45 protein-coding genes, 1 tRNA gene and 3 pseudogenes are annotated in these 52,211 nt (G+C 67.4%); 38 read left to right on the forward strand and 11 right to left on the reverse strand.

The window, feature by feature from the left end:
• Positions 1–76: 76 nt before the first annotated feature.
• Positions 77–913, reverse strand: coding sequence for a serine protease (locus tag VGP60_RS30295; RefSeq protein ID WP_327551556.1), 837 nt, complete (start codon positions 911–913; stop codon positions 77–79).
• Positions 914–1,187: 274 nt separating this feature from the next.
• On the opposite strand from VGP60_RS30295, the gene topA reads away from it, so the two are divergent.
• From topA to VGP60_RS30325, 6 genes are all read left to right on the forward strand, one after another.
• A complete protein-coding gene (gene topA, locus VGP60_RS30300) occupies positions 1,188–4,145 on the forward strand; it encodes a type I DNA topoisomerase (RefSeq protein WP_327551557.1) in 2,958 nt (985 codons plus the stop codon).
• 176 nt (positions 4,146–4,321) lie between these two features.
• Positions 4,322–5,098 (forward strand): ESX secretion-associated protein EspG, encoded by a 777-nt coding sequence (locus VGP60_RS30305; protein WP_327551558.1) that lies wholly within the window; start codon positions 4,322–4,324, stop codon positions 5,096–5,098.
• 13 nt (positions 5,099–5,111) lie between these two features.
• A complete protein-coding gene (locus VGP60_RS30310) occupies positions 5,112–5,891 on the forward strand; it encodes a hypothetical protein (protein ID WP_327551559.1) in 780 nt (259 codons plus the stop codon).
• A gap of 134 nt (positions 5,892–6,025) precedes the next feature.
• Complete coding sequence (locus tag VGP60_RS30315; RefSeq protein WP_327551560.1) at positions 6,026–6,595, forward strand: hypothetical protein; 570 nt, start codon at positions 6,026–6,028, stop codon at positions 6,593–6,595.
• A 161-nt stretch (positions 6,596–6,756) separates the two neighbouring features.
• A complete protein-coding gene (locus VGP60_RS30320; RefSeq protein ID WP_327551561.1) occupies positions 6,757–8,808 on the forward strand; it encodes a dTMP kinase in 2,052 nt (683 codons plus the stop codon).
• A complete protein-coding gene (locus VGP60_RS30325) occupies positions 8,805–10,019 on the forward strand; it encodes a DNA polymerase III subunit delta' (protein WP_327551562.1) in 1,215 nt (404 codons plus the stop codon). The genes VGP60_RS30320 and VGP60_RS30325 overlap by 4 nt, the downstream gene beginning before the upstream one ends.
• 69 nt (positions 10,020–10,088) lie before the next feature.
• Here VGP60_RS30325 and VGP60_RS30330 read toward each other — a convergent pair whose 3' ends face one another.
• Positions 10,089–11,759, reverse strand: a complete 1,671-nt coding sequence (locus tag VGP60_RS30330) for a hypothetical protein (protein WP_327551563.1) — start codon at positions 11,757–11,759, stop codon at positions 10,089–10,091.
• 151 nt (positions 11,760–11,910) lie between these two features.
• Here VGP60_RS30330 and VGP60_RS30335 point away from each other — a divergent pair.
• A tRNA-Thr gene (locus tag VGP60_RS30335) sits at positions 11,911–11,984 on the forward strand.
• 107 nt (positions 11,985–12,091) lie between these two features.
• Here the strand turns inward: VGP60_RS30335 and VGP60_RS30340 are convergent.
• Complete coding sequence (locus VGP60_RS30340; RefSeq protein ID WP_327551564.1) at positions 12,092–12,499, reverse strand: helix-turn-helix transcriptional regulator; 408 nt, start codon at positions 12,497–12,499, stop codon at positions 12,092–12,094.
• Positions 12,500–12,977: 478 nt separating this feature from the next.
• Between VGP60_RS30340 and VGP60_RS30345 the strand changes: the two genes are divergently transcribed.
• Complete coding sequence (locus tag VGP60_RS30345) at positions 12,978–13,181, forward strand: hypothetical protein (RefSeq protein WP_327551565.1); 204 nt, start codon at positions 12,978–12,980, stop codon at positions 13,179–13,181.
• A 1-nt stretch (position 13,182) separates the two neighbouring features.
• Here the strand turns inward: VGP60_RS30345 and VGP60_RS30350 are convergent, their stop codons facing one another.
• Complete coding sequence (locus VGP60_RS30350; RefSeq protein ID WP_327551566.1) at positions 13,183–13,644, reverse strand: GreA/GreB family elongation factor; 462 nt, start codon at positions 13,642–13,644, stop codon at positions 13,183–13,185.
• Positions 13,645–13,802: 158 nt separating this feature from the next.
• Between VGP60_RS30350 and VGP60_RS30355 the strand changes: the two genes are divergently transcribed.
• From VGP60_RS30355 to glyA, 4 genes are all read left to right on the forward strand, one after another.
• Positions 13,803–14,390: a TetR/AcrR family transcriptional regulator gene (locus VGP60_RS30355; RefSeq protein WP_327551567.1), complete on the forward strand. Its 588-nt coding sequence runs from the start codon at positions 13,803–13,805 to the stop codon at positions 14,388–14,390.
• A 118-nt stretch (positions 14,391–14,508) separates the two neighbouring features.
• The gene (locus VGP60_RS30360) at positions 14,509–15,735 is read left to right on the forward strand and encodes a M14 family metallopeptidase (protein ID WP_327551595.1); all 1,227 of its coding nucleotides are present in this window, start codon (positions 14,509–14,511) and stop codon (positions 15,733–15,735) included.
• 50 nt (positions 15,736–15,785) lie between these two features.
• Positions 15,786–16,310 (forward strand): gamma carbonic anhydrase family protein, encoded by a 525-nt coding sequence (locus tag VGP60_RS30365; RefSeq protein WP_327551568.1) that lies wholly within the window; start codon positions 15,786–15,788, stop codon positions 16,308–16,310.
• A 116-nt stretch (positions 16,311–16,426) separates the two neighbouring features.
• Complete coding sequence (gene glyA / locus VGP60_RS30370) at positions 16,427–17,695, forward strand: serine hydroxymethyltransferase (protein ID WP_327551569.1); 1,269 nt, start codon at positions 16,427–16,429, stop codon at positions 17,693–17,695.
• A gap of 1 nt (position 17,696) precedes the next feature.
• Here the strand turns inward: glyA and VGP60_RS30375 are convergent, their stop codons facing one another.
• Positions 17,697–18,137: a MarR family winged helix-turn-helix transcriptional regulator gene (locus tag VGP60_RS30375; RefSeq protein ID WP_327551570.1), complete on the reverse strand. Its 441-nt coding sequence runs from the start codon at positions 18,135–18,137 to the stop codon at positions 17,697–17,699.
• 103 nt (positions 18,138–18,240) lie between these two features.
• Positions 18,241–18,759 (reverse strand): inorganic diphosphatase, encoded by a 519-nt coding sequence (locus tag VGP60_RS30380; protein ID WP_327551596.1) that lies wholly within the window; start codon positions 18,757–18,759, stop codon positions 18,241–18,243.
• Between the two features lie 166 nt (positions 18,760–18,925).
• Here VGP60_RS30380 and dacB point away from each other — a divergent pair, with 166 nt between their 5' ends.
• From dacB to VGP60_RS30500, 24 genes and pseudogenes are all read left to right on the forward strand, one after another.
• Entirely contained in the window at positions 18,926–21,037 is a 2,112-nt protein-coding gene (dacB, locus tag VGP60_RS30385) for a D-alanyl-D-alanine carboxypeptidase/D-alanyl-D-alanine endopeptidase (RefSeq protein WP_327551571.1), read from the forward strand.
• Positions 21,038–21,090: 53 nt separating this feature from the next.
• Positions 21,091–22,113, forward strand: a complete 1,023-nt coding sequence (locus tag VGP60_RS30390) for a zinc-dependent metalloprotease (protein ID WP_327551597.1) — start codon at positions 21,091–21,093, stop codon at positions 22,111–22,113.
• Positions 22,114–22,255: 142 nt separating this feature from the next.
• Positions 22,256–23,269, forward strand: a complete 1,014-nt coding sequence (tilS, locus tag VGP60_RS30395; RefSeq protein ID WP_327551572.1) for a tRNA lysidine(34) synthetase TilS — start codon at positions 22,256–22,258, stop codon at positions 23,267–23,269.
• Between the two features lie 3 nt (positions 23,270–23,272).
• Positions 23,273–23,830, forward strand: coding sequence for a hypoxanthine phosphoribosyltransferase (gene hpt, locus VGP60_RS30400; RefSeq protein ID WP_327551573.1), 558 nt, complete (start codon positions 23,273–23,275; stop codon positions 23,828–23,830).
• Between the two features lie 149 nt (positions 23,831–23,979).
• The gene (locus VGP60_RS30405) at positions 23,980–24,345 is read left to right on the forward strand and encodes a hypothetical protein (RefSeq protein WP_327551574.1); all 366 of its coding nucleotides are present in this window, start codon (positions 23,980–23,982) and stop codon (positions 24,343–24,345) included.
• Between the two features lie 23 nt (positions 24,346–24,368).
• A complete protein-coding gene (locus VGP60_RS30410) occupies positions 24,369–25,751 on the forward strand; it encodes a hypothetical protein (RefSeq protein WP_327551575.1) in 1,383 nt (460 codons plus the stop codon).
• A 41-nt stretch (positions 25,752–25,792) separates the two neighbouring features.
• Positions 25,793–26,593 (forward strand): ESX secretion-associated protein EspG, encoded by an 801-nt coding sequence (locus VGP60_RS30415; RefSeq protein WP_327551576.1) that lies wholly within the window; start codon positions 25,793–25,795, stop codon positions 26,591–26,593.
• Positions 26,594–26,788: 195 nt separating this feature from the next.
• Positions 26,789–27,598 carry an ESX secretion-associated protein EspG gene (locus VGP60_RS30420; RefSeq protein WP_327551598.1) on the forward strand — a complete coding sequence of 270 codons (810 nt, stop codon included), beginning with the start codon at positions 26,789–26,791 and terminating at the stop codon, positions 27,596–27,598.
• Positions 27,599–27,806: 208 nt separating this feature from the next.
• On the forward strand, positions 27,807–30,239 hold the full coding sequence (ftsH, locus tag VGP60_RS30425) for an ATP-dependent zinc metalloprotease FtsH (RefSeq protein WP_327551577.1): 2,433 nt from the start codon (positions 27,807–27,809) through the stop codon (positions 30,237–30,239).
• A pseudogene (locus tag VGP60_RS30430) lies at positions 30,211–30,504 on the forward strand (GTP cyclohydrolase I); the annotation flags it as partial. The gene ftsH and the pseudogene VGP60_RS30430, both read left to right, overlap by 29 nt.
• Before the next feature lie 873 nt (positions 30,505–31,377).
• Positions 31,378–31,722: pseudogene (gene folE, locus VGP60_RS30435) on the forward strand (GTP cyclohydrolase I); the annotation flags it as partial.
• A 35-nt stretch (positions 31,723–31,757) separates the two neighbouring features.
• Positions 31,758–32,561: a dihydropteroate synthase gene (gene folP, locus VGP60_RS30440; RefSeq protein WP_327551599.1), complete on the forward strand. Its 804-nt coding sequence runs from the start codon at positions 31,758–31,760 to the stop codon at positions 32,559–32,561.
• On the forward strand, positions 32,558–32,917 hold the full coding sequence (folB, locus tag VGP60_RS30445) for a dihydroneopterin aldolase (RefSeq protein WP_327551578.1): 360 nt from the start codon (positions 32,558–32,560) through the stop codon (positions 32,915–32,917). The genes folP and folB overlap by 4 nt, the downstream gene beginning before the upstream one ends.
• Positions 32,914–33,405 carry a 2-amino-4-hydroxy-6-hydroxymethyldihydropteridine diphosphokinase gene (gene folK, locus VGP60_RS30450; protein ID WP_327551579.1) on the forward strand — a complete coding sequence of 164 codons (492 nt, stop codon included), beginning with the start codon at positions 32,914–32,916 and terminating at the stop codon, positions 33,403–33,405. Before folB ends, folK begins: the two co-directional genes overlap by 4 nt.
• 706 nt (positions 33,406–34,111) lie before the next feature.
• Positions 34,112–34,573 (forward strand): DUF3180 domain-containing protein, encoded by a 462-nt coding sequence (locus VGP60_RS30455; RefSeq protein ID WP_327551580.1) that lies wholly within the window; start codon positions 34,112–34,114, stop codon positions 34,571–34,573.
• A 69-nt stretch (positions 34,574–34,642) separates the two neighbouring features.
• Complete coding sequence (locus tag VGP60_RS30460) at positions 34,643–36,310, forward strand: DUF6779 domain-containing protein (RefSeq protein ID WP_327551581.1); 1,668 nt, start codon at positions 34,643–34,645, stop codon at positions 36,308–36,310.
• Between the two features lie 100 nt (positions 36,311–36,410).
• On the forward strand, positions 36,411–37,544 hold the full coding sequence (locus tag VGP60_RS30465; protein ID WP_327551600.1) for a PrsW family intramembrane metalloprotease: 1,134 nt from the start codon (positions 36,411–36,413) through the stop codon (positions 37,542–37,544).
• Positions 37,545–37,707: 163 nt separating this feature from the next.
• Positions 37,708–38,610 carry a Rossmann-like and DUF2520 domain-containing protein gene (locus tag VGP60_RS30470; RefSeq protein WP_327551582.1) on the forward strand — a complete coding sequence of 301 codons (903 nt, stop codon included), beginning with the start codon at positions 37,708–37,710 and terminating at the stop codon, positions 38,608–38,610.
• Positions 38,607–39,497, forward strand: a complete 891-nt coding sequence (gene panC / locus VGP60_RS30475; RefSeq protein WP_327551583.1) for a pantoate--beta-alanine ligase — start codon at positions 38,607–38,609, stop codon at positions 39,495–39,497. Before VGP60_RS30470 ends, panC begins: the two co-directional genes overlap by 4 nt.
• Before the next feature lie 16 nt (positions 39,498–39,513).
• Positions 39,514–40,011, forward strand: a complete 498-nt coding sequence (gene panD / locus VGP60_RS30480; RefSeq protein WP_327551584.1) for an aspartate 1-decarboxylase — start codon at positions 39,514–39,516, stop codon at positions 40,009–40,011.
• A 115-nt stretch (positions 40,012–40,126) separates the two neighbouring features.
• Positions 40,127–40,912 carry a type III pantothenate kinase gene (locus tag VGP60_RS30485; protein WP_327551585.1) on the forward strand — a complete coding sequence of 262 codons (786 nt, stop codon included), beginning with the start codon at positions 40,127–40,129 and terminating at the stop codon, positions 40,910–40,912.
• A gap of 282 nt (positions 40,913–41,194) precedes the next feature.
• Complete coding sequence (gene lysS / locus VGP60_RS30490) at positions 41,195–42,703, forward strand: lysine--tRNA ligase (protein ID WP_327551586.1); 1,509 nt, start codon at positions 41,195–41,197, stop codon at positions 42,701–42,703.
• A gap of 182 nt (positions 42,704–42,885) precedes the next feature.
• Complete coding sequence (locus VGP60_RS30495; RefSeq protein ID WP_327551587.1) at positions 42,886–43,233, forward strand: Lsr2 family protein; 348 nt, start codon at positions 42,886–42,888, stop codon at positions 43,231–43,233.
• Positions 43,234–43,398: 165 nt separating this feature from the next.
• Positions 43,399–43,980 carry a TIGR03086 family metal-binding protein gene (locus tag VGP60_RS30500; protein ID WP_327551588.1) on the forward strand — a complete coding sequence of 194 codons (582 nt, stop codon included), beginning with the start codon at positions 43,399–43,401 and terminating at the stop codon, positions 43,978–43,980.
• 20 nt (positions 43,981–44,000) lie between these two features.
• Here VGP60_RS30500 and VGP60_RS30505 read toward each other — a convergent pair whose 3' ends face one another.
• Positions 44,001–44,837 carry an iron-sulfur protein gene (locus tag VGP60_RS30505; RefSeq protein ID WP_327551589.1) on the reverse strand — a complete coding sequence of 279 codons (837 nt, stop codon included), beginning with the start codon at positions 44,835–44,837 and terminating at the stop codon, positions 44,001–44,003.
• Positions 44,838–45,204: 367 nt separating this feature from the next.
• Here VGP60_RS30505 and VGP60_RS30510 point away from each other — a divergent pair, with 367 nt between their 5' ends.
• Both VGP60_RS30510 and VGP60_RS30515 read left to right on the forward strand, forming a co-directional pair.
• Positions 45,205–47,766 (forward strand): ATP-dependent Clp protease ATP-binding subunit, encoded by a 2,562-nt coding sequence (locus VGP60_RS30510; protein WP_327551590.1) that lies wholly within the window; start codon positions 45,205–45,207, stop codon positions 47,764–47,766.
• Between the two features lie 116 nt (positions 47,767–47,882).
• Positions 47,883–48,965, forward strand: a pseudogene (locus VGP60_RS30515) (Hsp70 family protein); the annotation flags it as partial.
• Here the strand turns inward: VGP60_RS30515 and pcp are convergent.
• From pcp to VGP60_RS30535, 4 genes are all read right to left on the reverse strand, one after another.
• On the reverse strand, positions 48,949–49,590 hold the full coding sequence (gene pcp, locus VGP60_RS30520; protein ID WP_327551591.1) for a pyroglutamyl-peptidase I: 642 nt from the start codon (positions 49,588–49,590) through the stop codon (positions 48,949–48,951). The pseudogene VGP60_RS30515 and the gene pcp overlap by 17 nt on opposite strands.
• A gap of 458 nt (positions 49,591–50,048) precedes the next feature.
• A complete protein-coding gene (locus VGP60_RS30525) occupies positions 50,049–50,237 on the reverse strand; it encodes a ferredoxin (RefSeq protein WP_327551592.1) in 189 nt (62 codons plus the stop codon).
• A gap of 10 nt (positions 50,238–50,247) precedes the next feature.
• Positions 50,248–51,423, reverse strand: a complete 1,176-nt coding sequence (locus tag VGP60_RS30530) for a cytochrome P450 (RefSeq protein WP_327551593.1) — start codon at positions 51,421–51,423, stop codon at positions 50,248–50,250.
• A gap of 27 nt (positions 51,424–51,450) precedes the next feature.
• Positions 51,451–52,211, reverse strand: a 761-nt coding sequence (locus VGP60_RS30535; protein WP_327551594.1) for a DegT/DnrJ/EryC1/StrS family aminotransferase, incomplete at its 5' end; no start/stop codon positions are given.

Below are 52,211 nucleotides of genomic sequence, written 5' to 3' on the forward strand. Positions count from 1 at the left end.
CACCGCAAAGCCACCATGGCCACCTTGGTCGCGTTGAACGCGACCAAGGTGGCCATGGTGGCATTTCAAGGGGGTGTTAGGCGGGCTTCGGGAGGGCGCAGCCGGGCTTGCTCAGGTTGATCTCGCTACCGGCGACCATGCACCCGTAGAAGAGGTAGGTCTGCTCGCCGTAGTTGATGCCCTTGTGGACGGTCACGGTGCCGTCGGCGGCGACCTCGCAGGGGTTGTTCATCGTGCAGCGCGCGCCGTCCTCGTTACCGGTGTTGTTGACCCCGATCACCTTGCCGGTACTGGTTTCCACGATCGGCGAGCCCGAGGTGCCGCCGATCGTCTTGCACTCCGGCGTGTAGCGGATCGAGTCCTTCCAGACCCAGTCGCCTTCGTGGAGTTCGTTGACGAACCCGTCGACCGAACAGGAGTAGATCTTCTTCCAATACCCCGAAACCACGTCGATCTGCGTGCCCGCGGCCGGGTGCGTCGACGCGAGTTCCAGCGCGGAAATGCCGTACTGGCTCTTGATCTGGGCGTAGGTGGTGCTCAGCTGGTACAAGGAAGTGTCGGTGTCGGTCATCGTCGCGTAGACCAGTTTGGTGGCCCGCAACGTGCCCAGCGAAGACTTCCCGTCCGTCGACAGGAGGCTGAAAGTGCGTCGAGAGGACTTGTCGACGATTACTTCGCCCGCGGCTGGGAACCCTTCCTCGAGGCAGTGCCCGTTGGACAGCACGAGCGCGCGATCGGTTTCGGCGGCGCCGGCGAGCTTCACTACCGAGCCGGAGCAGTTCGACAGCGCGACGGTGCCCGCGAACGTGGTCGCCAGCGTGGTCGCCGGGGCCGCTGAGGCCGCCGGAGCGGCGCCGACGAGCACGGTGGCGGTCAGAGCGGCGAACAGCGTGCCTAGGAGGCGTCTCGTCATCGTTAGGTCCTCTCGGAGTCGTGGAGTAGTGAGTCAAGCGGTCACGAGTGACGCACGCCACCTTCGAACGGAGGGTATGCGACCGATTACTTAAGGCCCCCCAGCGCAGACGTGTCGGATGTCACGTGCTAGCTCTGGAAAAGAAACAACATCGAGGTCAAAGCCGATGCGCTTCACACAAGACGCACGGCGTGTTGCGCCACCTAGGCGCGGGTCGGCCATTGACAGAGTGCACACTGGCTGGTCGAACAGGTTGCCGCGGCGGCGGCGAGGGATGAGCGGAGAGCGGGACAGCGTGGCTGGATCGGCACGGACGAGTAAGAGCGGCACCGGATCGGATGGCGCCGCTATCAGGCGTTTGGTGATCGTCGAGTCGCCCACCAAGGCCCGCAAGATCGCGCCCTACCTCGGCGGGAACTACGTGGTGGAGTCGTCCGTCGGACACATCCGCGACCTGCCGCGAGGCGCTGCCGACGTGCCCGCCCAGTTCAAGGGCGAGGCCTGGGCGAGGCTCGGCGTGGATGTCGACAACGACTTCAAGCCCCTTTACATCGTGACCCCGGACAAGAAGACCAAGGTCGCGGAGCTCAAAGCGCTACTGAAGGACGTCGACGAGCTTTATCTCGCGACGGACCCCGACCGTGAGGGTGAAGCCATCGCCTGGCATCTCCTCGAGACGCTGAAGCCCAAGGTCCCGGTGCGCCGGATGGTGTTCCACGAGGTCACCGAGCAGGCGATCCGGGCCGCGGCGGCGGACACCCGTGAGCTCGACGCCGACCTCGTCGACGCGCAGGAGACCCGGCGCATCCTCGACCGGCTGTACGGCTACGAGGTCAGCCCGGTCCTGTGGAAGAAGGTCATGCCGAAGCTCTCGGCGGGCCGCGTGCAGTCCGTCGCGACCAGGATCGTCGTGGAGCGCGAGCGGGAGCGGATGCGCTTCACCTCGGCGTCGTACTGGGACATCTCCGCGACCATGGACGCCGGCGCCGAAGCGAGCCCCCGGGACTTCTCGGCGCGGATGATCGCCGTCGACGGCGCTCGCCTGGCCAGTGGTCGTGACTTCGGTTCGGACGGAAAGCTCAAGGCCGCCTCCAGCGAGGTCAGGATCCTCTCCGAGGCCGACGCGAACCGACTGGCCCAGGCCCTGAACTCGCGTGATTTCAAGGTCGCCAGTGTCGAAGAGAAGCCGTACACGCGCAAGCCGTACGCGCCCTTCATGACCTCGACGCTGCAGCAGGAGGCCGGCCGCAAGATGCGGTTCACCTCCGAGCGCACGATGCGGATCGCGCAGAAGCTGTACGAAAACGGTTACATCACTTATATGCGTACCGACTCGACGACGCTGTCCGAGACGGCGATCTCCGCGGCACGCAGCCAGGCGACGCAGCTGTACGGCAAGGAATACGTCTCCGACAAGCCGCGCCAGTACACCCGCAAGGTGAAGAACGCGCAGGAAGCCCATGAGGCGATCCGGCCGTCGGGTGAGGTCTTCCGCACCCCGGGCCAGGTCGCCGGTGAGCTGCAGGCCGACGAGTTCCGCCTGTACGAGATGATCTGGCAGCGCACGATCGCGTCACAGATGAACGACGCCAAGGGCACCACGATGTCGGTGCGGATCGTCGGCACCGCGACCAGTGGCGAGGAGTGCACGTTCGCGGCTTCGGGCCGCACGATCACCTTCGCCGGGTTCCTCAAGGCCTACGTCGAGGCCGTCGACACCGAGACCGGTGGCGAGGCGGACGACAAGCAGAGCAGGCTCCCGGTGCTGGTCAAGGACCAGGGCCTGACCGCGTCCGAGCTGAGCCCGGACGGCCACAACACCTCGCCGCCGGCGCGCTACTCCGAGCCGAGCCTGGTCAGCAAGCTGGAAGAGCTGGGCATCGGCCGCCCGTCGACGTACGCGTCGATCATCAAGACCATCCAGGACCGCGGGTACGTCTGGAAAAAGGGTTCCGCGCTGGTGCCCTCATGGGTGGCGTTCGCGGTCATCGGCCTGATGGAACGGCATTTCGAGCGGCTCGTCGACTACGGCTTCACCGCCGGTATGGAGGACGAGCTCGACCGCATCGCCGCCGGTGACGAGCAGCGCACGCTGTGGCTGTCGAAGTTCTACTTCGGTGGCGACATGGGCGTCGACGGCTCGATCGGGCGGCTCGGCGGGCTGAAGAAGCTCGTCGGCTCCAGCGTCGAGGACATCGACGCCCGCGAGATCAACTCGATCCCGCTGTTCAAGGACGCCAACGAGCACACCGTCGTCGTGCGTGTCGGCCGCTACGGGCCGTACCTCGAGCGCGAGGTCCCGGGCGAGGACGGCGAGCTCACCTCTCAGCGGGCGAACCTGCCCGACGAGATGCCGCCGGACGAGCTGACGCTGGATGTCGCGGAGAAGCTGTTCTCGACCCCGCAAGAGGGTCGTGTGCTGGGCACCGACCCGGTCAGCGGACACGAGATCGTCGCCAAGGACGGCCGCTTCGGGCCGTACGTCACCGAGATCCTGCCCGAGGGCGAGCCGCTGCCCGACACGGCGACGGCCGCGCAGAAGAAAGCCGCCAAGGCCAAGGCGCCCAAGCCGCGTACGGGTTCGCTGTTCAAGTCGATGTCGATCGAGACGGTCAACATCGAGGACGCGCTGAAACTGCTTTCGCTGCCTCGCGTGGTCGGCAAGGACCCGGAGTCCGGTGACGAGATCACCGCGCAGAACGGGCGCTACGGGCCGTACCTCAAGAAGGGCACGGACTCGCGCTCGCTGACCACTGAGGATCAGCTGTTCGAGATCACCCTCGAAGAGGCGCTGAAGATCTACGCCGAGCCGAAGCAGCGTGGCCGGTCGGCGACGGCCAAGCCGCCGCTGAAGGAGCTGGGCCCGGACCCGGTTTCGGGTAAGCCGATGGTGGTCAAGGACGGCCGGTTCGGCCCGTACGTGACCGACGGCGAGTTCAACGCGACGCTCCGCAAGGGCGACGAGATCGAAGAGCTCACCGACGAGCGCGCGGCCGAACTGATCGCCGAGAAGCGCGCGAAGGGCCCTGCTCCGAAGAAGGCCCCCGCGCGCCGCAAGGCTCCGGCCAAGACCGCCGCGACGAAGACGACAGCCACCAAGACGACCACGGCAAAGACGGCCACCAAGGCCTCGACAGCCAAGTCGACGGCGGCCAAGTCCACCAACGGTGCCACCAAGACGGTCACCAAGACCGCTGCGAAGCCCCGCTCGACCGCGAGCAAGGCCAAGTAGCCGGTAGCCAGCCGCCAACTGACATGAACGGACCTTTCATCTCAAAAAACGAGATGAAAGGTCCGTTCATGTCATGGCCGAGGGGCATACGTCCCTTTTGTCTGATTGTGCGGATAGCTGAACTCTTTCGAACATTTGTTCGAGCAATTGACGGTCCCAGGGTGTTGAATGCTCAGGTGACCAACTCAACGTTCGCCGTTTTCGACGTCATCGACGAAGTGATCGCGCCGATCAACGCCGAGGTCCCGGACCGGCCCTCGGTGATGGAGTTCTTCGATCCGCAGTTCCACCTGCCCGCGGTTCTGGGCAACGGCCCGGCCGAGGACAACCGCGACCTCATGGCCGAAATCGAGGAGTACACCGGTTTCGTCGCGGACATGGCCGCCATCGGCCTGGCGCCGGACGGCGAGGTCACGCCCGAGGCCGTGGGGCTGTATCGCGCGCTGCGCGGCGGGTTCATCCGCGGTGTGGTGACGGGCGTTTTCCCGGCCAAGCCGGAACCGTGGGAGGTCCGCTTCTTCGGCGACGAGGACTACACGACCGTGCTCAACAAGCTGGGCGACCAGGCTCGCCTCCGCTCCGGCTTCCTCAGTTCGCTGCCGGGCTGGGTGTTCGACGGGCTGCCGGAGCGGCAGCCGGGGCCGGGCGCGTCCTACCGGATCGAGACCGACGAACAGGGCCTCATCTCGCCCGACTACGCGCCGGCGCTCGCGGCGATCAGGGAGGCCGTGGCTCGCCCGCGGCTCGGCACGGTGCTGGTCGACCTCGCGGTGCGCGAGGCGATACTGGCCGAGTACCCGCACGGCGCGTTCGGGCTGCTCGACAATGATCTTGGCCGGTACCAGTTCAGCGCTTCGGTCGACGCTGCCGGATGCTGGACGATCACCTGGGGTCCGGCGAACCGGACCACCGCCGAACAGTGGATCGTGCGAGCGGTGCAGCGTCACGCTTGAGGGGACAACCACAGTGGCCACGATCTACGAGCTGCTCGAAGTCGCGGCCCGGCCGGTGCTCGAAGCCATGCCGGATCGGGTCGCCGCGGACGATTTCTACCACCCGGACTTCTCCGACGAGGAGGTCCGCGCGCTCGGCCCGCTGTCCGGGGATCCGGCCGACCTGGCCGTCGAGGTCGAGCGGCACACGATGATGGCGAACATGCTGGCCAACACGCCCTTCGGTGACCAGGGCGAGCTGAACGAGGCCGGGATGAAGGTGTTCTCGCTGTTCCTGCGTGGTTCCGTCCGCGCGGCACTGAGTGGCGTTTTCGCGATGAGCCCGGGGGCGGCCGACATCCGCTGCTACGCCGACGGAGAGTCGGCGTTCCTCTGGAGCGTGCGTCCCGACGGCGGTGTCGACTTCTGTCTCGATGAGTTCCCCGCCTTCGCCTCGCTGATCCTCGACTATCTGCCGAGCTCGCCCGATGGCGTTTCCGAGCCGATCCGCATCCTGGTGGACGGGCACGGGGTGGTCGCCGAGGGGCAGGACGACAAAGTCGGCGCCGTGCAGGATTTCCTCGCCAGAGAACGAACAGGAACCACTCTGGTGGATCTGGTCGCGTTCGGGGGATTGTGCTCCGAGTATCCCGAACACGCGATGGTCGTCGTCGACAATGATCTAGGCCGCCACTCGCTGGCCGTGCTCAGCACCGGCGAATCGCGCCGTGAGCTGGTACTTATGCCGTCGAGCCGCGCTCTGATGACAGAGTGGTTCGGCAAGAGCGTCGAGGCTGGGCGCACCGGATTCTGACTCTGCGTGACCCGGTCACTGTGACGGAGGGTAGTGCAAGAGCTGCGGTATATCTGGTCCGATGGGTGGATGCGAAACCGCTTTCGCGGCAACTACCCTGTAAGGCGACGACATTCGGTAGTGAGGTGGTCACGATGAGCGCGACCGGTGATTTCGACAACGACGGCACGCACGCTCCGATACCGCAGGATCGGTTCGCCGATCCGCTTTCGGGACTGGTCACAGCGAGTGACGCAGCTCCTACCGTCTCCGAGGAGTTCGAGCGACTGCGCATCGCCGATCCGGTCCAGCCGGACCCGGACATGGTCCGGGAAATGGTCAACGCGGCGGCGCTCGCCGACAACGCCGACTACGACAGGCCGGTCCAGCCGGCGGCGTTCCCGCAGCAGGCGAACGGCGCTTCGGTGACCCCCGGGCAACCGCCGCTGGGGATCATCCCGCAGCAGCGCACCTGGCCCGCGCGGCCGCCACAGATGTTGCGACAGGCCCGCAGCCGCTGGCCCCGGCCACGCCGCGGGGTGAAGAACGCCGAAGACGCGCCGCGGACGAAGCAGCGGGCCCCCCGGGACCGCATCCGCCGGGGCAAGCCGTCGAGCAACTCGGCGGGGGTCATCCTCGCTGTTGTGCTCATGATTGTCTTCGCGGTCTTGTTCATCCAGCTGCTGGCCAGCCTGTTCAGCGGCATCGCCGGCATCTTCTCTTAACCCATCCGGGTGGCGCGGCTGATGAGCCCGGTGCCACCCTGCCTACTTCCGCAGGGATACCCTGGCCACACGGTCGGGGGACTCGGCGGCACGGGCGCTTGGTTCTAACCGGCGCCGCGGTGAGCTAGTGGGGTGGGCGTATCAGCGAGGGCGTGCAGTCGATGCCTGACGCCGAGTCTGGTGCTTCGGCAGGTACATCCACCATCTACCGGGCACGGCGGGTGCTGGCGATCAAGCCGTTCCGCCGGCTCTGGGGTGTCACGTATCTGTGCAGCACGGCCGACTGGCTGATGCTGTTCGGCTTGGCCGCGCTGGCGAACAGCATGGCCACGAACTACACGGCCGCCAACTTCGCGTTCAGCGGTGTGGTGTTCTCCAGTCTCTTGCCGGGCCTGATCTTCGCCCCGATCGGGGGGCTGCTCGCGGACCGTTTCGACCGGCGCAAAGTCATGGTCATCGCTGACGTCGTGCGGTTCGGCCTGCTGCTGTCGGTGGTGCTCGCCAACTCGGTCTGGTGGCTGTACGCGGCCACCTTCCTGATCAATGTCGCCGCGATCATGTGGATCCCGTCCAAGGACGCCGCGGTCCCGAACCTGCTCCGGCGGCCGAGCCAGGTCGAGACCGCGGGCCAGCTCGGCATGGTCATGACCTACGGCCTTTCCGTGCTGACCGGGCTGGGTTTCCTCGCGCTGGTCACCGGCCTCAAAACCGGTCTGCACATCCCGGTTCCCGTCTCCGGGGACAACGGGCCCATCAAGCTGGCCCTGATCGTCGCCTGCCTGCTCTATCTCGCCAGCGCGGTGACCATCGCGACTCGGATCCCCGAGCTTTCGCTGCGTGACGTGCACACCGTCCCGAAACCCGAAGGCGTGCCCGAGGTCAAGAGCGAGTCCACGGCCGGGCTCGGCTCGATGCTCAAGGACGGCGCCCGGTTCATCCGCTCCACCCCGCTCGTCCGCGGTCTGCTGATCGGGATGACCGGGGCGTTCGCGGCCGGTGGCGCGGTCATCGGGTCCGCTCAGACATACGCGAACAGCCTCGGTGCCGGGCAGTCGGCGTTCGCCCTGCTCGTCATCGCCGTGTTCGCCGGGTTGATCCTCGGCATGTTCGGCGCGCCCAAGCTCGCCCAGCGGCTGCCGCACGACAGGCTGTTCGGTGTCGCGATCGTGCTCGCCGGGATCGGGCTGCTGCTGGTCGCGCTTTCCCCGCATCTGTCCGTCTCGCTGATCGCGGTCGCGATCGTCGGGGCTTGTGCGGGCGCGGCGTTCCTGACCGGTATCACGATCATCGGTTCGCAGATCGAAGACTCGATCCGCGGCCGGATCAACGCGCTTTACCAGTCATTGCTGAAGGTCGTCCTCGCCGGTTCGATCGCCGTCGTGCCGCTGCTGGTCAGCCTCGTCGCGCCGCGGCGGGTCAAGGTCTGGGGCGGGCCGATCATCATCGACGGCACGCGCCCGGTGATGCTCGGCGGCGCGCTGCTCGCGCTGTTGTTCGGCGTGATCGCCTACCGCCAGATGGATTCCCGGCACACCGAACCGATCCTGTCCGACCTGCGCAACGCGATTCGCCGTCGCCCGCGCCGCGTCCACGGCCTGCTGATCGCCGTGGAAGGCACCACCGCGACCGATACCGCCGAACAGGCCTCCCGCCTCGCCGACTGGCTTCGCGACGGCTCACGGCCCGTTGTGCTCGCCGCGGACCCCGCTCTCGACGAGACCCGGCTCGCTCAGCTCATCACCGGCGCTTCGCTGTCCGGCACCCGTGCCTTGGCGCTCGCCGCCGCGGCCGTGCGCGCCGATGTCGTCGAGCGCGATGTCCGGCCCGCGCTGGACGCCGGTTCGGTGGTCGTCATGGAGCGGTTCGTCGATTCGCCGCTCGCGCACCTTTCGGCCGTCGCGGGCCTGGACGTCGAAGAATTCGAAGGACTCGCCGACTGGGCGACCGGTCGTGTGCGGCCGGACATCACCGTGCTGCTCGACGCGGAGCCGGGCGTCAGCTCGAACGGCCGGCCGAAGGCGCCGGGGGACCAGTGGCGCGTGCAGCACCTGCTCTCCGAGATGGCCGCCGCGGACCCGGACAGGTACGTCGTGGTCGACGCGGACGGCACCGAGGACGAAGTCGGTGAACGAGTGAAGACGGCCGTGCGCGCGGTATTGGTCGGCAGGCTTTCCGGGCTGGCGCCCGCCGAGAACAAAGACGAAATCGCATGACCCAAACCCAGCCCCTGCAGCGCATCGGCGTCTGGACCCAGCTCGTCGGCCAGGAACCGGCCGTCGAAACGCTTTCGGCCGCCGCTGCCGCCGCCGCGCGGATCGCCGATGGCGAGACCGTCGCCGGTGGCGCGATGACCCACGCCTGGCTGCTCACCGGGCCGCCGGGATCCGGCCGTTCGGTCGCCGCCCGGACCTTCGCCGCGGCGCTCCAGTGCAGCACCGGCATCGGTTGTGGCGCTTGTCCCGGCTGCCGGACAGCGCTCGCTGGAACGCATGCGGACGTCAGGCTCGTGGTCCCCGAAGGCCTGTCGATCTCGGTCGCCGAGATGCGCTCGCTCGTGCAGTCCGCCGCCCGCCGCCCGACCACCGGGCAGTGGCAGGTCGTGATCATCGAAGACGCCGACAGGCTCACCGAAGGCGCGTCGAACGCGTTGCTGAAAGCCGTCGAAGAGCCGCCCGCGCGGACGGTGTTCCTGCTTTGCGCGCCTTCCGACCACCCGGACGATGTGTCGGTGACCATCCGCTCGCGCTGCCGTCTCGTCACCCTGCGCACGCCGCCCGCCGAGGCGATCGCCCAGGTTCTTATGGACCGGGACGGCATCGAGCCCCAGCTGGCCCAATGGTCGGCTTCGGTCTGCGGCGGCCATGTCGGCCGCGCGCGGCGTCTGGCGACCGACGAAGGCGTCCGCCAGCGCCGCGCCACGGTATTGCGGATCCCTCGCGGGCTTCGTCGTCCGGCGGACGTCTTCACCTGCGCCGACGAGCTCATCAGCACCGCGGAAGCCGACGCCAGCACCGAAAGCAAGACCCGCGACGAAGACGAACGCTCCGAACTCCGCACGGCCATGGGCGGCGACGGCGTCGGCAAGGGTGTCGCCGGGGCGAAGCGCTCCGCCGAGGCGGCCGTCAAGCAGCTGGAGAAGCGCCAGAAGTCACGGGCGACCCGGACGCAGCGGGACAGTCTCGATCTGGCGCTGATCGACCTGGCCGGTTTCTACCGGGACGTGCTTATCGCCGCGAGCCGATCCGGCGCCGCGCTCACCCATCCCGACCATGCCTCGGAAATCGCGTCCGCCGCGGCGGAGTGGACCCCCGACTCGACGTTGCGGCGCCTGGAAGCCGTGCTCGAATGCCGTCAGGCGATCGACCTCAACGTCAAACCGCGGATCGCCGTCGAAGCCATGATCACCACCCTGCGCCAAGGCTGATCCACCCCGAACACCCGTGAAGGCCACCTTGAGGGACTCTGAGTCCCTCAAGGTGGCCTTCACGGGTTTCTAGCTACGTGGGCGAGGTGACGGCTTGAACGGCGCCGGAGCGGCTGTGGCGATGGCCTTGCGTCGCCGGATCGGCATCGCGGCCACCAGGACCACACCGACCAGCAGCAACGCCGTGCCCGTCCAGAACATCGGCACCGCGTTGTACGCGCCGCTGGTGTACGCGAGGTTCTTCGTCGGCGGGTTGGCCGGAGCGGCGCCACCGGCGGGCGGCGCGGGCTTCGTCGTACCGCACTCGACACCGCCGGTAGGTGCGTAAGCCCGGGCGATCTGCTCACCGAGCGAAAGCTGCGCGAGCGACGACGGCAGGTTCTTCGCCGCGTCGGCCGGAAGCGCGTTCTTCAGCGCCTCCGTCGGCAGGATCTGCAAGTCGAGCAGCCGCGCGGACGCACCGAGCTGGTAGCCCTTGAACGGGTCCGTCATGTCCCCGCTCTTCTGGTTCAGCCCGGCGATGCTCAGCTTCAGGACGCCGATGTCGAGCGTCAGCCCCTTGCCGGCTTCGCCACCGGGAAGCTGCTTGGTCGCGCCGTCGGCCAGTTCCGCGAGCCCGCCGATGATCGGCACGTTCTTGAGCTGGTCGAAGCCGGGCAGGTCCTTCAGCGAGGGCAGCGGGATGCCGATCGGGATGTCCTTGGTCGGGTTCGCCGCGTCGAGCGTGTAGAGCACGGTGTCGCCGCGCATGACCTGCAGGACCGGCGCGGTGTACTTGACCGACGACGTCGCCTTGTCCCCGGTCGAGGTCACCGTCAGCGTCGGCTGGCTCGCGACCTTGATGGTCAGCCCGAGCGGGGTGCCCTTCAGGATGTCGATCTGCGCGGCCTGGAGCGTCGACGTCGACTCGACGGCTTTGTTCGGCGAGTTGGGGATGTCGACGAGCTTCACGACCGACCGCGACGACATCAGGTTGGGCAGGCTGAGCACCGCGCCCTTGCCGTCGGCGTTGGTCGTGGCGCCCGAGAGCAGCCCGCCCAGGTTGGCCAGCGGCCCCGGCAACGCCTTGAGCCCGTCCTGCAACGGCTTGGCCGCGTTGGTCAGCTGGTCGACCCCTGGGATTGAAGGAATCGTGGGCAGCAGCGACAAACTCGCGAGCGACGTACTGGCGTCGGCGATCGTCTCGACACACGGCCCGAGCGTCGGGCTCCACCGCGCGTGCGCACTGCCGTTCAGCAACCCGACGTTGAGCAGCGGGTTCGACGGCGCGTTGAGCCCGCCGGTGATCTGCTGCGGATTGTCGGGCAACGCTGTCTGTACCAGGCTGCCCGGCGTCTGCGGCGCGTTACCCGCCACCGAAAGCCCGAACGGCGACGACTGCGCGATCGACTTCTCATAGGTCAGGTAGGCCTCGGAGTTGGCCTGCGCACTGGACAAACCCATCGCGGCCTCGAGCGCGGACTGCTTGGGAATCGTCTCGCTGACCCCCGGCAGGATCGCGCTCGTCGGCACCGCGTTCGGCAGCAGCCGCAACACCCCGAGCGCGCTCCCCGCGTCGCCGACCGCGTGCCCCAGCGGCTGCGGCTCCGACGGCGACGAAATCGGCGCCTGTCCCGGATTCACGGGCTGGGGAATGGGCGTCGTCGGGATCGTCGGCTCGGCCAACGCCGGCCCCGCGGACAGCAGAAGTATCGCCGCGGTCAACGGCAGAGCGAACCTGCGGGGCAGACTTCCACGCATGTGCCGATCCTCCAGAGCGCAAAGGCCGGTCCGTGAGTGAGACCGACGTCATAGGACCCTAACGACGGCGGCCCCGGAAAGTGACGCGGGGAGGTACCGCTACACTAGGTCCCGAGCAACGGGGTCCGGCTCGACGCGGGCTTCAGCTTGTGCCGCCTTAGCTCAGACGGCTAGAGCGATTCACTCGTAATGAATAGGTCAGGGGTTCGATTCCCCTAGGCGGCTCCCAGGTCAGGCCCCTTCGCCTCACGGCGGAGGGGCCTGACCTTTTTTGTGGGAACTCGCCAAGGAAAATCACCCGGCTGAGGTAACTCTGATGAGCCTCGGTGCGCTCAGTGGGGCTCGGTGACGCTCAGATGCGGGAGCACCAGCGCGGCTGCCCCGGCACGACTACGGGCGCCGGTCCGGTCGAAAACGTGCTCCATGTGCTTGCGCACGGTTCCGACGGAGATGAACAGTTCCCGGGCGATGGCCGCGTTGCTCCGGCCTTGGGCGGCCAGCCGCAGGACTTCGAATTCGCGAGCGCTGAGGCGGGGGACGCCGTTCTGCCGTCGCCGCGCGTCGAGGTAGGTCTCGTACAGATGCGGGCGGAGTAGTTGGAGCACCAGACGATCGCGCTCGGTGAAGTCGCTGCCGGAGTCGCGGTAGAGCAGGATCCGCCGGGTGTGGCCGGGCGCTGTCGGCATCGCGGCGAGCATCGAATGCTTGGCCCCCGTGGGACCGAATATCTCCGCGAACATAGGGGTGTTGCGTAATTCGGAGGGTGTGTAAAAGTCCGACCACCGGACGACGCTCGTGAAGTCGCCGCTATCGATGGAATAGTGGCATGGAAGGAAAGTCGGCTCGAGTTCCCAGAACGACGGATCGGTGGGGCCGTCGAACTCGAGTTCCTGTTCCCCGTAATCTATTCCTTGCTGAGTGCGGTTGAGCCGACCGACAAGGTCGAGTTCCACGAAGCAAGTGGAGTCGCAAGGGATCAGTCGGTGTAAGCCTTCCAGTGTGGCCCAGGCATCGCGTGGTTCGGGTCGTCACGCCTGCCGTCTTCGACGACGGCCATCAGCGAACGCAGGTCCCGTTCGGAGAGAGTGCCGACCATCAGCCACCTCCTACGGCGGTCAACGCTACGCCGCCGTGCCCCCGATAAATACGCCTGAAAGCGAATATCGCCTTTTGTTCCGCACGCGCACGCTTGTGGGAACAGAAAAGGAGATCAAAGCCATGACAACGATCCAGTACTCACATTCCGCGCGCTGGTACCGATTCGCCCTCGTGTCTCTGGGTGTGGCGTTGGCCGTCGCGACGGCGTTGGCGGTCTATTTCGCGGTCAGCCGTACGGCGGAAGTCTCGCCGACGATCACGCGTGTCACCGTCGCCCCGTCGAGCCCCGCGCCGAACTGCTCCAGGCCTTTGGTGCCGTGCTGAGTTACTCCGGCGGGGCGATCGCGACGATGGTCGCGGTCGTTTCGCCGCGTGGGGTGCGGTACTTGATCTCTTCGCCCACTTCGCGGCCCGCCAGCGCTACGCCGAGCGGGCTGTCGGCGGTCACCACGGACATGTCGGCGTCCTGGCCTGGGACGGCGGCGACGCGGAGGGTGTCTTCGGAACCGTCGTCGTAGCGCAGGGTCACGCTGGAGCCGTCGGCCAGGAGTTGGGCGTTGGGGAAGCCGTGTTCGAGGATCGCTTCGATTTCGGCGATGCGGCGGTTGAGCCAGGCGGCGGTTTCGGCGTGCTCGAGGAGATCCGCCTGATCGGCGGCGTCTCCACCACGGTCGTGTTCGGCCAATCCTGTTGCGGACGCGGACTGTTGCTGGCGAAGATCCACCAGTTCCCGCTGCAGCTGCTCGCGGGCTTTCGGACTCAGTCCGTTCTGCGCTGACGTGGCCATGTCCCGGATTGTGCGCTGTCGGCGCCTGCCATGCCACTCAAATCCCGTAATTGAGACGGGCGCGACTGCGAGGTCTTCCAGAAAGGTCGCCTGGCAAGTCAGGTCATTCGTCCCAAAAGGTAGGCTCTGCGTCCTGACGGCACGAGGGAGTGACGAAGATGGGCATAGCGCCGGGGCGTAGCGACGAGCTTTCGCCGAACCAGCTGCAGAAGCAGGAGCTGATCGTCGACGCCGCGCGGAAGGTACTAGCCCGTGACGGGCTGGCCGGCTGCACCGTGCGGGCGATCGCCGAGGCGGGCCCGCTCACCAAGAGTGCCATCCATTACTACTTCGCCGACATCGACGTGCTGATCGATCGGGCGATGGCCGCGCACATCAACGCTTTCGTGGCGGATTTGCGCGAGGTCGCGGGTTGCCACGAGGACCACGGCGATCGGCTGTTCGCCGTACTGGAGGCCTACCTCAACACGTTCGCCGAGCGGCCGAACGCGGCGTTCCTCTGGTTCGAATACTGGATCGGCGCCGGTCGCGCGCAGCATCCGCAGGCGATCGACGCGATGCTGACCTCGATCACCGAGCTGCTCACCGAACTGCTCGCGCCGCTGGACGTCGACGATCCGCGAGCCAGGGCACGCGCGTTGCTCTCGTACCTGCTGGGCGCGATCGTCCAGCAGCGGGTACGCCCGCGTCCGTTCATCGCACTGCAGGCCGACATCGAGGCGCTCTGCTTCGCCAACTACGGGTAGGCCCCCAGTAATAGATGAGTAGCCATACGGATTGTTCCTGCCCTCCGGTGACTCCAAGGTGAACTAGCGAAACACGCCTCGGCTGACCCAGGAGATGACGATGCGCAAGAGACGTTCCATGGTGACCGCCGTATCGGTTCTCGTGTTGCTGGCCGCGGGCGTCGCGGCAAGTCCCGCGATGGCCGACACCGCGCAGGCGCAGGCCCAGGACGTCTACGAGGTGCTCGGCACCGCGACGCCGCAGCTGCGGACAGCGGTCGCCCGCACCGGCGTGGACATCCTGACCGCGACCAATGAGTCGACGACCATCGTCGGCAGTGCGGCGCAGGCCGAGCAGCTGCGCAAGCTCGGGTTCGTCGTCGAGTCGCGGGGACCGGTCGAGACCCAGGGGCTTCCCGAAGTCGCGCCTGCCGCCATCACCGACTTCCCGTCCGGCGACGAGGGCTACCACACCTTTGCCGAGGCGACGGCCGCGCTGCAGGCCGCGCAGCAGAACTTTCCCGCCATCGCCAAGCTTTCCAGCGTCGGGCAGTCCTACCAGGGCCGCGCGATGAACCTGATCAAGATCAGCGACAACGTCGCGACCGACGAGAACGAGCCCGAGGTGCTCTTCACCTGCAACATGCACGCGCGCGAGCACCTCACCACCGAGATGTGCCTGCGGATCGTCGAGCGGTTCACCACCGGCTACGCCACGAACGCGGCGATCAAGAACATGGTCGACACCCGCGAGATCTACCTGATCCCGAACATGAACCCGGACGGTTCCGAGTACGACATCTCCGGCGGCCGCTACCATTCGTGGCGCAAGAACCGGCAGGGCAATGGCACGGACCCGAACCGGAACTGGAGCTACAAGTGGGGCTGCTGCGGCGGTTCCAGCACCAGCCCGACCAATGAGACCTACCGCGGACCGTCCGCGTTCTCCGCGCCGGAGACCAAGTCGGTGTCGGACTGGGTCAACTCGCGCAAGATCGGCGGCGTCCAGCAGATCAAGACGCATATCGACTTCCACACCTATTCGGAGCTCGTGCTCTGGCCGTTCGGCTACACCTACAACCCGACCGCGCCGGGCATGACCGCCGCGGAGGCGCAGAAGTTCCAGACCCTCGGCAAGCAGATGGCCGCGACCAACGGCTACACCGCCGAGCAGTCCAGCGGGCTGTACATCACCGACGGCGACATCAACGACTGGATGTGGGGAAACCACAAGATCCTGAGCTTCTGCTTCGAGATGTACCCGAAGGGCGGCAACCCCGGTTTCTACCCGCCCGACGAGGCCATCGCGCCGCAGACGGCCCGCAACGACAAGGCCGTCGACCTGATCATCGGCGCGGCTGTCTAGACAGTGTCGCTCAGCGGCATAGGGCCCACCCAAGATCTAGGGTGGGCCCTATGCCGCTGTTTTCCTTCGAGGGCGTCAGCCCCACAGTCCATCCCGACGCCTGGATCGCGCCCACCGCGACACTGATCGGCGACGTCGTCGTCGAGAAGGACGCGTCGATTTGGTACGGCGCGGTGCTGCGCGGCGACTTCGGGAAGATCATCGTCCGCGAGGGCGCGAACATCCAGGACAACTCGGTGATCCACGTCAACGACGGCGTCTGCGAGATCGGCAAGAACGTCACCGTCGGCCACCAGTGCCTGGTGCACGACTGCACCATCGGCGAGCAGGCGCTCATCGGCAACGGCGCGATCGTGCTGGACCAGGCGACCGTCGGCGCGCGGGCGCTCGTCGCGGCCGGTTCGACCGTCACACCCGGCATGGTGGTGCCGCCCGAGGTGATCGCCATGGGCAGCCCGGCGAAGAAGCATGTCCCGCTGACGGATTCGGCGCGAGGCTGGGTCGACCACAACGCGGAGATCTACCGGCAGCTCGCCCGTCGGCACGCTGCGGGCGTCGAGCTCGTCAAGGACTAGGATCGGCTCCGCAGCAGCGACTGGCGCCATCGAGGTGGAGCACCACCGGGAAGCGACCGACGAGGCCGGCACCGCGCGCCTGGGTGTGGCCCGACTCGTCCTGTCAGGAGTACGACATGCCGCATCAGCCCGCCCTTCCCACCCTCGCCGCGGCCGACCCGGAAATCGCCGGGCTCGTCGAAGCGGAAGCCCGGCGCCAGCACGAAAAGATCCGCCTGATCGCGTCGGAGAACTACGTCTCGCAGGCCGTTCTCGAAGCCACCGGCACGGTACTGACCAACAAGTACTCCGAGGGCTACGCCGGTAAGCGGTACTACGAGGGCCAGCAGCTCATCGACCAGGTCGAGACGCTGGCCATCGAGCGGGCGAAGGCCGTTTTCGGCGTCGACCACGCGAACGTCCAGCCGTATTCCGGTTCTCCGGCGAACCTGGCGGTCTACCTGGCGTTCGCGAAGCCCGGGGAAACCGTGCTCGGCATGGCGCTGCCGGACGGCGGCCACCTCACGCACGGCTGGAGCGTCTCCGCGACCGGCAAGTGGTTCAACCCGGTGCGCTACGGCGTACGCAAGGACACCGGCCGCGTCGACCTCGACCAGGTGCGCGAGCTCGCGCTGGAGCACCGGCCGAAGCTGATCTTCGCCGGTGGCACGGCCATCCCGCGGACCATCGACTTCCCGGCGTTCGCGGAGATCGCCCGCGAGGTCGACGCCGTGCTCGTCGCGGACATCGCGCATATCGCCGGGCTGATCGCCGGCGGCGCGCACCCGTCGCCGGTCGGGCACGCGCAGGTGATCACCACGACCACGCACAAGACGTTGCGCGGCCCGCGTGGCGCGATGATCATGACCGACGCCGACCACGCGAAGCCGATCGACAAGGCGGTGTTCCCCGGTCTGCAGGGCGGTCCGCACAACCACACGACGGCCGCCATCGCGGTCGCGCTGGGCGAAGCGGCGAAGCCGGAGTTCCGGGATTACGCGCATGCGATCGTGGCCAACGCGAAGGCGCTGGCCGAGTCGCTGACCGAGCGCGGGTTCGACCTGGTTTCCGGCGGCACCGACAACCACCTGCTGCTCGTCGACCTGACGAACAAGGACATCGCGGGCAAACCGGCCGCGCAGGCGCTGGACCGAGCGGGCATCGAACTGAACTACAACACCGTGCCGTTCGACCCGCGCAAGCCGTTCGACCCGTCGGGTGTGCGGCTCGGGACGTCGGCGATCACCACGCGCGGGCTGACCCCGGAGCACCAGCCGCAGATCGCGGAGTGGATCGACCGCACGGTCACCGCGGCGCGTACCCAGGACGAGACGGCCATCGACGGGATCGCCGCCGAGATCCGCGAGCTGCTGACGTCGTTCCCGATCCCGGGCTACACCGTCTGAGTCAGGCGTGGTGCGTCAGCAGGCGGGTCAGCAGTTCGGTGAGCTGCGCGCGCTCCGGCTCTGAAAGCGGCGCGAGGAGATCGTCCTGGACGTGGTTCAGGACTTCGTCGAGGCGCTTGAGCTGACGCACCCCCGCCGGGGTGATCGTGATGACGTTGCGCCGCCGGTCCGCCGGATCCGGCGCGCGTTCGACCTGCTCACGGTCGGCGAGTTCGTTGACCATCGCGACCATGTCGCTGCGGTCGATGCCGCAGCGGCGCCCGAGGGTCGCCTGGCTGGCCGGGCCGAACTCCTCCAGCGCGGCGAGCATCGAGTAGTGGTAGCGGCGCGCGTGGGCGGTGCCGAGTCCGTCGGTCACCAGCCGGGTGGCCTGCAGCGCCGCCTGGTTGAGCAGCCAGCTGGCCGTGCCCTTGAGCCGCGCGGGAGCCGTGTTCGCGTCCATGGGCAAAGTCTAAGCGTTTCGTTGGGTCAGCCCACGATCATGGCACGACGAAAGGACCGTTCGTGGCGGAAAATCCTACGAACGGTCCCTTCGCAACGGCGTTCTAGTGCTCTTCGGGCCCGTCGATGGCTTCCTTCGCCAGACGCTCGACCTCACGCTCGTAGGAGCGCTGGATCTCGGCTTCCGCCTCGACCCGGCCGGCCCACGTCGAACCTTCGACGCTCTTGCCCGGCTCGAGGTCCTTGTAGACCTGGAAGAAGTGCTCGATCTCCAGGCGGTGGAACTCGTTCATGTGATGGATGTCGCGCAGGTGCTCGAGGCGCGGGTCGTACGCCGGCACCGCGATGACCTTGTCGTCCGGGCCTTTTTCGTCGGTCATGCGGAACATGCCGATGGCGCGGCAGTGGATCAGGCAGCCCGGGAAGGTCGGCTCCTGCACGAGAACCATGACGTCCAGCGGGTCGCCGTCCTGGCCGAGGGTGTTGTCGATGAACCCGTAGTCGGCCGGGTACTGGGTGGCCGTGAACAGGGTGCGGTCGAGTTTGATGCGCCCCGTCTTGTGGTCCACTTCGTACTTGTTGCGTTCCCCTTTGGGGATTTCGATCGTGACGTCGAAGTCCACGCCGTCCTCGCTAGCTCTCATCAAGGTATGCCACGTCGTGGGCGGCTCACCGTATCGCGGTATTGACGTCACTAGTGTGGACTACGCGCCGTCGAGGAGCCGCATCGATGTCGGCTACACGGTGTGTGAGTTTGACCCCTTATGGGGTGGGCAACAGGAGGGGTGCGTGCCGGACAAGGATCAGCCGATGTGGCCTTCATCGGACGAGGACTCGACGGCCGGGACGCCACCTGAGCAGGGTGGCGACGGCGGAGCGACGGCACAGCTGCCGGTTCCGCAGGCGCCGCGACCGGTCAACGGCGAGAGCGCGACGCAGTACCTCGCGGTGCCCAAGATCACCCGGCCGGAGCCGGAACCGGAGCAGAAGACCTCCTGGTTCCAGCCCGCCGAGCCCAAGACACCGCCGCCGCGGCAACCACCTCAGCAGCGCTCCCCTCAGCAGCAACAGCAGCAGCGCCCGGAACCACAGCGCCCGGACCCGGCCCGCCAAGAGCAAGCGCGCCAGGAGCAGGCCAGGCAAGAGCAAGCCCGCCAGGAACAGGCCCGGCAGGAGCAGCGCCGCCAAGAGCAGCAGCGTCAGGACCAATATCAGGAACGCCAAGATCAGCCGTTCGATCCCTATCAGGATCAGCACGAGCAGCAGCCGCCGTCCCGGCGGCAGCCGCTCCGCCGGTTGCCGCAGGTCCCGGTCGCCCCGCACGCGGTCCCGATGCGCATCGAACCGTCCGGCGAACAGCATCCCGCCGAGGCGACCACGGGTATCGAGCGACCACAGCAGCCGCTGAGGCCGTTCGAGGACGCCAGGCTGCCCGACCCCGAACCGGCCGACACCGCCGAGCCCCCGGAGCCGCCGAAGGCCGCGGCCCCGCCTCCGCCGGGGAAGCCCAAGCGCAAGAAACGCGGCATCCTGATCGGCGCGTTCGCCGTCCTGCTCGTCGCCGCGCTCGGGGTCGCCGCCGCGTTGCCGCAGGTGTCGAACCGGCTGGAACTGCCGTGGGCGCCGAACAAACCGAAGGGCGACGCGCCGCAGCCCGTGGCCGTCTCGCTCGCCATGCACGCCCCGGAGGCGACCGCGCCCGTCCCGACCGCGGGCGAGGTGGCCAAAGTCCTCACCGGGCCGGCGGCCAACTCCGCGTTCACCAAGCTCACCGGCAGCGTGATCGACGCGGAAACCGGCACCGTGCTCTGGGACCGCAACTCCGGCCAGGTCATGACCCCGGCGTCGAACACCAAGCTGCTGACGGTCGCGGCGGCGCTGCTGACCATCGACGACGGCTACCAGCTCTCGACCAGGGTCGTCCAGGGCGCGCAGCCCGGCACCGTCATCCTGGTCGGCGGTGGCGACCCGACGCTGAACTCCTTGCCCGCGGGCAAGGAGTCGGTCTACAGCGGTTCCGCGCGTCTCGACGACCTCGTCGCCCAGGTGAAGAAAGCCGGCGGGGGCGCCGTCACCAAGGTCCAGCTCGACGTCAACGGGTACGCCGGGCCGCCGACGGCTCAGGGCTGGGACGCGTCCGACGCACCGTCGACGTACGCCGCGACGATGGTGCCGGTGATGCTCGACGGCGGCCGCAGCAATCCCGCCGACGACCACGCACAGCGCGTCGCGAACCCGGCGACGGCGGCCGCGCAGCAGCTCGCCGCACGCCTCGGCGGCGGCGCTGCCTACGCAGGATTGGCCACCGCGCCCAAGGAGGCGAAAGTCCTCGGCGAGGTGAAATCCGCGCCGCTGACCGAGTTGGTGAACAACCTGCTCCAGATCTCCGACAACGCGCTCGCCGACGCCGTCGCCCGCCAGACCGCGATCTCGACCGGTGCCGAGCCGTCGTTCGCCGGTGCCGCGCAGGCGACGAAGGATGTGTTGGCCAAGAACGGTTTCGACCTCACCGGCGTCCAGCTCAACGACGGCAGCGGGCTGTCCGGGCTGAACAAGATCCCGGCGAAACTGCTCAGTCAGATCCTCGCCGTCGCGGCCGGCCCGGACGGCAAGGACCCGCGGACGGCGAAGCTCAGGCCGCTGCTCGGCGGGCTGCCCGTCGCCGGTGGCAGTGGCACGTTGGCCGACCGCTACCGCAATGGCGCGTCGGCCGGCGGCAAGGGCTGGGTCCGCGCGAAGACCGGAAGTTTGACGGCCACGGACACCCTCGCCGGAGTCGTGATGGACACCGACGGCCGGGTGCTCGTGTTCGCGCTGATGTCGACCGGCCCCAACGTCGACGCGAGCCGGGCCGGTCTCGACGCGGTAGCGGCCGCTTTGCGTGGCTGTGGATGCCGGTGAATGCAGGTAGCGTCAACGGTGTGAGCGAGGAAACCGAGGTTCAGCCGAGGTCGCTGGTCGACTGGTCGCTGGCGGCGTCGACGGGCGCGTTCCTGGTCAAGGGCGGGCCGTCGGTGCCGTTTGACGAGGCCGAGCGAGCCGTCACGGAATTGCGCGAGCTGACCAAGGACGCCGAGGGCCATGTCCGTGAACTGACCGGCCTCGGGGCCGGGTTGCCGTTGCTGCCGGGCGCGGTCGTCGACAGACCCGGCTGGGTGCGCTCGGCCGCCGCCGGGATGGATGCGTTGACCAGTAAGGCTTTGCCGCGCGTCCAGGGCGGTCCGCTCGGGCCGCTGCTCGCCGGGAGCGCCGGGGTGCAGACCGGCGTGGTCCTGTCGTTCCTCGCTTCGCGGGTGCTCGGGCAGTACGACCCGTTCGGCGGGCCGGAGCGAACGGGCCAGTTGCTGCTCGTCGCGCCGAACGTCGTCGCCGCGGAGAAGGCCATGAAGGTCGACGGCACCGATTTCCGCATGTGGGTCTGCCTGCACGAATGCACGCACCGGCTGCAGTTCACCGCGGTGAACTGGCTCCGCGACTACTTCGCCGACGAGGTCGAGCGCCTCATCGGCGGCCTCGCGAGCACCGACGCCGAGGGACTCGCCGACATCTTCGGCCGTCTGCCGGACACGCTCAAGGAAGCTCGCAAGGCGAAGTCGCTCGGGATCGCCGAGCTGCTGCAAACGCCGCAGCAGCGCGAAGTCCTGCACAAACTGCTCGCGTTGTCGACGTTGCTCGAAGGTCACGCGGACTACGTGATGGACGCCGTCGGCCCGGCCGTGGTGCCCAGTGTCGACGAGATCCGCGCGAAGTTCACGCAGCGCCGCAAGGGCGGTGGCGTGTTCGACAGGCTGCTGCGCAGTCTGCTCGGCGTCGAAGCGAAGATGCGGCAGTACGCCGAGGGCGCCGCGTTCACCCGGCACGTGATCGACACCGTCGGGATGGCGGGGTTCAACGCAGTCTGGACCTCTCCCAACACTTTGCCGACCAAGAGTGAGATCTCGGATCCGGCTAGTTGGGTCCGCCGGGTGCATAAATGATCGGTGACGTGCCTGCATGCCCGAAGGGCCCGCGAATGCGGAGGTGGGCCGACTACACGATGACTCGACCAGTGGAAAAGTGGAGGCCTGGCTACGCATTCGGCGGTGAAGGCGTCCGACCTCAGAGAACACAGGTGCATAAGTGAGCTCGCGTCCGCATCCCGCGGTCGCGCGTGTCCGGCTTGCCGTGCGGGAGTTCCTCGACGGCGAAGCCGCTTCTCATCTCGAAGGCGGCGAAGTGTGCGTCGCGGTTTCGGGTGGCGCGGATTCACTCGCGCTGGCCGAAGCGACGGCGTACGCCGGCCGTCATCGAGGGCTCAGGGTCCGCGCGCTCGTCGTTGACCACCGCCTGCAGGCCGGTTCCGCCGAAGTCGCCGAAACGGCCGCGAAAGCCGCGCTGAGCCTCGGCGCGGACAGTGCGGAGGTGCTCACGGTCGAAGTGAGTGGCTCGGGCGGCCCGGAAGCGGCGGCGAGGCGTGCCCGCTACGGCGCTTTGCTCAGCGTCGATCCCGCACTGGTGCTGCTCGGGCACACCCTCGACGACCAGGCCGAAACCGTGCTGCTCGGCCTCGGCCGCGGCTCCGGGGCACGGTCGATGGCCGGGATGCGCGCGCTCGACCCGCCGTGGGGACGGCCGCTGCTCGCCGTGCCGCGGTCGATCACGCAAGCCGCCTGCACGGCGCTCGACGTCCGGCCGTGGCAAGACCCGCACAACGCCGACCCGCGGTTCACGAGAGTCCGGCTGCGCGCCGAAGTCCTGCCGCTGCTCGAAGATGTCCTTTCGGGCGGAGTTGCCGGCGCGCTTGCCCGGACAGCCGCGCAACTGCGGGAAGACACCGAGGCGTTGGACACACTCGCGGATGAACTACTGGCCCGTTCGCGAGTGCCCGAAAGGGCGGATCAGCTCGATGTGACGACGCTCGCAGCGGCGCCCGCAGCCGTCCGGCGCCGGACGTTTCGCAGGTGGCTGACTGACAACGGGGTCCGCGACCTCAGCGACGGTCACCTACGGGCCGTCGACGCGCTTGTCCATAGCTGGCACGGACAGGGCGGGGTCTGGCTCCCCGGCAAGTTGGAGGCCAAGCGCGCGCATGGCAGGCTCTCCCTGATTTCACCCGACCATGGTTTTCCCGGCTCCACCACCAGAGGGGACTGAACTGTGTACGAAGGCGAGATCGCCTCCGTGCTCGTCACCGAGCAGCAGATCAACGACAAGATCACCGAACTGGCCGCGCAGGTGGCGGCCGACTACGCGCCAGGGGCCGGTGCCACCGGCGACCTGCTCCTGATCGGCGTGCTCAAGGGCGCGGTCATGTTCATGACCGACTTCGCCAGGGCCCTGCCGCTGCCGACCCAGCTGGAGTTCATGGCCGTCTCGTCCTACGGCTCCGCGACTTCGTCCTCGGGCGTGGTGCGCATCCTCAAGGACCTCGACCGGGACATCGCCGGGCGGGACGTGCTGATCGTCGAGGACATCGTCGACTCCGGCCTGACGCTTTCCTGGCTGCTGAAGAACCTCGCCAGCCGCAACCCGGCATCGCTCGAGGTCGTTTCCCTCCTGCGTAAGCCGGAAGCGACAAAAGTGGACGTACCGGTCAAATACATCGGTTTCGACATCCCGAACGAATTCGTGGTCGGTTACGGACTGGACTACGCCGAGCGCTACCGTGACCTGCCTTACATCGGCACACTGGAGCCGAAGGTGTACACGTCGTAGGGAAGCTTCTTGCGGTCATCCGAAGAGTTCAGCGAAAATTCGGGAACCGAAGCTGCCCGATCGCGTCATAGGTTGACTTCGCTTGCGTTAACCTATGCGAAGGCAAAACTCGCGTAGCCGACGCGGCCGGGGGACAGGAGAGAGTCGAGATGGGCAACAGCAGCTTGGCGGACGCGAACGCGTTCAAGAACGCGGCGGTCGCCGGTCAGGTGGGGATCGATCCGGACGCGGCTCAGGCCGTCCTGAAGAAGATCCGCACCGGCAAGGATTCGGTCGAGGCGCTGCTCGCGGGCGCCGGCGCCCTTGCCCAGCCACCCAAACTCGGCGCCAACCCCGTCGGCCAGGCCATCGCGGCGAAGTTCGTGCAGCGGGCCGATGGCGGCGGCGATTCCTACGCTTCGGCGTTGCAGAACCTCTATACCCAGTACGAGCAGGCCGAGCAGGGGATCGTCACGGCCATGGCGAAGTACGACGAGATCGATCAGGCCAGCGCCGACCCGTTCAGGCGGGCTTGAGCTAAGAGGGGGAACTTTCCATCATGGCACCCAGGCACAGCAGCGAAAACGGATCGTCGGTCCCGCTCGGTGAAAGCTCGGCCACTTCGGAGATCGTCGAGCAGGCCCGCGGCCGCTCCGACGGTTTCGAAATGGGCGGCGACCGCGCGATCGTCTCGACGCCGAACTGGAACAACCAGGAGAGCGACCAGCTCTACCTCGGCGCGACCCAGAACAACGACCCCGGCACCGCGGAGGCCACCGGCCACGCGTGGTCCGGGCACGGTGACGAGCTCCTCCAAGTCTCCAACGAGCTGTACACCGCCATCTCCGAACTGGGCAACGTCTGGGTCGGGCAGGGCGCGGCGGCCGCTCAGGGCGCGCTCGTCGGCATCGCCAACTCGGGTTCGCAGGCCTCCGAGGCCGCGCAGACCATGGCCAAGAGGCTGGCGCAGCAGGCCGCTGCCGCCGCCGAGGTCAAGAAGATGCCGGCACCCAAGAACTACGACCCGGCGAGCGCGATGACAGCGGCACTGGCCGGTGGCCCGGCCGCGATGATCGCCGACCAGAAGGTGCAGGCCGACGCCGCGGCCGACGTGAAGGCCCAGCAGGTCGCCTTCTTCAACGCCTACACCAAGGCGATGTCGGACGTCGACGGCTCCACCCCGAGCTTCGGTCCCGAATCCCTCGGCATGAAGCCGATCACCGGCAGCGGTGGTCCCGGGAGCTTCGGCAATGTCGGCAACATCGGCGGCAGCCACGGTGTCGGCACCGTCGGCCTTGGCGGTCCGGCAGGCACTTTCTACGGCCAGGGCGCGGATGGTGTGCAACACGCGGCCGGGTACGCCGGTGCGGGTCTTGGCCCGGACAGTGGCCACTTCACGCAGGCGGGCTTCACTCCCGGCGCGACGCCCGAGGGCGGCGTTCCCGGTGTGGGCGCGGCCGCACCCGGTGCGGCTGGTGTCCCCGCCGCCGGCGCGACTTCGGGCACGGGCGCAGTGCCGCCGGTTCCGCCGTCAGGTGGCGGTGGCAGCCATGTCGGCCAGGCACTCGGCCTCGCCGGACTCGGTGCCGCGGGGCTCGGTGGCCTCGGCGGTGCCCGCAGCCTCGGCCAAGGCAACCGCAGTGGTGGCAAGTCGGACGACTCGACGGCCGCCGCCGCGAACGAAGGCTCCGGTCAGAGCGCGGCTTCGGTCGCCGGTCCGCAGCAGGGTCTCGTCTCTGCCGGTGGAACCATCGGTGGCAGCCCGACCCCGCCGCCGATGAGTGGCATGGGCGGAATGGGCGGCGGCGGTGCGCAGCAGCAGGAGGACGAGGAGCACACGCACGCTTCGTTCCTCATCGACCCGGACCCGGACGAGACCTTCGGCGCCAACGAGGCGACCCCGCCTCCGGTGATCGGTGCCTGGTCGGAAGACGAGCGCTAAGACACGCCCTGACCTTCCAAAAGCTGAGCTTGGGGGACTAGATGGCGGCCGCCGAGCTGCTCACTCCGCTGGAACTCGACTTCCTCTGGGAGTCCTCCAGGCAGCAGGGGGAGTTGCCGTATCCCCTGCGTGTCCGTTCGCACGGCACGACCATGGACGAGCGGTCGCTGCTGCGGCGGCAGACGCTGGGCACGTTGAAGCAGCGTGGGCTCGTGGACGTCTCCGGGCGTCCCGAGCCGCATCTCGACGACTACTTCGAGATGCTCGCCGGGCCGGACCTCAGCCTGGACACGGTGCAGATCAGCGCGCCGAACGCCGAACCGCTGCTCGCGGTGGCCGCGACCCTCGACGGTCAGGCATTGCTGGCCGTCCAAGACACCGTGGGGCTGCACCTGCAGCCGATCGCACCGGACGGTCTCGCCAGCGCGATCATCTCGCTGCTCCCGGCGGTGGCGCGTGGCACGGAGAAGTCCGTCACGGTCCCGCTCGAGCAGCTCTTGACGGGCTCGGGCGTGGACTTCCTGCAGCGCCGCGGCCCGGCCGGCAGTGACGGGCGCGCCAGCACGGACGAGGACCGCAAGGCCCTCGCCAGGCTGCACGCCCAGCCGCGCCTGCGCGGCGGCCAGATCGGCGCCAACGCCAAGAACAGGATGGGCAGCCGCTCGCGCTCGCCCGTACTGAGCTGGTTCGACACCGAGACAGGCCGCTACTTCACGCAGGCGACCAGGGGCCACGACGGCCGCGACTGGATCACCATCGCCCCCGCCGACCCGGCCACCCTCCGGCACCGGCTCGGCGAGATGCTCGCGACCGCGTCCAGCACCAACGCGGGCGTCCTCTAACGCTGTCCCGTCTGGCCAGTCCCCGTCTCCAAAAAGTGGCATGAACGGACCTTTCATCTCGAGAATCGAGATGAAAGGTCCGTTCATGCCACCGGGACTCCGAACCTGCTGCCGGCTGTCGGACCCAAGCGCTACGCTGAGCCAGAGTTCGAATCTGGAGGGTGACAAGTGGGTCCGCAGGAGTTCTTTTCGCCGATGTCGTTCGACTTCCTCTGGGAAGCGATGCGGATCGGCGAGCTGCCTTACCCGCTGCAGGTGCGTTCCCATGGCGCGACCGAGGAGGAGCGCCGCATGCTGCGTCAGCGCGCGCACGCGGAGCTGCAGGCTCGGGGCATCCGGGATCGTCAGGGCCGGCTCGAGCCGCATGTCGAGGATTGGCTGAGCCTGCTCGCCAGGCCCATGCTGTCGGTCGACGCGCTGCACATCCCGGACTTCCAGAAGCCGCCCATCGCCATCCTGGCGGCCGCGGACGGCACCAAGGGCGTCGTCGCGATCCAGGACTCCGGCGGCATCTGGATCCGCCCGGTCTTGGCCGACGCGCTGGTCTCCACGGTGGTCGACCTGCTGCCCGCCGGGCGTCGCGGCAGTGAGGCGTCCATCACGCTCCCGCTGGACGAAGCCCTGCACACCGCGCCGATCCGAGTGCCGGTAGCGGCGGCAGGCGTGTCGGAAATCGACCCGGACGCGGCCAAGGCGAAGCGTCAGCCGAAGGTTCGTAGCTCACTGAGTGAGCGGGCGACCGACCCTCGCGAGGCGTACGGCAAGTTGTCCGGTCAACCGAGGCTCCGCGGTGGTCAACTGGCCGCGAACAGCAGGAACAACCTCGGCGGCAAGCAGCGCTCCCGGGTGCTGGCCTGGTTCGACACCGCGACAGGGCGCTACCTGAGCCTGTCGCGGGCGGGCACGGACAACCGGGAATGGGTGACGATCTCACCCGCGGACCCCAAAACCCTGCGGACGAGGCTCGGGGAGATGGTGTCGAGCGTCTCCGACGGCGTTCGTTAGCTGTTCGAGGCGCATTTATCCCTCTCGGGAACCTTGTCAGGCCAGCTACCGTTGACCTGCGAGAGGCTCACACAGGTGCCGATTTTGTCTGGACGGTACCCTGGTGGGCACGGGTGTCGAGTGCACCGGCGAGTTGTCAAGATCGTGACGGCGGATATCACATCTACCGCCCAAACAGGGAGGGTCGAGGCCACCAGGGCCGAGTCGTATGGACCGGAAGCGCCTTCTCAAAAACCCACTGCTGTGGATAGCTGTAGCTCTGCTGCTCTATCTGGCGTTCAGCTCGCTGTTCGACAGTAATCGTGGATATACGCAAGTACCCATTTCGCAGGCGACGCAGCAGCTCACCTCGGGCAACGTCAAAGAAGTGACCCTCGAGGACAAAGAGCAGCAGCTCAAACTCCTGCTGAACAACAAGATCACCGTGGACGGCCAGCAGGTCGACCAGGTCATCTCGCCGTACCCCTCGGGTGCGACCGACACGATCTACAAGTCGCTGATCGACGCCAAGAACGCGGCTGCCAACAACGCCCCGGTCAAGTTCAGCACCACGGTCAGTCAGCAGTCGTTCCTGCAGACGATCCTGATCTACATGATCCCGCTCGTACTGGTGCTCGTCCTCCTCATGTGGATGATGAACAACGCCCAGGGCGGCGGCAACCGGGTCATGAACTTCGGCAAGTCGAAGGCCAAGCAGCTCAACAAGGACATGCCGAAGACCACGTTCGGCGATGTCGCCGGCGCGGACGAGGCCGTCGAAGAGCTGTACGAGATCAAGGACTTCCTGCAGAACCCCGCGCGGTACCAGGCGCTGGGCGCGAAGATCCCGAAGGGCGTCCTGCTCTACGGTCCGCCCGGTACCGGTAAGACGCTGCTCGCGCGTGCTGTCGCGGGTGAAGCGGGTGTGCCGTTCTACACGATCTCCGGTTCGGACTTCGTCGAGATGTTCGTCGGTGTCGGTGCTTCGCGAGTGCGTGACCTGTTCGAACAGGCCAAGCAGAACTCGCCCTGCATCATCTTCGTCGACGAGATCGACGCGGTCGGCCGCCAGCGTGGCGCCGGCCTCGGCGGCGGGCACGACGAGCGCGAGCAGACGCTGAACCAGCTGCTGGTCGAGATGGACGGGTTCGACGCCCGCGGCGGGGTCATCCTCATCGCGGCCACGAACCGTCCGGACATCCTGGACCCGGCATTGCTGCGTCCCGGCCGGTTCGACCGGCAGATCCCGGTTTCGGCACCCGACATGCGCGGGCGTCGCGCGATCCTGGCCGTCCACTCCAAGGGCAAGCCGATCGCGCAGGGCACCGACCTCGACGCGCTCGCGAAGCGGACGGTCGGCATGTCCGGCGCCGACCTCGCGAACGTGATCAACGAGGGCGCGCTGCTCACCGCTCGCCAGAACGGGCACGTGATCACCGACGCCGCGCTGGAAGAAGCCGTCGACCGAGTCGTCGGTGGACCCGCGCGGAAGGGCCGGATCATCTCCGAGAAGGAGAGGAAGATCACGGCGTACCACGAGGGCGGGCACGCGCTCGCTGCGTGGGCGATGCCGGATATCGAGCCGGTCTACAAGCTCACGATCCTGCCGCGTGGACGCACCGGCGGGCACGCTCTGCTCGTCCCCGAGGACGACAAAGAGCTGATGACCCGTTCGGAGATGCTCGGCAGGCTGGTGTTCGCCATGGGCGGGCGCACGGCCGAGGAGCTCGTGTTCCACGAGCCCACCACCGGTGCCTCCAGCGACATCGAGCAGGCCACGAAGATCGCCCGCGCGATGGTCACCGAGTACGGCATGAGCGCCAAGCTCGGCGCGGTCAAGTACGGCCAGGAGCAGGGCGACCCGTTCCTGGGTCGTTCGGCCGGTCGTCAGGCCGACTACTCGCACGAGGTCGCGCACGAGATCGACGAAGAGGTCCGCAAGCTCATCGAGACCGCGCACACCGAGGCGTGGCACGTCCTGAACACCTACCGGGACGTGCTCGACGAGCTGGTCATCGAACTCCTCCAGAAGGAGACGCTGACCCGCAAGGACCTCGAGCGGATCTTCGCGACGGTCGAAAAGCGCCCGCACATCACCGTGTTCAACGAGTTCGGTGAGCGGACGCCGTCCGACAAGCCGCCGATCAAGACCCCCGGCGAGCTGGCGATCGAACGCGGCGAGCCGTGGCCCCCGCCCGCTCCGCAGCCGCTGTTGCAGCCGGCACCGACCCCGGTGGCGACTGTTCCTGGTGGCGGCGACCTGCCCGGTGGCCCGCCGTACTCGGCTCCGGACCCGACAGCGAACCCGTACGCGCCGCCCACACCGGGCTCCTACCCGAACGGCGGACGCCCCAACGGTGGCCCGAACGGCACCGGTCAATGGCCCCAGGCTTACGGTGGGCAGCAGCCTTCCGGCCCGGCCGGTGGCTACCAGGGTGGTCCGTCCGCCGGTGGGCAGTCCGGCCCGCCGAACTACGGTGCACCTCCGGGATGGACGCCGGCGACCTCGCCGACGACTCCCGGCCAGCCTTGGCGGCCGGCGAACGACCGTGCGAACGAGCCCGGTGGCTTCGCGGGTCCGGCCGGTGGTCAAGACCAGGGCTCGACCGAGGGGCAGCACCGTCGTGAGTCGGATGGAAGAGACGACCAGCAGGAACGGTAGTGGACCGGCCGATTTCGACCGGCCGGTCTTCGATCAGGACAGGGCTGAGAAGGCCGTCCGCGAACTGTTGATCGCCTGTGGTGAGGACCCGGATCGCAGTGGTCTCAAGGAGACCCCTGCCCGGGTCGCCCGGGCGTATCGCGAGATGTTCGCCGGGCTGTACATCGAGCCGGATTCGGTGCTCGACAAGACCTTCGACGAAGCCCACGAAGAACTCGTCCTGGTCACCGACATCCCGATGTACTCGACCTGTGTGCCGAGCCATCAGACGGTCGACGCCGTCGGCGGAGGTAAAGCCGCGCGGGACGTCGAAGTCGGCGACAAACTGTGGACGCTGGCAGGTGGCAACGTCGAAGAGACCAACGTCGTGGGTATCAGCTCACACGAGACGCGGGACCTCGTCGAGGTGACCACGTCGGTCGGCAGTTTCCAGGTGACCCCTGATCATCCCCTCGCCACGCCCAAGGGCTGGATGGAAGCCAAGGACGTCGAGGGCACCTTTATCGAGTGGACCCACGCTCGTCAGTTGTGCCGCAAGCGTTGGCAGCCCGCTTTGGGCCGTGACTTCGGCTATGTCGTGGGCGCCACCTGCGCCGATGGCACGGTCAGCGACCGGCACGTATCGCTTGTGGTCAACGAGCGTGACTTCGCGAAGAAGTACGCTGAGGCTCTTTACGGCGCTTTCGGCATCGAAGCGGAAATCGAACCCGTCGAGGCCGGTTTTCGGGTGCGGGTGGTCTCTTCCTACCTCGCCGACTTGATGCGTCCGTACGTCGGCGGCGACGGATATCTCCAGCGCCAGCGGTTCCCGATGGTCGTGCTGAACGACAGCGAGACGTTCAACGGATTTCTCGAAGGCTATATCGACGGTGACGGCTGGCGGTCGACCAGCGGGGATGCCGGCGCGCGGTTCACGCCGAAGACCGGCAAGGCGTCGCACCTGTGGGTCGCCGACAGCTGGTACCGGAGGCACGGGTTCCCGCAGGACGACTACGCGACAGAGCTGATCGAGTCGGAGTACGTCGAGGTGCTGTCGGTCAAGCCGCTGGCGGCGATCGGGGCCAAGCCGCACACCGTGTACAGCTTCAAATGCGACCCCCACCCCACCTTCCTGATCGGTGGGCATCTGACGCATAACTGTGAACACCACCTCGTGGCGTTCCACGGTGTCGCGCACGTCGGCTACATCCCCAACAGCGGCGGCAAGGTCACCGGCCTTTCCAAGCTCGCCCGGCTCGTCGACCTGTACGCCAAACGTCCGCAGGTCCAAGAACGCCTGACTTCCCAGATCGCCGACGCGCTCATGCGCAAGCTCGATCCGCGCGGGGCGATCGTGGTGGTCGAGGCCGAACATCTGTGCATGGCGATGCGGGGCATTCGCAAGCCCGGCGCCCGCACGATCACTTCCGCGGTGCGCGGGTCGTTGCAGACTTCCGCCTCGTCGCGGTCGGAGGCGCTGGACCTCATCAAGGGGCGCCGGTGAAACACGGGCTCGGCTCACCCGGTCGTTGCGCGGTGATGGGCGTACTCAACGTCACCCCGGATTCCTTTTCGGACGGTGGCCGCTATCTGAACGCCGACGCGGCACTGGCGCACGCGCGCGAGATGTGGGCGCGGGGCGCCGACATCATCGACGTCGGCGGTGAGTCGACCCGCCCCGGTGCGTCCAGAGTGGACGCCCAGGCGGAGACCGGCCGGATTCTGCCGGTGATCAAGGAACTCGCGGCCGACGGCGTCCGCCTGTCCGTCGACACCACCCGCGCCTCCGTCGCGGCCGCCGCATTGGAAGCCGGCGCCGCGGTGATCAACGACGTCTCCGGCGGGCTGGCCGATCCGGACATGGCCCGGGTGGCCGCGGAGTCAGGGGTGCCCTGGGTGCTGATGCACTGGCGCGGGCACAGCAAGGACATGAACGCACTGGCCACCTACGAAGACGTGGTCGCCGAAGTCGTCGCCGAGTTGACTGAGCGCGTCGACGCCGCGCTGGCCGCCGGAGTAGCGGAAAGCGCGATCGTCTTGGACCCCGGCCTGGGCTTCGCGAAAGACGCCGAACACGACTGGGCCCTGCTGCACGGCCTGGATTCGTTGGTGCGACTGGGTTTCCCTGTGCTCGTCGGCGCCTCACGCAAACGATTTCTTGGCCGGCTGCTGTCCGATGTGGACGGCACGCCCCGCCCGGCCGCCGGACGCGAAGACGCCACCGCGGCGATTTCCGCGCTGGCCGCCGCCGCGGGCGCCTGGGGAGTCCGCGTACACGAAGTCGGCGCGTCGCTGGACGCGGTGATGGTGGCTTCGGCCTGGGCGCTGGGAGGCAACCGATGAGCGACCGGATCACGCTGACCGGCCTGCGGGTCTTCGGCCGGCACGGCGTTTTCGACCACGAAAAGCGAGACGGTCAAGAGTTCGTCGTCGACATCGTCGTGTGGCTGGATCTTGCCGGTGCTGCCGCCTCGGACGACTTGAAGCAGACGCTGCACTACGGCGAACTCGCCCAGCTGGCCGCCGACATCGTCGCCGGGGAACCGTACGACCTCATCGAGGCGGTCGCCGGGAAGATCGCCGACGAGGTCCTCCGGGACGAACGACTGACCGCCGTCGAGGTGACCGTCCACAAGCCCTCGGCACCGATCCCGCTGACCTTCGACGATGTCGCGGTGACCGTCCACCGCGCCCGATGACCCGCGCGGTCCTTTCACTCGGCTCCAACTTGGGCGACCGATTGGCATTCCTGCGCATGGCTGTCGACGGCGTGGGCGAAGTCCTGGTCTCGGTGTCGAGCGTCTACGAGACCAAGGCCTGGGGCGTCGAAGACCAGCCCGACTTCCTCAACGCCGTGTGCATTGTGGACGATCCCGGCCGGACCCACTGGGATTGGCTGCGCCTGGGACAGTCCCTTGAGGACAAAGCCGGACGGGTACGCGAACTCAGGTGGGGCCCTCGGACCTTGGACGTCGATGTGGTGACTGTCGACGACGTCCGCTCTGTTGAGCCGGAGTTGCTGCTGCCCCATCCCGGTACCGCGGACCGGGCCACCGTCCTGATCCCTTGGCTGGAAATCGACCCGGCCGCCTATGTCCTGGACCTGGGTTCCGCCGCTGAGCTACTGGCCCGACTGCCGGAGCCGGACCGGGCCGGAGTCCACCTTCGCCCAGACCTCGCCCTGTAACCCTTTGTGCCGCAGGGGAAAGACCCGTCGCGCGCGGGGTACCCGCCGCGCCGTCGTAGTCATTCCCCCAAAGCGGCGTTGGGGGCGTTGAGTGCCCCCAACGCCGCATTGGGGAATCCCAGGGGGCACGGTGGCGAGCCTCGTGCTTTGGGCGAGCGTTCTGGGGGAAGTTCGTGTGGTTTGCCGCGCTCGCCTTGGTTCGTCCCGGCTGAGGTGCCCATGGCTTGCCGTACTCACCCGAGCCTGTCCGATGCCAGTCCTGAGGCTGGCGCGGCATCATTGTGTTTTCGGCGGCCCTGCGCGCTGACGGTTTCGCGTCGCCAGGGCGTGACCAGGTGCGCAAGTCGCGTGTCGTTGTAGGCGCCCTGCCGCCGCGAAACCGTGGGCCTTCGGCCAAAAGAGGGCGCGCGTGGTGGTTTGTTCGCCTGCCGCCCAACGGGATTGCTGCGGTAGCTCGAGACTTGGCGGGTGCATGTTTTGCGCTCAAGTTGACCGGGTTTGTGGTTGGCCACCTGGTTGCCGTGGCTGGGTCACCGCTGCTCTGAAGTCAGAGGCTCGTGGTGACGTGTGTACGTGAGGCTTGGGGTGGGCTTCGGGCATTGGCGAGCGGGGCGAAGTGCTGCATCCGGTTCTCGCTGGCGCTATTGGTTTAGGTGTGCGGACGGCTACTTAGGGTGAGAAAATGGTGGGGCGGTAGCCTGGGGGTATGCATTTCACCCGGCCCCGTGAGCTCGCCGTAGCCGGGGTGATCGGCCTGGCGCTGTTCTATGCGTTATTCCAAATGGCGTATGGGTCATTCCCCCAATTGCCGCTATTCGTCGGCGCGACGCTATTGGTGCTGGCGCTCGCGGAAGTCGTTCAGGCGTACTCGGTCCGCGGCAAGATTCGAGAGCGAAGAGTGGTGAACGCCATAGCGGTGGCGCGCACGGTTGCGCTCGCGAAGGCGTCTTCGCTGGCTGGGGCCGTGATGTTCGGCGGGTGGCTCGGGATCGGGTTGTACCTGCTGCCGCGGCGGGCAGAACTGACGGCTGCGGCACATGATTTGCGGAGCGCGGTGATCGGCGCGTTCTCCGCCGCCGCACTCATCGCGGCGGGGCTTTGGCTGGAGCATTGCTGTCGCGCGCCGCAGCGGCATGATCAAGACCGCTCGGACGAATCGACCGGTTAACGCGAAAAAGGCGCCGCTCGAAGTACCGACTAGGTCTCGTTCGGATTACTAGAAGGTACGGTGTTGGACATGACTGGCGTGGGTGACGACTCGCGCGGCCGCCAATTGGGACGGCCGTGGCTCGTCGTCGGCATAACACTCGCCGTCGGCGCAACTCTGGCGTTGGTACTCAGCACCGACCTCCGTTTTCTGCGCCTAGGCATCATCGCGGCCCTCTGGGCTGCCCTGATCGGTGCGTTCCTGGCGGTGAAATACCGCAAGCACGCCGCGCACAGCGAGGACGAGGTCGCCGAGGCCCAGGCCGTTTACGAGCTGGAACTGGAGCGGGAGGTCGCCGCCCGGCGCGAGTTCGAACTCGAGATCGAGGCCGACGCCCGCAAGGTCGCCGACACCGATTCCCGCACCGAACTCGACGCGTTGCGTGCCGAAGTGGTCGCACTGCGTGAAAGCCTGCAGTCCCTGTTCGGTGGCGAAGTGCTGTACGAGCACGTCGCGCTGACAGCGCAGGCCACCCGGATGCGGTCGATCAAGGACGACAGGCTCGTGACGTCGTCCTCCGAGAGCAACGGCAAGTCCACCCCGGCCCAGCTGCTCCCCGGTAAGAAGACGGTGGACATCGCCGAGCGCCCCACCGAGCTCATCGAGCGTGTGATCGAGCCGGTCAAGGCCGCTCCGGAGCGCCGCCGCACCCCCGCGCCGACGCCGTCCGCGAGGCCCAAGCAGGAGGAGCCGCTTCGTCGGGCTTCCGCGGGTGACGGTGCCAGTGTCGCCGCGGCGCGGGCCGCGAAGGCCGCCGCCGAGCTGCGGGCCGAGGCCACGCGCCGGCAGCAGCAGCCGGTCGAGAAGCCGCTTCAGCAGCGCCCGCCGCAGTCGCAGCGGTCGCAGCCGCTCAAACCGCAGCCCATCGCGCAGGCGAAGGCCGCGCCGCCGAAGCCTGTCCAGCAGCCGTCGGAGGCGAGCCGTCCCACGATGGCGCCGATCGAACGCCGTCAGCGCCAGCAGGACCTTCCCGACTACACCCGAGCCTCGATGGAGCAGACCCGCGTCGCGGCTCCGGCTTCGAAGCCCAGTTCGGCCGAGCGCACCTCGGGTGAGCGTCAGCCCGTCGCCAAGAAGGACGGGGACTGGCGGAAGCCCGCCTGGAAGGAAAGCGCCAGCGAACGGTCGGCGACCAACCTCGCCGCCGCGTTCCCGCGGAGCCGGTCGGGCATCCAGCCCGTGCCGAAGCCCGCTGCCAAGCCCGCTCCGAAGGAACCGGAAGAGCCAGTCCGCCGTGGCGGCTCGCACCGGATCCCCACCGAGAAGAAGCCCGCCGCGGTCCGGGAGACGCCTGCCGAGCAGAGCAGCGGTGGTGGACGTCGTCGCCGCGAAGACAGCGCGTCCTTCGCTTTGCCGCCGAAGGCCGCGCCCGCTCCTGCCCCCGCGCCCGCGCCGGAGCCCGTCTCGGGAGGCCGTCGCCGGCGTCCTGACGGCGAGCCGCCGGTTTGGAAAGGGGGCGGCGAGGCCGAACCGGTGAACGGTTCGCGTCATTCGACGAACGGTAGTTCCGCGACGAACGGCAGCCACTCCAAGCCTGCCGCCGAAACCGGTCCGCCCAGCCGTCGCGGCAGCCGTTTCGCCGACCCCGATCCTGCGGAAGCCGGTTCGCACGCTGCCGGAAGGTCGGTGAACGAACTGCTCGCCGCACACGGTGCCGCCGATTCCACGCCACGACGTAGGCGCCGCGCGGAAGACTGATCCCGTTTGCGTAGGGTGACCGCTCGTGAGGGGAATCGCCGACTCGTCCGGCTCTGCTTCCGAAGGTATCCAGCATCGGCCCAGATCGCGTGCGATCACCGTGTTACTGCCGGTGATCGGCTTGATCGTGGTCGCGCTCTGCGGCCTGCTCCTGTTCGCACTGGCGACCGAGACGGTCGGCGTGTTGGCCGTGGTGATCGGCGTGGTCGCCGCGTTGCTGCCGGTCGGCGTCGTCGTCGCGGCCTTCCTGTGGATCGACCGGTGGGAGCCGGAGCCCGCGAAGATGCTGCTGCTGGCGTTCGTCTGGGGCGCCTGCATCGCCACGGTCACCGCGTTGCTGATCAACAGCACCGCCGAGTCCGTCGGCGATCTGCTGCTCGGTAGCGGTCAGGGCAGCAAGGTCGCGGCGCTGGTCTCCGCGCCGCTGATCGAGGAAGCGGCCAAGGGCGCTTTCGTGCTGATCGTGTTCTGGCGCCGCAACCACGAGTTCGACGGGATCGTGGACGGAATCGTCTACGCCGGGCTCAGCGCGGCCGGTTTCGCCTTCATCGAGAACGTCTTCTACTTCGGCCGCGCGTTCGCGGAGGCCGGTTTCGGCGACGGCAGCAGCCCCGGCGTGCTCGCCGCGTTCGTGCTGCGGGGCGTGCTTTCGCCGTTCACGCATCCGCTGTTCGCCGTGCTGACCGGAATCGGCATCGGGTTCGCCGCCGGCACCACCAACAAACAACTGCGCTGGCTGGCGCCGCTAGGTGGTTATCTCGCGGCGGTGTGCCTGCACGCGTTGTGGAACGGCGCCGCGGTGCTCGGTGGCGCGAAAACCTTCCTCAACGTCTACTTCCTGATCATGGTGCCGATGTTCATCGGCGTCTTCTCGGTGGTCGTCATGCAGCGGCGCCGGGAGCAGCGGGTCGTCGCGGCCGCGTTGCCGCAGATGGCCAAGGCCCGCTGGATCGCGCCATCCGAGGTCGAGCTGCTCGCGAGCCTGTCGGGACGCCGGTTGTGGCGGCGGCAGGCGCGCAAGCAGTCCGGGCGGCCCGCCGCGAAGGCCGTCGGCCGCTACCAGGCGAACGTGACCGAGCTGGCGTTCCTGCGACGCCGTCCCGTCGACAACGACGAGGCGAAGCAGCGTCAGGACGAACTGCTCATGTCGCTGCAGACCTCCCGTGCCGAAGCGGTGAGGCTTGCGGAAGGCACTGAAACACGGCGAACGGATTCACCAAAAACGAACGGGTAAACCGCCGCCCGGGTGACCCGAGACGGGTGAAGCTCATCACCTCGACACCGCCCTCGGCGTGTTCGAGAGCTAGTCTCGCGCCGTCGTCTGGTACCCGGCCTGACTCAGCGGGACTGGAACGAGTGAGGGAGTCTTGAGGCATGTGCGTGCACAGGAGTACGCGATGAGGCCCGCCCGGCTAGCCGTGGGCGTGGTGTCCGCCGGCCGCGTGGGCAGCGTTCTGGGAGCTGCTCTGGCGCGAGCCGGGCATACCGTCGTCGGCGCGTCCGGCCTGTCCGCGGCGTCGATCCGGCGGGCGGACCAGTTGCTGCCGGGAGTTCCGCTGCTGCCGCCCGACGAGGTCGTCCGCAAGGCGGATCTCGTCCTGCTGGCGCTGCCGGACGACTCGCTCACCGGCATGATCCGCGGGCTGGTGGCCACCGATTCGCTGCGGCCCGGCCAGATCGTCGTCCATACCTCTGGCGCGCACGGGATCGCGACGCTGAGGCCCGCCGCCGACGTCGGCGCGCTGCCGCTCGCGCTGCATCCCGTGATGACCTTCACCGGGCGCTCCGAGGACCTCGAACGCATCGCGACGTGCAGCATCGGCGTCACGGCCACCGACGGCGACGAGGTCGCCTGGAACGTGGGCGAAGCGCTCGCCGTCGAAATGGGCGCGGAGCCGGTGCGGATCCCCGAATCGGCCCGTGCGCTTTATCACGCGGCGCTGACGCACGGCGCGAATCACCTGATGACACTGGTCGCCGATTGCACCGAGTTACTGCGTGACGCCGGTATCGGGCAGCCGGAACGACTCATCGCGCCACTGCTTTCGGCGGCATTGGATAATGTGCTCAGGCACGGCGATCGTGCGCTGACCGGACCGGTCGCCAGGGGCGATGCCGGAACGGTCCGCGCGCACCTCGCGGTACTGGCGGAGCGCGCACCTGAGGTCGCGCCCGCCTATGCCGCACTGGCCAAACGCACGGTCGCCAGGGCGTCCGGCGCCGGGTTGCTCCCGCCGGATGCCGCCAAAGACCTCTCCGAACTTCTCGACGAGCACGCCGAAGGACAAGACTCCTCATGACCAGCCCGAAATTCACCCGCCATACGCTGAACACTTTCCAGCCGCCGGACGATATCCACCGGGTCACCGGCGCGCTGCGCACAGTGGGACGCAAGGTCGCGCTCGTGCCGACCATGGGCGCGTTGCACGCGGGCCACCTGGAACTCCTGCGCCGCGCGAAGCGGCTGCCGAACATCGTCGTCGCGGCTTCTATTTTCGTGAACCCGTTGCAGTTCGGGGAAGGCGAGGATTTCGACGCCTATCCGCGTCCGCTGGACGACGACCTGGCGAAGCTGTCCGAAGCGGGCGTCGAATTGGCGTTCACCCCGAAGGCCAGTGACCTCTACGCCGAAGGCGCCGCGGTGACGGTGCACCCCGGTCCGCTCGGCGACGAACTCGAAGGAACGGTGCGGCCGGGGCATTTCGCCGGCGTGCTGACCGTGGTCGCGAAGCTGCTCAACATCGTGCGGCCGGATTACGCGTTCTTCGGGGAAAAGGATTACCAGCAGTTGGTGCTCATCAAAAAGATGGTGCGCGATTTGAACATCGACACCAAGATCGTCGGGGTGCCGACAGTGCGCGAGCGGGACGGTCTCGCGTTGTCTTCGCGCAACGTCTATTTGTCCGAGCAGGAGCGGGAAGACGCCGTCGCGCTTTCCGCCGCGCTCACCGCCGGTGCGTACTTCGGCCGGGACGGTGCCGAGGCGGTTCTCCGGGCCGCCCGCGAAACGCTCGCCGCGCGGCCGGCGGTCGAAGTCGATTATCTGGAGTTGAGGGGAACCGATCTCGGGCCCGCGCCCGTCGATGGGGAGGCACGTCTGCTGATCGCCGCCCGGGTGGGGAGCACCCGGCTGATCGACAACGTGCCGGTGCAGCTCGGCTGGGCCGTCAATGACGGCCTGGGATGAAGGGGAGAGACCATCAATGTTCCGCACGATGCTGAAATCGAAGATCCACCGCGTCACCGTGACCCAGGCAGATCTGCACTACGTCGGCTCGGTGACGGTGGACGAGGAGCTCATGGAGGCGGCCGACCTGCTGCCAGGTGAGCAGGTGTCCATTGTGGACATCACTAACGGCGCCCGGCTCGAGACCTACGTCATCAAGGGGGAACGCGGCAGCGGGGTGCTCGGCATCAACGGCGCCGCCGCCCACCTGGTGCACCCCGGTGATCTGGTGATCCTGATCTCCTATGGGCAGATGGATTCCGTCGAGGCCGCCGCCTACGAGCCGCGGATCGTGTTCGTCGACGCCAAGAACCACATCGTCCAGCAGAGCACCGACGCCGGGCACGCGCCGGAGGGTTCCGGGCTGCTCAGCGGCACGGTGACGCTCCCGATGGACGACGACACGGCGACCTTCCCGGTGGCCGAGACGGTCGACGCCGCGCGCCTGGACGCCCTGCTGTCAGCCGAGGGTTGAAAGGGCGTTCCCCACCCGTCTCCCACCACCACCCTCAACGGAGGCACTGCGTGCCACTGCAATGCCCACCCGTCTCCCACCACCACCCTCAACGGAGGCACTGCGTGCCACTGCAATGTTATTAACCATCGATGTAGGCAATACGAACATCGTGCTTGGCCTGTACGCCGGGCAAGGTGACACCGCGAAGCTCGTCGGCGACTGGCGGATGCGGACCGACGCCAGGATGACCGCCGACGAGCTCGCGCTGACCATGCGCGGGTTCCTCGGCGCCCATGCCGACGAGGTCACCGGGATCAGCGCGCTCTCGACGGTGCCCGCGGTGCTTCGCGAGCTGCGTGTCCTGCTGTCCCGGTACTACCCCGGGCTGCCCAAGATCGTCATCGAGCCCGGCGTGAAGACCGGCGTGCCACTGCTCGTCGACAATCCCAAAGAGGTCGGGGCGGACAGGCTGGTCAACACCCTGGCCGCGCACCACCTGCACAAAACGGCCTGTGTGGTGGTCGACTTCGGCACCTCGACCAACGTCGACGCCATTTCCGCGAAGGGCGAGTTCCTCGGCGGGGCTTTCGCTCCGGGTATCGAGATCTCCGTGGACGCGCTCGCGGCCCGCGCGGCGGCGTTGCGCAAGGTCGAATTGGTGCCGCCGCGTTCGGTGATCGGCAAGAACACCGTGGAATGTCTCCAGTCCGGCATTCTGTACGGCTTCGCGGGCCAGGTGGACGGCTTGGTGAAGCGGATCGTGAAGGAATTGGCGCCGGGGCACGGTGAGCGGGTCGCGGTTTTGGCGACCGGCGGACTCGCTCCACTGGTACTGGGTGAATCCGAGACCATCACCGAGCACGTGCCGGAACTGACGTTGCTGGGACTGAGGCTGGTGTACGAACGCAACGTGCGCTGAGTGGGGTTAAACGGGGTAAGAACCCCACTCGGCCGGCCCGGGCAAAAGCGCGTTGGACCGAATGCGAGCCATCGATGACGGCCCGGTCAGCAGATGTTTCCGTGGCCGGGTGTTCCGTATGACGAAATTAACGGTGTCCAACGCCCTATCGGGCAGCGGAATCCGAACACAACGGTCGCTGAATCGTGTTCAACGCCGGAAACACCCCGAAAGCCCGGGTTGTCCGGCCGTGTGAGGTAATCCGGTTGACGTCGTCGGACTGTGGGTTCGTACGCTATACCCATGACCGAAATCCCCGCATCCGAACCCGCGACTGATGACGACCTGCCCGAACAGATGCGGGTGCGCCGTGACAAGCGCGACCGGATAATCGCCGAGGGTATCGATCCTTACCCGGTCGAGGTCCCGCGAACCCACAGTCTGGCCGAGGTGCGTGCCGCCCATTCGGATCTCCCGGTCGATGTCGCGACCGGTGAGATCGTCGGCGTGACCGGCCGGGTCATGTTTATGCGCAATACCGGCAAGCTGTGTTTTGCAAGTCTCCGTGAGGGAGACGGCACCGAGTTGCAGGCGATGATCAGCCTGGCCGGAGTCGGGCAGGACGCGTTGTCGGCCTGGAAAGCGGACGTCGATCTCGGCGACCACGTATTCGTGCACGGTGAAGTGATCACCTCGAAGCGCGGTGAACTCTCCGTCATGGCCGATGGCTGGCGGCTCACCTCGAAAGCGCTGCGCCCGTTGCCGGTGGCCCACAAAGAACTGGCCGAGGAAACGCGAATCAGGCAGCGTTATGTCGACCTCATCCTCCGCCCGAAGGCGCGTGATGTGGTGCGTACCAGGGCCGGCGTGATGCGGTCGCTGCGTGACTCATTTCATCGCCGCGGCTTCACCGAGGTCGAGACGCCGATGTTGCAGACGCTGCACGGCGGCGCCGCTGCCAGGCCTTTCGTCACTCATTCCAACGCGTTCGACCTTGATCTGTTCCTTCGCATCGCGCCAGAGCTGTACCTGAAGCGCTGTGTCGTCGGCGGGATCGAGAAGGTCTTCGAGATAAATCGAAACTTCCGGAACGAGGGAAGCGACTCTTCGCACTCGCCCGAGTTCGCGATGCTCGAGTACTACCAGGCCTACGGCACTTATGACTCCGTCGCGGTGACCACCAGGGAACTGATCCAGGAAGCCGCGGACGCCGCTCTGGGTACTCAGGTCGTCACGCTAGCGGACGGTAGTGAGTACGACCTTTCGGGCGAATGGACGACACTACGGATGTATCCGTCGTTGTCCGATGCCCTCGGGGAAGAGGTGACGCCCGAGACGCCGGCCGCGAAGTTGCTTTCTTTCGCGGAAGCGAAGGGCATCGAGCTCGATCCCAAGTTAGGGCACGGCAAACTGGTCGAGGAACTGTGGGAACACCTGGTGGGAGACCACCTCCACGAACCGACATTTGTGCGTGATTTTCCGCTCGAAACATCGCCGCTGACCAGGCAGCACCGCAGCGAAGCCGGGATCGCGGAGAAGTGGGATCTCTACGTTCGCGGATTCGAACTGGCCACCGGCTACTCGGAGTTGGTGGACCCGGTGGTGGAACGGCAGCGACTCGTCGAGCAGGCCCGACTGGGTGCCACCGGTGATAGTGAAGCGATGCCGCTGGATGAAGATTTTCTGCGTGCGCTCGAGTACGGAATGCCACCAAGTGGTGGAGTCGGAATGGGTATGGACAGGTTGCTGATGGCGCTGACCGGGCTCGGAATCCGTGACACGATCCTCTTCCCGCTGGTTCGGCCCGAATAACCCCCGGCGGTGACAGTTCGCTTCCGGCGACTATCCTGAAACAAGATTTGCGTAATCGTGGGGTAGAGGGTATTAATGTCGTAGGCAATAGCTTCTGTCCGGGGCCATGCCCCGTACCCAGATCCGCCACATGTCCCAGATCCAGCGGAGTATTCGCAGCAGGTCCCAGCAGGAGGAAACTGATGGCACAGAAGGTGCTCGTCTCACTTGTCGACGATCTTGATGGCACCGAGGCCGAAGAGACTGTCGAGTTCGGTTTGGACGGTGTGAGCTACCAGATCGATCTCTCGACCGACAATGCTGAGGAATTGCGCGACGCGCTTGCCCAGTATGTCGAACACGCCCGCCGTGCGGGTGGCCGTAAGCGTGCCGCCGTTCGCCCCACCGCGAAGGTGGCCGCCCGTCCGGCGACCGTCGACCGCGAGCAGAACCAGGCCATTCGCGCCTGGGCCCGCAAGAACGGCTTCCAGGTTTCCGACCGTGGACGTATCCCGTCCGAGGTCGTCGAGGCCTACCACAAGAAGAACTGACCAGGCCGGGCGAAGCTCCGCCTTTTGGGGCCGCGTCCTTTGGGACAGCTGAAGAGGCCGCCGGGAATTCTCCCGGCGGCCTTCTTCGTACCCGCGTCTTCGCGTCCGGGTCGTTCTGTCGCTTTTCTTCAAGACCGCGTGGCGCCGGTAGGGCCGAATAGACGTATGAATGACTTCTATCCCTTGCTGACCCCGGCCGCGCGCGAGTTCAAGCAACTGGCGGCATCGGTCGGCGAAGGCCAGATGACCGCGCCGACCCCGTGTGCCGAATACGACGTTCGCGGACTGGTGAATCACCTGCTGTTCTGGGGCCCCTGGCTCGAGGCCGCGGCGCGTAAAGCTCCCGTGCCCACCGAGACGCGTGGGGAGTCCGAAGTCGATCTCACCACCGGAGCCTGGGCAGCGGCTTTGGAGGAGCAGGTGGATGGCCTGGTCGACGCGCTGGGTCTTCCCGGGGCATGGGACGGCATGACGAAGATGGGCGGCGGTGAGCTGCCGGCGTCGATGATCGGTGAAATGGTGCTCGGCGAGTTCGTGGTGCACGCCTGGGACCTGGCCAAGGCGACCGGACGGCCCTGGACCTGTGACGACGAGGTCGCGGCCGGCGCCTATGCGGCGATGGCCGGAATGGCCGACCAAGGGCGTCAGATGGCCATCTTCGGCGCTGAAGTGCCCGTTCCCGCCTCCGCGCCGCCCTTGGCGCGACTGCTGGGCCTCACCGGCCGCGATCCCGCCTGGACGCCCTGAGCGGCTTCGAGGGGTGAGCGTCAGGGTTTGGGGCAGGTACGCGGGCAGGCGTCGCATTCGGACTCGGCCGTCAGCAGGTAGGAGAAGCAGCAGCTTTCGCGGCGGCGGGTCCATTCCCGGTGTCCGGCGGAATCGGTCGTTACGCGCAAAGTGGACGCCGAAGTCAGTGGCGGGAAACGGGATTCGAGCACCATGGCCGCGTCGGCGACACCGGAGCCTTCGGCTTCCTTTGTCTCGCCCTGCAGACCGGCGGACCACAACGAGTTGTCGAGGGCGTCGGTCGCGGCGGCCCAGAGCATCCGCCTGCCGAGTTTGCTGATCGGCCCGTAAGCCCGGACGAACCGCGCGGCGTGCGCGATGTACCTGGCGCGCAGGACGGCGGCGAGTGCGCGCTCGTCGGCGACGACGGTGGCCTGGGGCAGCCCGGAGCCCGGGTCGGTCGGCAGGCAATAGAAGTCGTCGCCGAGGACGGCGAGGCCCTCGGGGTGCGGCCTGTCGCCGGAGAGCCGGAACGCCAGTTCCTCGGGCCGCAGCGATGGCACGCGGCGTTCGTGGTGAAAGAGCAGGCCGCCGATGTAGGCGGGCACGTGCAGGTACCAGGACATGATGTAGCCGAACGCCGTGCGCCTCGGCGCCTCGCCGTACTCCGCGATCAGCCACTCGCTGAGCGATTTGCCCCAGATCTCGAAGCGCGCCGGGTCGTCCAGCAGGTCCGAGCAGCGCTGCCAGTTTTCGCCCGACGGCAGGTCGAGGCGCAGTTCCCGGCGGTCCTGGAGGTCCTCGAGCCGGTTCAGCGACGCGGCGAGGCTGTCTTCCGGGACCTGGCGCGCAGGCCGGACGGACCGCTGATCGGGCAAGGCGGCCTCCCGTCCGGGTTAGTGTTAGGACTGCCTTACCTTACAGAAAACTCCCGAACTCGCCACCCGGGATCCTCGAACGGTGGTTTTTCCGGAAATGTGCCCTGTTCGCGGTGAGCGGACAACGCGCATCCGGCGGAATCCGGGGCCGGTTTGGCGCGTTGGGCTTGACGTATAGGTACAGGTCAACCGGATGATGAGGCAGCGCCCGCCAAAAGAGTGGGCGTGGAGCGATCGGGCCGCAAACAGCCGTAGTGGTACGCCAGTGCGACCACTTGGCTACTACAGTGGTGTCACGGTGCTGAATCCATCGCGGTGAAAGCACGATGGACTAGGGCCGCCGGCGCAGCAGTCGAGGGAGTGCAAAATGTTCGAAAGGTTCACCGACCGCGCGAGGCGGGTGGTTGTCCTGGCCCAAGAAGAGGCCAGGATGCTCAACCACAATTACATCGGCACCGAGCACATCCTCCTGGGTCTGATCCACGAGGGTGAGGGTGTCGCCGCCAAGGCGCTGGAGTCGTTGGGTATCGCGCTGGAGGGTGTGCGCCAGCAGGTCGAGGAGATCATCGGCCAGGGCCAGCAGGCCCCGTCCGGCCACATCCCCTTCACTCCGCGAGCCAAAAAAGTCCTCGAGCTCAGCCTGCGTGAAGCGCTGCAGCTCGGCCACAACTACATCGGCACCGAGCACATCCTGCTCGGGCTGATCCGCGAAGGCGAAGGCGTCGCCGCCCAGGTGCTCGTCAAGCTCGGCGCCGACCTCAACAGGGTCCGCCAGCAGGTCCTGCAGCTCCTCTCCGGCTACCAGGGCAAAGAGCCCCAGGAGTCCGGCAGCGGGCGCGGCGAAGGCACCCCGTCCTCTTCGCTGGTTCTCGACCAGTTCGGCCGCAACCTGACCGTCTCCGCCCGCGAGGGCAAGCTCGACCCGGTCATCGGTCGTGGCAAGGAGATCGAGCGGGTCATGCAGGTGCTGTCGCGGCGCACCAAGAACAACCCGGTCCTGATCGGTGAGCCCGGCGTCGGCAAGACGGCCGTCGTCGAGGGGCTCGCGCAGAACATCGTCAAGGGCGAGGTGCCCGAGACGCTGAAGGACAAGCAGCTCTACACGCTCGACCTCGGTTCGCTGGTCGCTGGTTCCCGGTACCGCGGTGACTTCGAAGAGCGCCTCAAGAAGGTGCTCAAGGAGATCAAGACCCGCGGCGACATCATCCTGTTCATCGACGAGCTGCACACGCTCGTCGGCGCGGGTGCCGCCGAAGGTGCCATCGACGCGGCCTCGATCCTGAAGCCGATGCTGGCCCGTGGCGAGCTGCAGACGATCGGTGCGACCACGCTCGAGGAGTACCGCAAGTACATCGAGAAGGATGCCGCGCTCGAGCGTCGTTTCCAGCCGATCCAGGTCGGCGAGCCGTCGCTCACGCACACCATCGAGATCCTCAAGGGCCTGCGGGACCGCTACGAGGCGCACCACCGCGTCTCGATCACGGACTCCGCGCTGGTCGCGGCCGCCACCCTGGCGGATCGCTACATCAACGACCGCTTCCTGCCGGACAAGGCGATCGACCTGATCGACGAGGCCGGCGCCCGGATGCGCATCCGCCGCATGACCGCTCCGCCGGACCTGCGCGAGTTCGACGAGAAGATCGCGAACGTGCGCCGGGACAAAGAGTCGGCCATAGACGCTCAGGACTTCGAGAAGGCGGCTCGCCTTCGCGACGAGGAGAAGACCCTCCTCGGCCAGAAGGGTGAGCGGGAGAAGCAGTGGAAGGACGGTGACCTGGACGTCGTCGCCGAAGTCGACGACGAGCAGATCGCCGAGGTCCTCGCCAACTGGACCGGTATCCCGGTGTTCAAGCTCACCGAGGAGGAGACCTCGCGTCTGCTCCGCATGGAGGACGAGCTGCACAAGCGGATCATCGGCCAGGAGGACGCCGTCAAGGCGGTTTCCCAGGCGATCCGCCGGACCCGTGCCGGTCTGAAGGACCCGAAGCGTCCGTCGGGCTCGTTCATCTTCGCCGGCCCCTCGGGTGTCGGTAAGACCGAGCTTTCCAAGGCGCTCGCGGGCTTCCTGTTCGGCGAGGACGACGCCCTGATCCAGATCGACATGGGCGAGTTCCACGACCGCTACACCGCTTCGCGGCTCTTCGGTGCCCCTCCGGGCTACGTGGGTTACGAAGAGGGCGGGCAGCTCACCGAGAAGGTGCGCCGCAAGCCGTTCTCCGTGGTCCTGTTCGACGAGATCGAGAAGGCCCACCAGGAGATCTACAACACGCTCCTGCAGGTCCTCGAGGACGGTCGCCTGACCGACGGTCAGGGCCGCACGGTCGACTTCAAGAACACCGTGCTCATCTTCACGTCCAACCTGGGCACCTCGGACATCTCCAAGTCCGTGAGCCTCGGGTTCTCGTCCGGTGGGGACACCGGCACGAAGTACGAGAAGATGAAGCAAAAGGTCAACGAGGAAATGAAGAAGCATTTCCGGCCTGAGTTCCTCAACCGGATCGACGACATCATCGTCTTCCACCAGCTCACCAAGGATCAGATCATCCAGATGGTGGACCTGATGGCGACGCGCGTCGAGACGCAGCTGAAGGCCAAGGACATGGAGCTCGAGCTGACCGACAAGGCGAAAGCCCTGCTGGCCAAGCGCGGGTTCGACCCGGTCCTCGGTGCCCGGCCGCTGCGTCGCACCATCCAGCGTGAGATCGAAGACCAGCTGTCCGAGAAGATCCTGTTCGGCGAGATCCAGCCGGGCCAGATCATCGTGGTCGACGTCGAAGGCTGGAGCGGTGTCGTCGAGGACAAGGACGACGAGGCGAAGTTCACCTTCCGTGGAGTGCCGAAGCCGACCGAGGTTCCGGACGCTCCGCCCGTCAGCATCGGCGCCGGCAAGGGCGACGAGTCGGGCGAGTCCGAGGTCGACGCGAGCTAGGCAGTAGCCGAAAACGAACTAAGGGCGGTTCCCCACACACGGGGAGCCGCCCTTATTCGTGCGCGTGAGACGATGCTGGGGAATGTCGTGGGGGCACCGCTTGAGGGGGCATTGGTTTGGACGTCTTGGCCGTGGATCTCGGCACGTCGACCACCGTCGCGACCCTTTCGGTTTCGGGCAGGGAAGCGGCTGTGCTCGAGGTCGACGGGTCGGTGACGATGTCTTCGGCGGTGTACGCCGAGCGCGACGGCACACTCGCCGTCGGCCGCGACGCGGAGCGCCGGGCCCGGCTGGACCCGAGCCGGTTCGAACCGAACCCCAAGCGCCGCATCGACGAGGGCACGCTGCTGCTCGGCGGCGACGTCGTGCCGGTGGCCAGCGCGTTCGCCGCGGTGCTGCGCCGCATCGGTGAGGAAGCCGAGCGGCAGCTGGGACATCCGATCGGCCAGCTGCGGATCTCGCACCCGGCGCGCTGGGGTGCCGGGCGTCAGGCCGTTCTGCGTCAGGCGGCGGGGCAAGCCGGGCTGGGCGGCGGGATGCCGGTACTGATCCCGGAGCCGGTCGCCGCGGCGGCGCACTACGCGGCCGGGATCCGCCTGACAGGGCCGATCGCCGTCTACGACCTCGGCGCGGGCACCTTCGATTGCGCGGTCGTCGGCGTCGGCGAGCGGGGATTCACCGTGCTCGCCGAGGCGGGCCTGCCGGATCTCGGCAGCCTGGACATCGACCGGGCGCTCCTGATGCACATCGGGCGCGAGGTGTCGCATTCCGAACCCTCGCGCTGGCAAGCCGTCCTGCGTCCCAAGACCGTTTCCGACCGCCGGATCCGCCGCGCGCTGCTGCAGGATGTGCGGGATGCCAAGGAAAGCCTGTCCCGGCACCCGCAGACCGAGGTGCCGATGCCGGAGCCGTTCCCGGACGTCCTGGTGACCCGGATCGAGCTGGAAGCCTTGGTACGGCCCGGTTTCCTGCGCAGCGCGGAGCTGTTCGCGGCGACGATCCACGCGGCGGGCGTCACTCCGCAGCGCCTCGGCGGGATCTATCTCGTCGGCGGGCCGAGCCGGATGCCGCTGCTGGCGAGCCTGCTGGCCAAACAACTGAGCGTCACCCCGACTACGCAGAATCAGCCCGAAAGCGCTGTGGCTTTCGGGCTGCACAAGGTGCCCGTGGGGGCGCCGCGATTCAGTGGAGTGCGCCCGCGGTGACGTGAAGGTCTTCTTCGACCGTCAGCGCGGTATCGACGAGCACGCCCAGCGCGTCAGCGCACTTGTCGATCGAGAGGCTTGGCGCGGCCGACCCCGCGGCGGCCACCTGCTCGGGGCTGTACGGGACGTGGACGAACCCACCGCGAATTCCGGGAAACTCGGTCGCCAGCAGATGCATGAGCCCGTAGAACACCTGATTGCAGACGAACGTGCCCGCCGTGTGGGACACCGACGCGGGGATGCCGGCTTCCCGAATCGCCGCCACGCAAGCTTTGACCGGCAGCGTCGAGAAATACCCGACCGGCCCGCCGGGCACCACCGGCACGTCGATGGGCTGAGCATCGGCATTGTCCGGGATCCGGGCGTCAGTGAGGTTCACCGCGACGCGCTCAGCAGTGACGTCCGGCCGCCCGCCGGCCTGACCCACGCAGACGACCAAATCCGGCTGGTGCAGCCCGATGGCCGTCCGCAACGTGGAGAGCGAAGTGGCGAACGCGCAGGGAAGTTCAACGGTGATCAAGGATGTACGTCGCTCCGCAAGCAGCGCGACTGCCTGCCAAGACGGATTGACCAGTTCGCCACCAAACGGCTCAAACCCGGTGAGAAGAACCTTCGCCATAACGCCAGGCTACTGGTGACGATGAGGTTGTGGAGGTTGGTGTGGTTACCTTCTCGGCCCGTTCCTGGCTTGGGTGCCCACGGCTTGCTGTCCCCACCTTGGTTCGTCCCGGCTTTGCCGTTGTATGAAGGGATCCTTCCTTGCGGTTTTTGGTATGAAGGGGCCCTTCATGGCGGTCCTGAGGTATGTCGCCATCACTGTGTTTTCGGCGGGTCTGCGCGCTGACGGTTTCGCGTCGCCAGGGCGTGACCAGGTGCGGAAGTCGCGGTTTGTAGCGCGGGCGCCCTGCCGCCGCGAAATCGTGGGCCTTCGGCCGAAAGAGGGCATGCGCTGTGGTTCTTTCGCCTGCCGCCCAATGGGATTACTGCGGTAGCGGGAGACTTGGCTGCGCTTACAACGCAACGAAGGCCACCATGAGGGCGTTTGAGTTCCCCATGGTGGCCTTCAGCGCGCAGGGCTTAGTTCAGGGTGATGGCTTGGGAGGGGCAGATTTCCTGGGCCTGCCGTACTGCCTTGCCGTCGGAATCGGCGGGTTCCGTGGCTAGGACTATCACTAGGCCGTCGTCGTTTTGGTCGAAGACGTCGGGCGCGGACAGGACGCATTGGCCCGCCCCGACGCACCGGTCGGTGTCGATGCTGATGCGCATGGTCGTCCCCTCACCACTTGACCGGCAGCGCGTGCAGGCCGAACAGCACGCCGTCGTACTTGAACGGCAGGTCCTCGATCGGCTCGGCGATCTCCAGGGTGGGAATCCGTTCGAACAGGGTTTGGTAGGCGATCTCCATCTCGGCCCGGACCAGGTTCTGCCCGAGGCATTGGTGCACGCCGTAGCCGAACGCGACGTGGTGGCGGGCGGCGCGGGCGGGGTCGAACTGGGCGGGGCAGCCGAACGCCTCGGCGTCGTGGTTGGCCGCGGCCACCAGTGGGACGATGCCCTCGCTGGCCTTGATGAGCTGACCGCCGATCTCGACGTCCTCGACCGCTACCCGGAGCGCGACCAGGTCGGCGACCGAGTGCAGCCGCAGGAGTTCCTCGACGATCCGTGCGTCGCCGATCCACTCCGGGTTCGACAGCAGTGTGACGACGCCGAGCGAGATGTTGTTCGCGGTGGTTTCGTGGCCGGCGATCAGCAGGAGCATCGCCACCCCGGACAGTTCCTGGGGCGTCATGGTGGCCGACGCCAGCAGCCTGCTGAGCAGGTCGTCGGCGGGCCGTTGCTGTTTGATCGTGATGAGCCGGGTGATGTAGCGCAGGATCTGCTTGCCCGCCGACTCACGTTCCTCGTCGGTCGAGGCGAAGCTGACCAGGACGCGGGTCTTGGCTTCGAAGAAGTCGTGGTCGACGTACGGGACACCCAGCAGCGCGGTGATCACCAGTGACGGCACGGGAAGCGCGAAGTCGGCGACGAGATCGGCCGTGTTCCCAGCGGCGAGCATGGCGTCGATCCGGCCGTCGACGACCCGCTGGATCTCCGGGCGCAGTTCCCTGATCTTGCGCACCGTGAACTCGGGGATCAGCGTCTTGCGGAACCGGCCGTGCTCCGGCGGATCCATGCCCACGAACCAGCCAGGGACCTGGTCCGGCGACGGCACACCGCCGGTGCGGCCGAAGTTCGGGAAGCCGTCGTGGGTCGGGTTCGAGCTGACGCGCCGGTCGGTGAGCACCGCGCGCACCTCCTCGTGCCGCGTCACCAGCCACACCGTCCGCCCGTCGGGCAGGGAGGTCCGCACCAGCCCTGGCCGTGCGCGGATCTCGGCGTATTCGGGCGGTGGGAAGGGGCAACCCGCCCGGCGACCCGGAAAGTCGACGATGTTCTCTTGGACGCTCGTCATTTCCCTGTTTCCCTAGTTCGTCGGTGCTCAGGAGCTGTGGAACTCGCGGATCTTCCCGCAGATGAAGTCCTGGTCGGCTTCGGTGAGCCCGGTGTGCGTGGGCAGGTAGAAGCCGTCCTCGCTGAACTTGCTGGCGTTCAGCGACGGCCAGTCGGGGTCGAGGTAACCGGGTTGCCTGCTCATCGGCTTGAAGAACAACCTGGTCTCGATCCCGGCCCCGGCAAGGAAAGCGCGCAGTTCGTCGCGGCGCTCGGCGCGGAGGTCGTACATCCACAGCACGTTCCTGGGCGGCATCAAGGTGATCCCGCTGATCCCGGCCAGTCCGTCGTCGTAGCGTTTCTCGATTCCCGTTCGCAGGGAAAGGATTTCGTCGAGCTGCTCGGTCTGCGCGAGCGCGACGGCGGCCTGCATGGCCGTCATACGGAAGTTGTAGCCGACCTTCTTGTGCAGGAAGGTGTGGTCCTTGTCGAACGCCATCGCGCGCAGATGCGCCATCTGGTCGGCGAGGTGACCGTCGTTGGTCACGCAGATCCCGCCCTCGCCCGAGGTAATGATCTTGTTGCCGAACAACGAGAAACACGCGATGTCGGCGACCGGGGGCACGCCGTGCGCCTCGGCGGAATCCTCGACGACCCGCAGGTTGTACTCGTAGGCCAGCGTCATGATCGCGTCCATGTCACAGCGCCGCCCGTAGATGTGGACGGGCAGGATGACCTTGGTGCGCGGGGTGATCTTGGCTTCGATGAGCGAGACGTCGATGTTGAGGTCGTCCCCGCAGTCGACGAAGA

Origin of the sequence: Amycolatopsis sp. (genome assembly GCF_036008905.1) — a bacterium.
Taxonomy (GTDB): domain Bacteria; phylum Actinomycetota; class Actinomycetes; order Mycobacteriales; family Pseudonocardiaceae; genus Amycolatopsis.

Bases quoted from the DNA above. Each gene is read 5' to 3' on its own strand.
- VGP60_RS30375 (WP_327551570.1), bottom strand. From the start codon at position 18,137: ATGGACGCGAACACGGCTCCCGCGCGGCTCAAGGGCACGGCCAGCTGG.
- topA (WP_327551557.1), top strand. From the start codon at position 1,188: ATGAGCGGAGAGCGGGACAGCGTGGCTGGATCGGCACGGACGAGTAAG.
- folK (WP_327551579.1), top strand. From the start codon at position 32,914: ATGACCCGCGCGGTCCTTTCACTCGGCTCCAACTTGGGCGACCGATTG.
- VGP60_RS30325 (WP_327551562.1), top strand. From the start codon at position 8,805: ATGACCCAAACCCAGCCCCTGCAGCGCATCGGCGTCTGGACCCAGCTC.
- folB (WP_327551578.1), top strand. From the start codon at position 32,558: ATGAGCGACCGGATCACGCTGACCGGCCTGCGGGTCTTCGGCCGGCAC.
- VGP60_RS30410 (WP_327551575.1), top strand. From the start codon at position 24,369: ATGGCACCCAGGCACAGCAGCGAAAACGGATCGTCGGTCCCGCTCGGT.
- pcp (WP_327551591.1), bottom strand. From the start codon at position 49,590: ATGGCGAAGGTTCTTCTCACCGGGTTTGAGCCGTTTGGTGGCGAACTG.
- VGP60_RS30525 (WP_327551592.1), bottom strand. From the start codon at position 50,237: ATGCGCATCAGCATCGACACCGACCGGTGCGTCGGGGCGGGCCAATGC.
- VGP60_RS30350 (WP_327551566.1), bottom strand. From the start codon at position 13,644: ATGGCCACGTCAGCGCAGAACGGACTGAGTCCGAAAGCCCGCGAGCAG.
- VGP60_RS30530 (WP_327551593.1), bottom strand. From the start codon at position 51,423: ATGACGAGCGTCCAAGAGAACATCGTCGACTTTCCGGGTCGCCGGGCG.
- VGP60_RS30495 (WP_327551587.1), top strand. From the start codon at position 42,886: ATGGCACAGAAGGTGCTCGTCTCACTTGTCGACGATCTTGATGGCACC.
- VGP60_RS30485 (WP_327551585.1), top strand. From the start codon at position 40,127: ATGTTATTAACCATCGATGTAGGCAATACGAACATCGTGCTTGGCCTG.
- VGP60_RS30355 (WP_327551567.1), top strand. From the start codon at position 13,803: ATGGGCATAGCGCCGGGGCGTAGCGACGAGCTTTCGCCGAACCAGCTG.
- VGP60_RS30295 (WP_327551556.1), bottom strand. From the start codon at position 913: ATGACGAGACGCCTCCTAGGCACGCTGTTCGCCGCTCTGACCGCCACC.
- folP (WP_327551599.1), top strand. From the start codon at position 31,758: ATGGGCGTACTCAACGTCACCCCGGATTCCTTTTCGGACGGTGGCCGC.
- VGP60_RS30330 (WP_327551563.1), bottom strand. From the start codon at position 11,759: ATGCGTGGAAGTCTGCCCCGCAGGTTCGCTCTGCCGTTGACCGCGGCG.
- VGP60_RS30365 (WP_327551568.1), top strand. From the start codon at position 15,786: ATGCCGCTGTTTTCCTTCGAGGGCGTCAGCCCCACAGTCCATCCCGAC.
- VGP60_RS30500 (WP_327551588.1), top strand. From the start codon at position 43,399: ATGAATGACTTCTATCCCTTGCTGACCCCGGCCGCGCGCGAGTTCAAG.
- VGP60_RS30320 (WP_327551561.1), top strand. From the start codon at position 6,757: ATGCCTGACGCCGAGTCTGGTGCTTCGGCAGGTACATCCACCATCTAC.
- VGP60_RS30420 (WP_327551598.1), top strand. From the start codon at position 26,789: ATGTCGTTCGACTTCCTCTGGGAAGCGATGCGGATCGGCGAGCTGCCT.
- panD (WP_327551584.1), top strand. From the start codon at position 39,514: ATGTTCCGCACGATGCTGAAATCGAAGATCCACCGCGTCACCGTGACC.
- VGP60_RS30455 (WP_327551580.1), top strand. From the start codon at position 34,112: ATGCATTTCACCCGGCCCCGTGAGCTCGCCGTAGCCGGGGTGATCGGC.
- VGP60_RS30360 (WP_327551595.1), top strand. From the start codon at position 14,509: ATGGTGACCGCCGTATCGGTTCTCGTGTTGCTGGCCGCGGGCGTCGCG.
- VGP60_RS30315 (WP_327551560.1), top strand. From the start codon at position 6,026: ATGAGCGCGACCGGTGATTTCGACAACGACGGCACGCACGCTCCGATA.
- VGP60_RS30415 (WP_327551576.1), top strand. From the start codon at position 25,793: ATGGCGGCCGCCGAGCTGCTCACTCCGCTGGAACTCGACTTCCTCTGG.
- VGP60_RS30340 (WP_327551564.1), bottom strand. From the start codon at position 12,499: ATGTTCGCGGAGATATTCGGTCCCACGGGGGCCAAGCATTCGATGCTC.
- VGP60_RS30405 (WP_327551574.1), top strand. From the start codon at position 23,980: ATGGGCAACAGCAGCTTGGCGGACGCGAACGCGTTCAAGAACGCGGCG.
- ftsH (WP_327551577.1), top strand. From the start codon at position 27,807: ATGGACCGGAAGCGCCTTCTCAAAAACCCACTGCTGTGGATAGCTGTA.
- VGP60_RS30460 (WP_327551581.1), top strand. From the start codon at position 34,643: ATGACTGGCGTGGGTGACGACTCGCGCGGCCGCCAATTGGGACGGCCG.
- VGP60_RS30345 (WP_327551565.1), top strand. From the start codon at position 12,978: ATGACAACGATCCAGTACTCACATTCCGCGCGCTGGTACCGATTCGCC.
- glyA (WP_327551569.1), top strand. From the start codon at position 16,427: ATGCCGCATCAGCCCGCCCTTCCCACCCTCGCCGCGGCCGACCCGGAA.
- VGP60_RS30470 (WP_327551582.1), top strand. From the start codon at position 37,708: ATGAGGCCCGCCCGGCTAGCCGTGGGCGTGGTGTCCGCCGGCCGCGTG.
- VGP60_RS30510 (WP_327551590.1), top strand. From the start codon at position 45,205: ATGTTCGAAAGGTTCACCGACCGCGCGAGGCGGGTGGTTGTCCTGGCC.
- lysS (WP_327551586.1), top strand. From the start codon at position 41,195: ATGACCGAAATCCCCGCATCCGAACCCGCGACTGATGACGACCTGCCC.
- panC (WP_327551583.1), top strand. From the start codon at position 38,607: ATGACCAGCCCGAAATTCACCCGCCATACGCTGAACACTTTCCAGCCG.